Below are 57,671 nucleotides of genomic sequence, written 5' to 3'. Positions count from 1 at the left end.
GTCACGCCGAGCCGGAGTCCCACGAAGAATCCGGGCAGCGCACCGGGCACGACGATCTGCCGGACGAACTGGAACCTCGACAGCCCCTGCACCTCGGCGAGTTCGACGAAGCGGCTGTCGATGCCGGACAGTGCGGCGTGCGTGTTGAGGTAGATCGGGATGTAGACGACGATGGCGATGATCGCGATCTTGAACGTCTCGCCGATGCCCAGCCAGAGGATGAACAGCGGGATCAGACCGAGGGCCGGGATGGCTCGGTTGAGCTGGACCGTCCCGTCGATCAGCGCCTCGCCGACCCGGCTGAGCCCGGCGGCCAGGGCGAGGAGGACACCGCCGACCAGCCCGATCGCGAAGCCGGAGGCGGCCCGCCGCAGCGAGGTCAGGATGTCGTTCGGCAGGGTCCCGTCGGTCCACAGACGGCCGCCGGTCCTGAGTACCGTCCAGGGCGCCGGTATCGCGGCCGGGTCGAGCTGTCCGGCGGCGGAGGCGGCGGCCCACAGGCCGATGACGAGAGCCGGGCCGACGAGCGGAGCGGCGGGCAGCCGCTTCCCGGGAGAAAGCCGGCGCCGCCTGCGGACCTGAGAGCCGCTCCCCTCGGTGGCCTCGGTGGCCTCGGTGGCCTCGGTGGCCTCGGTGGCCTCGACGGATGCGACGGCTTCGACGGACGCGGTGGTCTCGGCGGCGGCACCAGTACCGGCACCAGCACCAGCAACAAAACCGGCACCGGCACCGGCGGTAGAGGCGGTCGTGGTCACGGCGCTCACCTCCGGTACTCCGCGGCCACGGACTTCGCGGCGATGCCCTCGAAGCGGTGGTCGAAGAGCGAGCTCACGTCGAACTTCTTCACGAAGCCGCCCTCCGCGAGCAGATCGGCGGTCTCCTGCTCCCACTTGATCGCCTCGGCCCAACTCGGCGGGAACAGCGGCTTGTTGGAGAGCTTGGTGATCGCCTGCGCCTGGGGGAGGGTCAGGTTCTGCGTCTTGACGTAGAACTCCTCGTTCCAGATGTCGGGGTTCTCGTACCCCCACACCAGACCCTTGGCCCAGTACGGGATGTACGCGGCGACCGCGGCGGCCTTCGCGGAGTCGTTCAGCACGGAGACCGGCGCCCACAGCAGGCTGAGCAGGTCGACCACGTCCGTGTCGATGCTGCGGGCACCCTTGGCGCCGTACTGCTGGAAATACGCGGGCGCCTGGCTGATGGCCAGCGGCGCGACATCCACCTGGCCCGACTGCAGTGCGGTGAAGAACTGGTTGCTGGTCAGCGGGACGAGCTTGACCTCGTCGTACGCGAGCCCGGCCTTCTGCAGCGCCCGCAGGAGTACGACACCCTGGGCCTGCCCCTGCGAGAAGGCGAGTTTCTTGCCCTTGAAGTCCGCGACCGACCGGATGTCGCTGCCGGGCTTGGTGGCGAAGAGATAGTTCGGCTTGCGGGTGACATTGATCGCGACGATCTTCGCGTCGTAACCCTGGAAGTGCGCCTGAATCGGCGGAATGCCCGCGTTGTTGGCGAGGTCGAGGGAACTCGAGCGGAAGGCGTTGATGACATCGGGACCGGCGGAGATGTTCTCCCAGCTCGACACCTTGAAAGGAAGTTCGCCCAACTTGGCGAGCTTGAACTGGAGTTGCTGGGTGCCCGAATACGAGGAGATCTTCAGGCTCGTACCGGCCGGGATCCTGTCGGCGAGAGGGGCGGTCGAGGCGCCCTTGCTGTCGGCGGCGGCACTGCTGTTCGCGCAGCCACTCAGCCCGGCGACACTGGCCGCGGCGCCGAGCAGGGAGGTGAGGAAGAGCCGTCGGTCGACACCCGGCAGGGGAGAGGAAGGCATGGGAGGACTCCGTGAGTTCAGAAGGCAGGACCACATGCGGAATTCAGAGCACGGACACGACGAGGCCCGGGAAAGGGAATTCACGCAGAAGGCAGAAGACAGAAGGGTGGAGAGCACGGAGAGCGCAGCGGGCTCGGAGGGAGCAGCAGGCTCAGAAAGTGCGGAAGAAATGAGCGCTTCACACGTGGCAACGTGTCAGCAACAGTGGCAACGTGTCAGCAACAGAGGGTGCGACAGCTCACGAAAGGGCTCATGAGTACGATGTTCCAGGTCATGCGCGGTCCCTGTCAACATTCGGAGTTTCTGAATTAAGTAGCCTGAGGTGAAGCGGCCAGCGGATCCCGGTACAGCACGTCGAGTGCCACCGAACCGCCCGCCACCGCGAGTACCGAATCCGGGAAACTCGTCGGCACGACAGAGGCGGCGCGTTCGGCGCCGACCCCTTCACGCAGTGCGGCAAGGCAGTCCTCGCGGTTGATGACCCCGACCTCGGTCACGACCACCGTCTCCGGATTCAGCACGTCGAGCAGCAGTCGCGCCGCCCGCCCCACGGCAGTTGCCCGCTGCACCAGCAGGCGTACGGCATCCGGGTCGCCTCCGGCCGCCGCCGCGATCACATGCATGGGGTTCGTGCCCACGACGACACCCGCCTCCCGCGCCCGCCGGCACAGCGTCCGCTCGCTCAACTCGGCCTGCAGGCAGCCCGTACGCCCGCAGTCGCAGGCCTCCGTACCGCCCGGCACCGGCAGATGGGCGATGGCGCCCGCCTGGGAGCGCGGCCCGTGGTGTACCTCGTCGTTGGTCGCGAACGCCGCGTCGACCACGTTGCCGACGAACAGATGCAGCAGACTCCCGCTGCCCCGCGCCGGCCCGAACAGGCGCTCCGCGTTGACCAACGCCCGTGCGTGCCCGTCCACATGGACCGGCAGTCCGGTGCGGGTGCGGAGCACGTCCCGCACCGGCACGTCCCGCCAGCCCAGCATCTGGTGTTCGACGACGGTCCCGGACTCCCGGTCCACCCAGCCGCCGACGGCCACACCGACGCCGAGGGCCCGGCGGCCGGGGGCGCGGTCCAGCAGCGCCCGCAGCCCCTCGGCGGCCCGCGCCAGCACCCACCCCGGATCGGTGTGCTCGTGCGCCAGTTCGCGCCGGGCCACCACCCGGCCGCGCAGATCCAGCAGCGCGACCGTCGTGTACGACAGGGCCACATGTACGCCGGCGACCACGAACCGTGAGGAGTCCACGTCCACGGGTACATGCGGACGCCCCACGCCGTTCGACCGCCGGGGCACGGACTCCTCGTGGATCAGGCCGAGTTCGGCGAACCGGGCGCAGTAGTCCGTCACCGACGCGGGTGACAGCCCGGTCAGCCGGGCGATGGTGCTGCGCGCCACCGGACCGTGCTCCAGCACGGACCGCAGGACGACACTCGCGCTCGTCCTGCGCCGGTCCGAATCGGCGGCGCGAGGCACGCGGGACGAGGAGGCGGTACGGGAGGGAAGGGAGGGGGAGATTGGGGGTGAGGGGGAGGCAAGGGTGGGTGCCGCGGCACGGGGCATGGCGATCATCCTCGGGGAACCGGTCCGACACTGCGCCGTCTCGTGAGGACTCGGGGACCCGTGAAGGTTCGGGGAGTCCTGTGGAGCGAGGCGCGCCGGAGCCGCCTCACCCGGGGCGGCGACAGGTGGCTGTGCTCACGCGTCGCAGGTCGACATAGCGACGCGACGAGAAGTACCGGGACTGGGCGACCATGCGGTCGAAGCTAGCAAAACGGGCCGACCCTGCACAGACGGCGACCGACGGGCGAGACGGCACGTGTCCGGACCGGCCCCGGACCGGCCCCGAACCGGCGTCGTGCCAGGGGCAGATCCTCTCCAGGTCCGGTCCGGGGGATGCTCAGACCCATGCACCGGATTGGCGGAACCCTACAGAGCGCGTCCGTCGCACCTCCGTAGCCCACACCACCTCACCTCAGTGACCGGTGTCACGCCGTACCGGGTGTAACACCCACCCTTTGTCCGGAGCCCACCAAGCAGCCGTCTCCTCCTTTGTCGGGCGCTGACGGTGATCGGCCCGAGGGCGCTGGGATAGCGTCACGAAGTCCCTTGCCGCCCACCTCTCCGCGGAGTCCCCATGGCAACCGCCGTCGCCCCCGCCCTCCCCGGCCAGGTCCTCGCCGACCTGCTCCCCGCCTCCCGCGTCCGGGACGCCGCGCTCGTGCTCGGCGGCGCCGGACTCGTCGGGATCGCCGCCCAGATCGCCGTCCCCGTGCCCGGTTCGCCGGTACCGGTGACCGGGCAGACCTTCGCCGCGCTCCTCGTCGGCACCGCGCTCGGCGCCGGCCGCGGCCTCGCCGCCCTCGTCGTCTTCGCGCTGGCCGGACTGGCGGGCGTGCCGTGGTTCGCGGAGGGCGGCTCGGGTACGTCGGTGTCCTTCGGCTACATCCTCGGCATGCTGCTCGCGTCCGCCGTCGTGGGCGCACTGGCCCGCCGGGGCGCCGACCGCTCGATGCCGCGCATGGCGGGCACGATGCTCGTCGGCGAGGCGATCATCTACGCGATCGGCGTCCCGTACCTCGCCCTGGCCGCCGACATGAGCGCGAGCGCGGCGATCGCCGCAGGCCTCACACCGTTCCTGATCGGCGACGCTCTGAAGGCGGCCCTGGCGATGGGCGTACTGCCGACGGCCTGGAAGTTCCTCAACCGCTGAACTCCGCAAACTCCGCATACTCCGCACGGACGTTGACGAGATCCGGGATGCCGCGCACGGCATCCCGGATCTTCTGCGTTCCTACTCCTCCGCGTCCTTACCCGGCTTCCCGGCTTCCGGACTCAGCCCTGAGGCTGCCGGGGCCGCCGCTGCGACCACCACATGCCCGCGGCCCCGGCGGACAGCAGCGCCGCGCCGACGCCGCCGAGCGGGAGCAGGTCGCGCGCCGGGCCGGTCCTCGGCAGTTCGTCGCCGCCGGGTGCCACCGGCTTGTTGTCGGTGCCGAGCAGCAGCGGGGTGGCCGGGGCGTTCGGTGACGGGTTGTTCGTACCGAACGGGACCGGGCCCTGCTGCCAGAACGTCTTCGAACCGTCGGCGGTCTGGACGGGCAGACAGATCTTGCCGGCCTTGCCCAGATCGAACGTCGCGTCGACGTCGTACGATTTCGACTTTCCGGCGGCGAGATTGCCGACGGCGCAGCTGAAACCGCTGTTCGAACCCTCCGGAAGATCCCCTTCGGCAATCTCCGAACAGCCCTGAACGTTCTTGACCGTCAGGCCATCGAATCCGACGACCAAAAGCCTGATGTCGCCGCTTTCCTTGCTCCCGTCGTTCTTTACCGTGGCAGTAAGTGCCGTTTCTTTCGAACTGTTGTCGACCGAGATGCTCTCGGGCAACTGGGTGGTCAACTTGACGCCTGTCGGCGCCGCGTCAACTGCCTTTCCCCCCTTGCTGCTTGCGGGCCCCTGGTCATCCGCGCTGGCGGTGAAGGAAAGGATCATCACGGCCGAGAAAGATGCCGTGAGCAGCGATCCCGCGATGGCCGTCGTGCGACCAGAACTCATGTTCGTCCCCCTTGGATCCCCCTGGACTGCGCCTGAATTCGCAGTCCATGAAGAGGTACCACAAGATTTCCCGCCACTATGCTGGTACGGCACGAAGTGTGACCATTGTGATTCTGGTGGGGCGTGCGTTGAGGGGGTGCAGGGGATTGCGGGGGAATATGGGCGACGGTGCTCCAGGTCTGCTGGTGACGGGCCGATATCGGCTGGTCGAAAGTATCGGACAGGGGGGAATGGGGCGGGTGTGGCGGGCCGCCGACGAAATGCTCGACCGGCCGGTGGCCGTCAAGGAAATGCGGATCGACGGACTCGACGCGGAGGACACCCGCACCCGCCGTGAACGCACACTCCGCGAGGCTCGGGCGACGGCCCGGATCGACCACCCGAACGTCGTGCGCGTGTACGACGTCGTGGACGAGGGCGAACGGCTCTGGATCGTCATGGAGCTGGTCGCCGGCCGCTCCCTCGAACAACTCCTCGTCCAGGAAGGCCCGTTGGGCCCGGGTGACACGGCCCGCCTCGGCCTCGGCCTGGTCTCCGCGCTGCGCCAGGTGCACGCGGGGGGCGTACTGCACCGCGACATCAAACCGGGCAACGTCCTTGTGGAACGACGCGACGGCCGGGTCGTCCTCACCGACTTCGGAATCGCCGCCATCCAGGACGCGAAGGCCCTCACGATGGTCGGGATGCTCGTCGGCTCCCCCGACTACATGGCACCGGAGCGCGTCTCGGGCCAGGACCAGGGCCCGCCGTCCGACGTGTGGTCCCTCGGTGCGACCCTCTGCGCGGCGCTGGGAGGCCGCTCCCCGTTCTCCCGCGAAACGACCCTGGCGACTCTGCACGCGGTCCTGTACGAGGACCCCGAACTACCGGCCGCAGCGGGCCCGTTGCACGACATCCTGGCCGCCCTCCTCGAGAAGGAGCCGTCGGCCAGGCCCGCACTGGAGGACGTGGAACGGATCCTGAGGCCGGTGGCGTTCCCGGAGCCGACCCCCGAAGAGGAACAGGAGCAGGAGGGGGAGCCGGTGACCCTCGGGGTGCAGGAGACCGCGCCCCCGGCTCCCGTACAGGCGCACGGGGACGCCCCGACGCCCGCATACCTGGACGCGTCACTGGTACGGGCCGCACGCCGGCCACGTGAGCAGCCACCGGAGGAACCGGAACCGGAACCGGAACGGGAACAGTGGGAGCAACAGGAGCAACAGGAACAACAGGAGCCCGAGCCCCCACCGCCGACGGACGCGGTGCCTCGAGCACGCACGACAGTCACCCCGGTCCTGGGAACCCCGTCCCCCGAGGCGGCCAACGCCTCTACCGAAGTCCCCTCCGAGATAAGGTCCGAGGTCGGTTCGGCGGGCCCCGGCGGAACCCGCAGGGCCGGCATCTCACTGATCCGGGCACAGGGCGACGCGCAGGCACACGCACAGGCGGTGACGGAGCGGCGGCCGGGTCCGAGGCATGCGGCCGCCCTCCCGACGGCCCCGCGGGCAGCGGTACCACCAGCAATGCCGTCCGGTGAACTGCCGGGCCCCGCAGTCCCGTTCGCCCCCGGGCGAGGTCGTGACCGGAGCCAGGGCCGCCGCCGTACGGTCATGGTGGCCGCGGGTGTGGTCACCGCGGGGGTGCTGGTCGGGCTGGTCCTGGCGGCGACGGCAGGATCACCCGGCGACAAGGACACGGCGACGCCCGGATCATCACGCGAAGCCTCAGCCTCAGCCTCGTCCGCAACCTCGCCCTCGACCTCGACACCGCAGTCCACCACCACCCCCACCTCGACCTACACCCCCGACTCCCCCCAGCCCACGGTCGAGGGCACCTCCCGCCCGCGCAGCCTGCCGCCGGGCGCGCACGAGGAGGCGGGAGGATACGCGTGGGCGACGCCCACGGGTTGGCGCCGGGACGTGAAGACGGGCGCCGAGGTGCACTACACGTCCCCCGACGGCAAGCAGGAGCTCCTCGCCAAGTCCTCCCTCGCACGCGGTGAGTTGCTGGAGACCTGGGAGGAGTCGGAGCGCAACGCCCGCCAGGGCCAGGACTACACGAAGATCAGCCTCGCGGAGACGACGTACCAGGATCACCCGGCGGTCGTCTGGGAGTACACCTTCACCCTGGACGGCACCCACTGGCACGCCAGGCTGCTCGGCTTCGACGTGGAGGGGAAGTCGTACCAGATCAGCACCTGGTACGACCAGGAGATCGAGGAGCAGGCGGTGCGGACCTACGAGCGGGTGAGGGAGTCGTTCACGGTGCTCTGAACAACTCCCCGACCACTCAAGCCGACCACTCAGCCGACCGAGTCAGCCGACCGAATCAGCCCACCGGGTCAGCCGACCTTGACGACGTCATTGACGTCGTCCCCGTCGTCGATGCCATCGACGCCATTGACGGCGTACGTGCCCCGACCGCCGCTGACGACCGCCGATCCGCGCCCGGTCTTCTTTTGCCGGACGACGGCGATGGCGAGCACAACGGCCGCTACCAGCAGCGAGAGCAGCACGGTCTCGCGCCCGTCGTGCTCGGTGTCGGTGAGCATGTAGCCGAGGACGAACACGATGAGGGCGGCGGTCGCCCAGGTCAGGTACGGGTACAGCCACATCCGCACGACGAGCTTCTCCGGCGACTCGCGCTCGATGATCTTCCGCATGCGCAACTGCGAGAAGCAGATGACCAGCCAGACGAACAGGGCGACGGCGCCGGAGGAGTTGACGAGGAACAGGAAGACGGAGTCGGGGAACTTGTAGTTGAAGAAGACGGCGACGAAGCCGAAGACGACCGAGGCGACGATCGCCGCGAGCGGCACACCACGGGAGGTGGTCCGCGCGAAGGCCCTGGGCGCGTCACCGCGCTGCCCGAGCGAGAAGGCCATGCGGGAGGCCGTGTAGAGCCCGGAGTTGAGACAGGACAGCACCGAGGTCAGCACGATGAAGTTCATGAGCTGGCCGGCGTGCGCGATACCGAGGGAGTCGAGGGCGGCGACGTACGAGCCCTTCTCCTTGATCGACGGATCGTTCCACGGCACCAGGGTGACGACGACGAAGATCGACCCGAGATAGAAGACGCCGACACGCCAGATGATGCTGTTGGTGGACTTGGTGACGGCCCGCTGCGGGTCCTCGGACTCCCCGGCGGCCAGCGTGGCGATCTCGCTCCCCATGAAGGAGAAGACGACGAGCAGTACACCGGTGAGGATGGCCCCGGGCCCGTTGGGCAGGAACCCACCGTGGTCGGTCAGATTGCCGAGCCCGGCCTTGTCGCTGTCGACACCGGGCAGCACGCCGAACACGGCTAGCCCGCCGATGATGACGAAGGCGCTGATGGCGACGACCTTGATACCGGCGAACCAGAACTCGAACTCGCCGTAGGAACCGACCGAGACGAGGTTCGTGGCGGTCAGCACCATCATCACGATGAGCGCCCAGGCCCACTGCGGAACGGCGGGAACCCACCCTTCGAGAATGGTGGCACCGGCGGTCGCCTCCACGGCGAGTACGACGACCCAGAAGAACCAGTACAGCCAGCCGATGGAGAACCCGGCCCATCGCCCGAGCGCCCGGTCGGCGTGCGCGGAGAACGAACCGGAGGTCGGATTGGCGGCGGACATCTCGCCGAGCATCCGCATCACCAGCACGACGAGCGTGCCGACGAGGGCGTAGGAGAGAAGGATGCCCGGCCCGGCGGTACGGATACCGGAGCTGGACCCGACGAAGAGTCCGGCGCCGATGACACCGCCGATGGCGATCATCGAGAGATGCCGGTTCTTGAGCCCGGCCTGAAGACCGGAGGGCGGGGAATCGTGCGGGGGAGAGGGCGGGGAGGAGCTCGGCTGCGAGGTCATGGGGGAATTCCTTTGCGCCGGGTGAACGGGGAAGCGCGCCGGTGGGGACGGCGTAAACAGTTGGTCCAGTGAATCGGAGGCAAAGAGATTCTTGTACCTTTGAATCCAGATCGTTACTTGAGGTTTTCTTGAGCTTTCGTAGCGTTGCCACTGCTTTTCGTGATCAGCCCCCGGCGCTGCTGTCCCGAAACAGACATGTCACACTCGACGTATGCGCGTGTATCTCGGCTCCGACCATGCGGGCTTCGAACTCAAGAACCACCTCGTCGAGTGGCTCAGGGAGGCCGGCCACGATCCCGTGGACTGCGGCCCCCACATCTACGACGCCCTCGACGACTACCCGCCCTTCTGCCTCCGCGCCGCGGAGCGCACGGCGGCCGACCCGGACGGCCTCGGCATCGTCATCGGCGGCTCCGGCAACGGAGAGCAGATCGCGGCGAACAAGGTGAAGGGTGTGCGCGCGGCGCTGGCCTGGAGCGAGGAGACCGCCTCGCTGGGCCGCCAGCACAACAACGCCAACGTGGTCGCGGTGGGCGCCCGCATGCACACGCAGGACGAGGCGACGAAGTTCGTGGAGACGTTCTTGGCGACCCCGTTCTCGGAGGACGTCCGCCACATCCGCCGCATCGAGATGCTGGCCGACTACGAGACGACGGGCGACCTGCCGCCGATCCCGCCGCACCACCCCCAGCAGTAGCGGCACCCTCCAGCCCGTCCGGGGGTCCCCCCTCTGGGGGAGGGATGGGACGGGTAGGGGCGGCGGGGGCGAAAAACCCCTACCGCACCCCCCACCCACCCGCGGACACAGAAGGAGCACCGTGCCTGAGGGGCACACGATCCACCGGCTCGCCCAGGACTACGCCGCCGCGTTCCTACGCACCGCACCCCATGTCACCAGCCCCCAGGGCAAGTTCTCCGACGCGGCCGCCCTCCTCGACCGCGCGGAACTCACCGACACCGAAGCCCACGGCAAACACCTCTTCCTCCGCTTCCGTGAAGCCGACTGGATCCACATCCACCTCGGCCTCTTCGGCAAGGTCAACTTCGGTGACGCCCCGGCCCCGCCCGCCACGGACACGGTCCGCCTCCGGCTCGCGAACAGCGCCTCGTACGTGGACCTCCGGGGTCCCACCACCTGTGCCCTCATCACGGACACCGAGAAGCAGGCGATACACGACCGGCTGGGCCCGGACCCCCTCCGCGAGGACGCCGACGACCAAACCGCCTACGCCCGCGTCAGCCGCAGTCGTACGACGATCGCCGCCCTCCTCATGGACCAGAAGGTCATCGCGGGCGTGGGCAACGTCTACCGCGCCGAGGTCCTCTTCCGGCACGGCATCGACCCGTACCGCCCCGGCAGGGACATCACACCCACCGAGTGGGACGCGCTCTGGAGCGACCTGGTCGCCCTCATGCGCGAGGGCGTACGCAACAACCGCATCGACACCGTCCGTCCGGAACACACCCCGGAGGCGACGGGCCGCCCGCCGCGCGTCGACGACCACGGTGGCGAGGTCTACGTCTACCGCAGGGCCAACCTGCCCTGCCACCTCTGCGGCGGCGAGATCCGCGCCGCCGCCCTCGCCGCCCGCAACCTCTTCTGGTGCCCCATCTGTCAGCGCGACTGAAAAGGCACAACCAGGGTCCCGGGCCCGGGATTTCAGAACCCGTGGGACAACCAGGGCTGCACCACCGACCCGAACGCCACCGAGGCCTCGGCCAGCGCCCCCTGCCGGACCTCCCGCACCCGCCCGGCGGCCCCGAGCCCGGCCAACGGCACGCCGCCCAGATAGGCGGCCCCCAACTCCCGTACGGACAGCGCGAGATCAGCCGCGTCCTCCGTACGTCGGCACACGGCGCCCTTGGCATCGCCCGTCAGCCGCCACCGCCCGGAGTTCCACGGACAGAACGCGTCCTCGACGTCGAACACGACATCGACCGGCGTCTGGTACGTCCGCGCCTCCAACGCGGCCCCCACGTCGACCAGCCGTACGTACAGCCCGTCCCGCCTGTGCAGCCCGCACCGCCGGATGTCCGACACCATGTGATGCCACGGCTCCTCGATCGGCCGCCCGCGCGCGACGATCTTCGACGTCAGGTCGATGTCGAACAGGAACCGCCACAACGCCCCCTGTGAAGCGGCGTCGAGCGCCTCCACGTCCTCGACGACAACCGCGCTGTTTGACCCGGTGACGTCCCAGTCGGGCTTGACCCGGAACCGGGCGAACCCCACGACATCCCCGTCCCGCTCGGCGACAACGCACTGCAACGGCGACGCCCCGTCCCGCTCGCCCTCCGGGTCGAGCACCATGACCGGCGCCCAGCCGGGCATCCGCGCCAGCATCCCGGGCCGCTCCGGCACCCGCCGCGCGTACACCGCCTCGCAGGCGTCCAGGGCTTCGGCCGGTACGGCGTACCGCAGCCGTACGTCATCGGCGCCGTCCGGCACGGTCAGCCGTACGCGCGTCGTGTCGATGTCGAGGGTCAGCGAGTGGGTGCCGAGCCCGTACCCGAACCGTCCGTAGATGGCGGGCTCGGACGCCGTGAGGACGGCCAGCGGCTCGCCCCAGCTCCGTACGTCGTCCAGCTGTCGTCGCATCATCGACGTGAGCACCCCGCGCCTGCGGTGCGTGCCGGCGACGCCGACCAGCGTGACGCCCGCCGCCTGCACGGAGGCACCACCCGGTACGGTTACCTGGAAAGTGAAGGCACTCGCGCTGCCCACACACGTGTCACCGTCCCAGACGCCCACGGAACGGTCGTACTCGGTGAGTGATTTCCACAACTCCCGCTCCTCGGCGGACTCCGGCATTCCGCCGAAGGCACGGAGCAGGTTGTCGTACCACTGATCCCAGTCGTCGGGCCGAAGCACCCGCAGATCGGTCGTGGCGGGGGTCCTGGAGGTCGTCATAGACCATGACTACCAGGGCAATGCGGGACGAGCGAGGGAATTTCTCCCTCGGGGCCTCGGACCGGCCTTCGGTGGGTTTCACTGTGAAGTTGAAGCTCGGACGGGGGACAAGTGGGACCTCCCGTGCCAAGCAGCTGGTCCGATGGATAGGGTCCCGAACTAATGGCAGCAGGACGAGAGCGGCGCGCGGAGGCCGAGACGTTCACGGCCCGGTTGAAGAAGCAGCTTCACCGGGTCCGCACCGGCCTGCGCAGATCCGCCGTGGACTACTTCCGGGGCGACGGTTCGGACTGGATCGCGCTCGCCGGTCTGCTCATCATGATCCCGGTCATCGCGGCCACGACCCTCGCCAACTCGGTGTGGTGCTCACCGGCGGCGCTCGTCCTCCCGATCGTCGCGGGCGGCCTCCTGCTGCGCCCGGCCAGCCTGCTCGGCCTGTACGCGGCGGCGGCGACGGCACTGATCGTGGAGTCGGTGAAGCTGGGCCCGTACACGGAGGGCCCGTCCAGGGTCACCCCAGGCGTGGTCCTGGTCGTGGCGGCCGTCGGTTTCTTCGGCCTGCTGATCGCACAGTTCCGCAGCAGAGTGGGCGTCCCCTGGCGACGCGGCGGCACGATGCTGTTCGACCTGCGTGAACGCATCCGCGTCCAGAGCAAGCTGCCGCAGCTGCCCCAGGGCTGGCACCGGGAGATGGCGCTGCGCCCGGCGGGCGGCCAGTCGTTCTCGGGCGACTTCGTGGTGGCGGCCCGCACGAACGGGGGCCGCACGATGGAGGTCGTCCTGACGGACGTCTCGGGCAAGGGGATGGACGCGGGCTCCCGGGCCCTGCTCCTCTCGGGCGCCTTCGGAGGCCTGCTGGGCTCACTGCCGCCCCACGCCTTCCTCCCGGCGGCGAACGGCTACCTCCTCCGCCAGGACTGGGACGAGGGCTTCGCGACCTCGATCCACCTGGTCCTGGACCTGGACTCGGGCGACTACGAAATCTTCTCGGCCGGACACCCGCCGGGCCTCCAGCTCAGCGCGGGCACGGGCCGCTGGGAGGAAAAGGCGGCGGAGGGACCGCTGCTGGGCGTGTACGACGGAGCCCAGTTCGACCCCGTGAAGGGATCACTGCGCCCCGGGGACGTCCTGATGCTCTTCACGGACGGCCTGGTCGAAACGTCGGAGCGGGACATCGTCGAGGGCATCGACCGCCTGACGGGCGAGGCCGACCGCTATGTGGCCGGCGGCTTCCACGGCGCCGCCTGGCACCTCATCGAGGCGGTCGCCAAGGACGTGAACGACGACAGGGCCCTCCTCCTGGTCTGCCGAGAGGGCCCCACGGCCCAGGCGACGATCTGAACGACCCTCGAAGCCCACCGACCGGCCGAGCCCCACACTGACCAGATGACCAAGAACCCTCCAACCCCCCAGGCACCCTCCACGCCCCCATCACCCCCGCCACCCTCAACGCCCCTGACCCTGGCCGAAGTAGAGGCCGCGGCCCGGGCCGCACACGCCACGCAGACGGACAAGGCGGGCCGCCCCTACGCGGAACACCTCCAGGCCGTCGCGGAGGGCGTACGCGCGCGTGGAGGCGATGACGAGCAGATCGCGGCGGCCTGGCTGCACGACGCCGTGGAGGACGACGCGCTCTCCGAAGGCTGGCTGGAGGAAGCCGCGTTGTCCCGCCGTACGAAGGACATCGTGCTGGCCGTCACCAAGCGCGCGGGGGAGGCCCCCGAGGCGTACGCCCGGCGCATCCTCGACACACCTGGCGCGCTCCTGGTCAAGGAGGCGGACCTGGCGCACAACGCGAACCCGGCCCGACAGGCGGCGCTGGACGCCCCGACCCGCACCCGCCTGACGGAGAAGTACGCCAAAATGCGCGCACTACTGGGCCTTTAGAGCCGCAAATGTCGCCCTAAGTGCTCATAAACAACATATTTCCGTGCCCTGGGTTTTTCTGTGCGGATAAATCGATCCCCTGGGGCCGATGATGCGTCACCGGCCGCATACGGCGGCCTCGTTGGTGGCACGATGGATCTGGCGGGGGTGCGAGGGAACGCATCCCTGGGCCGGTAGAGCGGACCGACCATAGGGTGTGATCAGTGTGGCCATTTCGTTGTCAGTGGTGCTGATGTTGGGAATCATCCTGGTGGTGCTGATTCGTGGAGGCACGATCAAGGCGGGCCCGGCGGTCGTCGCCATCCTCTTCGGCTTCTTCCTCGCCTCGACCGGGATGGCGGACGACATCCAACGCTTCCTGAACTCGATAGCGGACACGATCAACGAGATCCAGTTCTGACCGCGGTGGCAGACCGCAGGGTCCGGCCGCCGTGGAGAAACGCGACCGGCCCGGTTCCGAGGAACCGGGCCGGCGGCGAGAGAGCGCGGGCGACGGGAATCGAACCCGCGCAGCCGGTTCGGAAGATCGCGTATGCGGACCCGGGCTGAGCCGGCGATTCGCTGAGGTGCAGGTTCCCGGGCCGCTCCCCGCTGTTCCCCGCCACCGCCTGCCGCTCGCCGCCCGATCCGACATGCAGTGGGCGCGGGTCGAACCTCCCGCCCACTGCTGTGGAGGGCCCTACGGCTCAACGCACTCGGGGACACAGACCATCCTGTGCGCCGGCGCAACGGGTTCGCCCGGTAGCGGATCGATTCCACGGACCCGTACGGCCACGATATCGGTGGGGACGGGGGATCGGGTCGGGATCCTCGTCGAACGCCACCTGAAAGCCTCTGGGACGTCTTTGGCGGGCAGTTCCACCATGGCGAGGCTGATCCAGCGATCGTAGTTCGTGGGATACATGCGGATCAAGGCGCCGCATTCAGGGCAAACCGGCGGCTCGATCCAGGTCACGTCGTCAGGGTCAGGGTCCGGTCCGGGGGCGGCTGTGGCTCCGTCGGCTTCGGTCATCCGGGGCTGGTGATGGTCGGCTGCGGTCGGTCGGGTTGCTGTCCTTTGCCGCTGTACTTCTCGCGGTGGTAACTGCCCCTACTCGCCTGGTGGGATCCGCACGAAGCCCTCGGTCCAGGTGTCGTCGTCGACTTCGTAACCCTCGAGGATGAAGCACTCCGGTTCGTCCCGGAAGCCCGGCAGCAGCCGGGCTCGGTTCATGCGCTCCTCTGCCCGCTCCCGCGTCGAGTAGATACCGAGCAGTTTCACGTCGTCGCCGTCCTGCTCGTCGATGAAGACGCTGTCCTCGTCGACGTGGATGGTCGACCGGTTGCTGCCGGCCTCGTTCTGGTGGCCAACATGCCAAAGCGGGTAGACGATCACGTTTCCGAAGGTATCAACACTTGAGTCGGGTCCAGTCCTCGGCGATCTTGAAAACCGTCGTGGCAGTGATTCCGTAGCTCTACCGGATCGGTCAGTGACGGTCATACAGGCCGCGCTTCGGGCGGAGAGCCCGGGTTCGCGCCGGTCCGGCAGGGCGGAGCGAACTCATCCAGGCGTCGCGATCCGCGGCGAGGAATAGAGGAACTGGCCCTTGCCCAGAGGTTGTTCCTCGATCTCGCCGTACCACAGGAGTACGCCGTGGCGCCGCTCCCAGAAGAACGTGTACACGCCCTTGGCCAGCCGCTCCGGTACGTACAGGACCCCGAATACGACGGCCCAGGGATCCCAGAGCAGGCCGAAAACCAGGGTTGCCAGTCCCACGAAGACAACAAAAGGTATGCCGAAGCTGCGACGCATGGACTCGCGCGGGGCGGGGAGTATCGCCTCGGGGTCGGTCAGCGGGACCGCGCTCTCGAAGTCGCGCTTCTCGCCGCCCAGCCACCGCGACCGGGTCGAACCCTCCAGCAGGCCGAACAGTGCGGCGGCCCCTGCAATCCACAGCGGGAAAAGCACATTTCCGTTGTCGCCCTGAGGCAGCCCGCGCACGCCGAAGACCACAGGCGCGGTGACGGCCACGGCAACTCCAACCTCGACGATCGTCACCAATTGATGGTGAACGTAGCGCACCACGGACTTCCCCCTCCGCACACACCAGCACCAGCACCTGCATCTGCTCAAGACGGACGTAGGACTCACTGTGCAGACCGTGCGCCGCTCGGTAAACCGCCCGCGTGATCAGTGTGCGCCGGTGGCCTGATGGCCAGCAAGCGCCGACAGTTCGGCCATGTCCGCAAGCTCCCGTCCGGCCGCTACCAGGCCCGCTACGTCGGCCCTGACGGACAACTCCGGCCCGCTCCCGAGACCTTCCGGACAAAGTAAGGATGCCGACGGCCGGCTGGCCGACAAGCAGACTGGGATGCGCCGTGGCGACCGGCACGCCCCGGACGCCGGGAAGGCTCCGTTCGGCCCGTACGCCGCTGCCTGGATCAGGGAACGCGAACTCGCCACCACTGCAAGGCAGTTGCACGGCTCGCTCCTGCGGCACCACCTCGACCCCGCCTTCGGAGCCGTCGGCGTCGCGGAGATCTCGCCCCCGCTCGTGCGACGTTGGCGGGCCGACAAGCCGGCTGCCGGCACCGGTCCTACGACCGTCGCCAAGGCCTACGCCCTGCTGCGCGCGATCCCGGCCGCGATCGTCCCGGACATTCGCGAGCACCTGAAGCGGTACGCGGAGCCGGGATCAAGGGACTGCACTTCCATGACCTCCGCCACACGGGCAACACCCTCGCCGCGTCGACCGGGGCCGGCACGCGAGAGCTGATGGCGCGCATGGGGCACAGCACCGCCCGCGCCGCACTGATCTGCCGGCACGCCAGTGTCGAGCGTGACCGGGTGATCGCCGATGCCGTGAGCGGTCTGGTCGACAAGGGCCGGAAGAAGCCACGGAAAGCGAAGAAAAAGCAAGATCGGAAGCACAAGGGGCACGAGGGGGGCAGGGGAGACTGATCAGAGCCCTCGGAACTGATCAGGGCCAGGCGGAGGAATCATCCTCTGGCCTGGCCCTGAGTCGTGGAGAGCGGGCGACGGGAATCGAACCCGCGTAGCTAGTTTGGAAGACTAGGGCTCTACCATTGAGCTACGCCCGCACACGTGCGCCGCAGGTCAAGATGACCGCGGCACAGAAGGCATCGTACCGGTTCGGGGCCCCTCGACGCACACCCCGTTTCCACTCCTGAAATGCGGCAACGCCGTCGCCTCCGGGCATGTACCCTACGTGTCGCACCAGACGGGGTGTGGCGCAGCTTGGTAGCGCGTCCGCTTTGGGAGCGGAAGGCCGTGGGTTCAAATCCCGCCACCCCGACCATCGTGCCGGACCACCGGCAGGATCATCTTCGACATCACCTTTTGGGGCGTGTACCGCCTGCGGCTACTATGCAGACTGCGCGCCCGTGTGTCTGCGTTGTTAACGTCCCTCAAGGGCCGCGAATCCGCTGAGGCTCTGTCGCGTCCGGCATGCGGACAATCAAGCAGGACCCTCAGCAGAACCCCAAGAAGTCAGCCCCCAAGGAGACCGAACCGTGAAGAGCGCCGTGGAGACCCTGAACCCGACCCGGGTTCGGCTCAGCATCGAGGTGCCCTTCGAGGAGCTCAAGGACAGCCTCGACGCGGCGTACAAGAAGATCAACCAGCAGGTCACGGTGAAGGGCTTCCGGAAGGGCAAGATCCCGGCGCGCATCATCGACCAGCGGTTCGGCCGCGGTGCGGTCCTGGAGGAGGCGGTCAACGACGCGCTCCCGAAGTTCTACACCGAAGCGGTCAACGAGGCCGAGCTCAACGTCCTGGGCCAGCCCGAGGTCGACATCACGGAGTTGAAGGACGGCGAGACGCTGAACTTCACCGCCGAGGTCGACGTCCGCCCGACCATCGAGATCCCGGACTACTCCGGCATCGAGGTCGAGGTCGACGCGATCGAGGTCACCGAGGAGGACATCGACAAGTCGGTCGAGCAGCTCCGTGAGCGCTTCGCCGCCACCTCCCCGGTCGAGCGTGCCGCCGAGGACGGCGACGTCGTGACGCTGGACCTGGAGGCCAAGGTCGACGGAGAGGTGCTGGAGGACGGCGTCGCGAGCGGCGTCTCCTACACCATCGGCTCCGGCGAGCTGCTGGAAGGCGTCGACGACGCCGTCACGGGCGTGGAGGCCGGTGGCGAGGCCACCTTCACCTCCGAGCTCAAGGGCGGCTCGGCGTCCGGCAAGGAGGCCGAGGTCACCGTCAGGGTCACCCAGGTCGCCGCCCGCGAACTCCCGGCCCTGGACGACGAGTTCGCCCAGCTCGCCTCCGAGTTCGACACGCTGGAGGAGCTGCGCGCGGACAGCCGCAAGCGCCTCGAGAACATGAAGCAGTACGACCAGGCCACGCAGGCCCAGGAGCGCGTCCTGGAGAAGCTGCTGGAGCTCGTCGAGGTGCCCGTCCCCGAGAAGCTCCTCGAGGAAGAGATCAACACCCGCAAGCACAACCTGGAGCACCACCAGCTCGGCCAGATGGGTCTCGACCTCGAGAAGTACCTCGAGATCCAGGGCAAGACGGCCGAGGAGTTCGACACCGAGACCAAGGAAGCCGCGGTCAAGGGCATCAAGACCCAGTTCGTCCTCGACGAGCTGGTCAACAAGGAGAAGCTGAACGTCAACCAGGAGGAGCTCACCGAGCACCTCATGCGGCGCGCCGCCTCCTCCGGCATGTCCCCCGACCAGTTCGCCCAGGCGGTCGTCGAGGGCGGCCAGGTCCCGATGCTGGTCGGCGAGGTCGCCCGCGGCAAGGCCCTCGCGGTAGTCGTGGAGGCCGCCACGGTCAAGGACACCAACGGCGAGATCATCGACCTCGACGACGAGGAAGAGGACGAGACCACGGAGGCCACCTCCGAGGAGACCCCGGCCGTCGAGGCCGAGACCTCCGAGGCCGAGGCTCCCGAGGAGAAGCCCGAGGCCTGAAAGCCACGGCACCTCTGAAACACGCACGACGACAGGCCCCCGGGGATTTGATCCCCGGGGGCCTGCTCGCGCCCTGAAGGGGCGCGGGGCTGTATCGATCTGCGGCTCCACTGCGCGGGCGCGACAAGCCCTCACGCCGGGCCCGTCGTCATCCGCGCCCACAGGGACGCGCCCTATAGGGGCGCGGGGAACTGCGCGACAAGCCCTCACGGACCCGCGCCCGACCACCCCTGGCGGAGCCACGGCGAGAAGCACCCGGGGCCCGGGGCGGGAGCCCCGTGACGCTCACCGAGACCCCGGCCACCGCACAGCCGAACCCCACCGGAAACCCTGCTCAACCCAGCGGAGCGCATGCGCTCACAGCGAACAGTTCCTTTCCCGGGATTCCCTGGAGGGACCCGCGCGTTAGGGTCCATGAATACGAGGGCAGGGGAGTCCCCGGAAACGGCCGGACAGCCCCACGCCCCGGCAGAACACGTGAGACGGCCCGGCGCCGTCGTAATACGAGCAGGTGGATACGACGTGACGAATCTGATGCCTTCCGCCGCCGGCGAGCCTTCCATCGGCGGTGGCCTCGGCGACCAGGTCTACAACCGGCTGCTCAACGAGCGGATCATCTTCCTCGGCCAGCCGGTCGACGACGACATCGCGAACAAGATCACCGCGCAGCTGCTGCTCCTTGCCGCCGCTGACCCGGACAAGGACATCAACCTCTACATCAACAGCCCGGGCGGTTCGATCACGGCCGGCATGGCGATCTACGACACCATGCAGTTCATCAAGAACGACGTGGTGACCATCGCCATGGGCCTCGCCGCTTCCATGGGCCAGTTCCTGCTCAGCGCGGGTACGCCCGGCAAGCGCTTCGCCCTGCCGAACGCCGAGATCCTGATCCACCAGCCCTCCGCGGGCCTCGCGGGTTCGGCGTCGGACATCAAGATCCACGCCGAGCGGCTGCTGCACACCAAGAAGCGCATGGCCGAGCTCACGGCGCAGCACACGGGCCAGTCCGTCGAGCAGGTCACCAGGGACTCGGACCGCGACCGCTGGTTCGACCCGGAGGAGGCCAAGACGTACGGCCTCATCGACGACGTCATCGCCACGGCCGCAGGCATCCCGGGCGGCGGCGGCACAGGGGTATAGCGCCCCCAATGCCCTCCAGCCCCCGCCTAAGCCCCTTTCAGGAGACACCGTGAACGACTTCCCCGGCAGCGGCCTCTACGACCGCACAAGGGCCGCCCAGGCCGAGTACACCGGCCCCACCGCCGAGTCCCGCTACATCATCCCGCGTTTCGTCGAGCGCACCTCGCAGGGCGTGCGTGAGTACGACCCGTACGCGAAGCTCTTCGAGGAGCGCGTGATCTTCCTCGGTGTGCAGATCGACGACGCCTCCGCCAACGACGTCATGGCGCAGCTGCTGTGCCTGGAGTCGATGGACCCCGACCGGGACATCTCGGTCTACATCAACAGCCCCGGTGGCTCGTTCACGTCGCTCACCGCGATCTACGACACGATGCAGTTCGTGAAGCCGGACGTCCAGACGGTCTGCATGGGCCAGGCGGCCTCCGCCGCCGCGATCCTCCTCGCGGCCGGTACGCCGGGCAAGCGCATGGCGCTGCCCAACGCGCGCGTGCTGATCCACCAGCCGTACAGCGAGACCGGCCGCGGGCAGGTCTCCGACCTGGAGATCGCGGCCAACGAGATCCTCCGGATGCGTGCCCAGCTGGAGGACATGCTGGCCAAGCACTCCACCACGCCGATCGAGAAGATCCGCGAGGACATCGAGCGCGACAAGATCCTCACGGCCGAGGACGCGCTGGCGTACGGCCTGATCGACCAGATCATTTCCACTCGGAAAATGAACAACTCCAGCGTCAGCTGACGTACTGGTGGACGCAGAAGCTGTGGCGTCTGCCGGCCCTCGGCACGGTTCGACTCGGAGCACGTCGAAGTGAACCGTGCCAAGGGGGGCCCGAACGAGGGGCCCGGCAAGGTACCGTCGGACATAAGGCAGCACCAGGAGCCGCTGTACCCAGGCGTCTCCCAGGCGAAGGGGAAGCACACCGTGGCACGCATCGGTGACGGCGGCGATCTGCTCAAGTGCTCGTTCTGTGGCAAGAGCCAGAAGCAGGTCAAGAAGCTCATCGCAGGCCCCGGTGTGTACATCTGCGACGAGTGCATCGATCTCTGCAACGAGATCATCGAGGAAGAACTCGCGGAGACGAGTGAGGTCAGGTGGGAGGAACTCCCCAAGCCTCGCGAGATCTACGAGTTCCTCGAGGGGTACGTAGTCGGTCAGGAGTCGGCCAAGAAGGCCCTGTCCGTCGCGGTGTACAACCACTACAAGCGGGTCCAGGCCGGTGAGAACAGCGGCGGTCAAAGCCGTGAGGACGCCATCGAGTTGGCGAAGTCGAACATTCTCCTGCTCGGCCCCACGGGCTCGGGCAAGACCCTCCTCGCGCAGACACTGGCGCGCATGCTGAACGTCCCGTTCGCCATCGCCGACGCGACGGCGCTGACGGAGGCGGGGTATGTCGGCGAGGACGTCGAGAACATCCTGTTGAAGCTGATCCAGGCGGCGGACTACGACGTCAAGAAGGCCGAAACCGGAATCATCTACATCGACGAGATCGACAAGGTCGCACGGAAGAGTGAAAACCCGTCGATCACGCGCGACGTGTCCGGCGAGGGCGTCCAGCAGGCACTGCTGAAGATCCTCGAAGGCACGACGGCCTCCGTTCCGCCGCAGGGCGGACGCAAGCACCCGCACCAGGAGTTCATCCAGATCGACACGACGAACGTCCTGTTCATCGTGGGCGGTGCCTTCGCGGGCCTGGAGAAGCTCGTCGAGTCCCGTGCGGGCGCCAAGGGCATCGGCTTCGGCGCCACCATCCGCTCCAAGAAGGAGCTGGAGGCGAAGGACCGCTTCGAGGACGTCATGCCCGAGGACCTGGTGAAGTTCGGCATGATTCCCGAGTTCATCGGCCGCCTCCCGGTCATCACGTCGGTCCACAACCTCGACCGTGAGGCCCTCCTCCAGATCCTGGTGGAGCCGCGCAACGCCCTCGTCAAGCAGTACCAGCGCCTCTTCGAACTCGACGGCGTGGAGCTGGACTTCGAGCGCGAGGCCCTGGAGGCCATCGCCGACCAGGCGATCCTGCGCCAGACCGGCGCCCGCGGCCTGCGCGCCATCATGGAGGAGGTCCTCCAGGCGGTGATGTACGAGGTCCCGTCCCGCAAGGACGTGGCCCGCGTCGTCATCACGGTGGACGTCGTCCTGAAGAACGTGAACCCGACCCTGATCCCGAGGGACGCGCGCGGACGCGGCCCGGGCGAGCAGAAGACGGCGTAACCGGCGTAACAGCAGGGCAGGTCAAGGGAGTTGAGCAACTGCGGAGGGGCCCCGGTCAACAGACCGGGGCCCCTCCGCAGTTGACGCCGTCCAGGCGTGTCAGGCCTTGACGCGCACGTCGTTGCGGAGCTTGGCGGCGAATTCGGCCGCCTCCTCCATGGTGGAGGACTTGCCCGCGGTCAGGGCGGCGAGGTCGTACGTCAGGACGTAGCTGAGGGTGCTGTGGTCGCCCCAGATGCAGAACGGCATCGTCGTCTTCGTGCCGGACTCGGTGGTCTCGATCTCCTGGCACTTCATGACGCCGTTGTCGAACCCGGCCGGCGTGAACTCCTTCGGGCTGCCGACGAGTTTCCCGTCGTCGGCGGACGCGTCCTTCGTCGACTCCGCCTTCATCTGGGCGAACATCGCGTCGACGACCTTCTCCGGCTCGGCGATGGTGCCGTACACGCCGGAGAACATCACGGTCTTGCCGGTGAGGCTCTCGCCCGAGGTGTACATGGCGCTGACGTCCTTGGGGTTCTGCACTCCCCAGGCCTCGGCGTCTTTGATGTCGTCCGCGGTCAGCCCGCCGGTCTCGGAGTTCCCGCTCTTCTTGTACGCGCCGTCGATCACCGTCGCCGGCGCCGTCAGCTTGTGCGCGCCGTCGTCGGCGATGTCGGAACCGCCGCCCGAGCCGCTGCCCAGCACGAACCACGCGCCCACCGCGATGGCGGCCACGACAGCCACCGCCCCGAGGACGATCGCTGTCTTCTTCTTGCCCCCGCCCGGCGCAGGCGGCTGCGGAACCCCGTACGGGGCCTGGCCGTACGGCGGCTGCTGGCCGTACGCGTCGGGCTGCTGCGGATAGCCGTAGCCGGGCTGCGGGGGAGCCTGCTGCGGATAGCCGTAGCCCGGCTGGGGCGGAGGCGCCTGCTGGGGGTAGCCGTAGCCCGGCTGGGGAGCCGTCGGAGGGCCCTGAGGTGCCTGGGGCGGCTGGCCGTAAGGACCCGGCTGGGCCGGCTGCCCGTATGGTCCGGGCTGCTGCGGCGGTTCGCCGTACGGACCCGGCTGGTTGTGGCTCATCCCTGGGTTCCCCTCCAGAAAGCTTATGTGTTCCTGACATCCTCGCGCAGGCCGGGCGCCCGAGTTGCCCCGGGTGTCCCACCGTTACGAAAGAAACGTGTTTCGGGACACGGTCGTGACGCCTCTAAACTGACCGGGTGACCGAGAACGCTCAGCAGCAGCCAACAGCGCCCATCACCGAACTGCCGACCCAGTACGCGCCGGCCGAGGTAGAGGGGAAGCTGTACGAGCGCTGGGTGGAACGGGGTTACTTCGCCGCCGACGCGAAGAGCGAGAAGCCGCCGTACACCATCGTCATCCCGCCGCCGAACGTCACCGGCTCCCTCCACCTGGGCCACGCCTTCCAGCACACGCTCATGGACGCCCTCACCCGCCGCAAGCGCATGCAGGGCTACGAGTCGCTCTGGCTCCCCGGCATGGACCACGCCGGCATCGCCACCCAGAACAAGGTCGAGCAGCAGCTTGCCGAGGAGGGCAAGTCGCGGCACGACCTGGGGCGCGAGGAGTTCGTCGAGCGGGTCTGGCAGTGGAAGGAGGAGTACGGCGGCAAGATCCTGGGCCAGATGCGGCGCCTGGGAGATGGCGTCGACTGGTCGCGCGAGCGGTTCACCATGGACGAGGGGCTGTCCAAGGCCGTCCAGACGATCTTCAAGAAGCTCTACGACGACGGCCTCATCTACCGTGCCGAGCGCATCATCAACTGGTGCCCGCGCTGTCTGACGGCCATCTCCGACATCGAGGTGGAGTACCAGGAGGACGCGGGCGAGCTCGTCTCGATCAGGTACGGCGAGGGCGAGAACAGTGTGGTCGTCGCCACCACCCGCGCCGAGACGATGCTCGGTGACACCGCCGTCGCCGTCCACCCCGACGACGAGCGCTACAAACACCTCGTCGGCAAGCAGATCAAGCTGCCGCTGACCGACCGGAGCATCCCGGTCGTCGCCGACACGCATGTCGACCCGGAGTTCGGCACCGGCGCGGTCAAGGTGACCCCGGCCCACGACCCGAACGACTTCGCCATCGGGCAGCGCCACAACCTGCCCAACATGACGATCATGGACGAGCACGGTGTCATCACCGTCCACGGCCCCTTCCTCGGCCTGGACCGCTTCGAGGCCCGCTCCGCCGTCGTCGGCGCCCTGCGCGGACAGGGCCGGATCGTCGCCGAGAAGCGCCCGTACACGCACTCCGTCGGGCACTGCTCGCGCTGCTCCACCACCGTCGAGCCGCGCCTGTCCCTCCAGTGGTGGGTCAAGGTCGAGACGCTGGCCAAGGCCGCCGGTGACGCGGTCCGTGACGGCCGGGTCTCGATCCACCCCGAGGAGATGTCCAAGCGCTACTTCGACTGGGTCGACAACCTCAACGACTGGTGCATCTCACGCCAGTTGTGGTGGGGCCACCGCATCCCGGTCTGGTACGGCCCGGACGGCGAGGTCGTCTGCCTCGGACCCGACGACGAGACACCGACCGGCGAGGGCTGGACCCAGGACACCGACGTCCTCGACACCTGGTTCTCCTCCGGCCTGTGGCCGTTCTCCACCCTCGGCTGGCCCGAACAGACCCCGGACCTGGAGAAGTTCTACTCGACCGACGTCCTGCTGACCGGCCACGACATCATCTTCTTCTGGGTCGCCCGGATGATGATGTTCGGCCTGTACGCCATGGACGGTGAGGCCCCGTTCAAGACCATCGCGCTGACCGGCCTGGTCCGCGACGAGCGCGGCAAGAAGATGTCGAAGTCCTTCGGCAACGTCGTCGACCCGCTCGACTGGATGGACAAGTACGGCTCCGACGCCGTCCGCTTCACCCTGGCCAAGGGCGCCAACCCCGGCACCGACGTCCCGATCGGCGAGGACTGGGTCCAGGCGTCCAGCAAGTTCGCCAACAAGATCTGGAACGCCACGCGCTTCGCGCTGATGAACGGCGCCACCATCGAGGGCGACCTCCCGGCCGCCGAGCAGCTGACCGCGACCGACCGCTGGATCCTCTCCCGGCTGAACAAGACGGTCGCGCAGGTCGACGCGTACTACGACGACTTCCAGTTCGCGAAGCTCAGCGACACGCTCTACCACTTCGCGTGGGACGAGGTCTTCGACTGGTACGTGGAGCTGTCGAAGACGACCTTCTTCGCGGGCGGCGAGCAGGCGAAGGTCTCCGGCCGGGTCCTCGGCGAGGTCATCGACGTCATGCTGCGGCTGCTCCACCCGGTCGTCCCCTTCGTCACCGAGACGCTGTGGACGACCCTGACCGGCCGGGAGTCCCTCGTCATCGCCGAGTGGCCCAAGGACAGTGGCTTCCGCGACGAGGCGGCCGAGGCCGAGATCGGCACCGTCCAGGCCGTCGTCACGGAGGTCCGCCGCTTCCGTAAGGAGCAGGGCCTCCAGGACGGCCAGAAGGTCCCCGCCCGCCTCACCCTCGACGGCACCGCGCTGGCCGCGCACGAGGCGGCCATCCGCCAACTGCTGCGCCTCCAGCCCGAGGAGGACGGCTTCCACGCCACCGCGACCCTCCCGGTCGCCGGTGCCACGGTCGCCCTCGACCTCTCCGGCACGATCGACGTCGAGGCGGAGCGCAATCGCCTCACGAAGGACCTGGCGGCGGCGCAGAAGGAACGGCAGCAGGCCGAGGCCAAGCTCGGCAACGAGGCGTTCCTGGCGAAGGCGCCGGACAACGTGGTGGACAAGATCCGTGGCCGCCTCGCCAAGGCGGACGAGGACATCACCCGCATCCAGGCCCAGCTGGAGGGCCTGCCGCAGGCGTAGGAGTCTGTACGGCGCGAGGGTCCCCGGAGCTCTGAAGCTCCGGGGACCTGTAGTGCTTTTAGGGGCGCGGGGCTGTGACATTTGCGGCTCCGCCGCGTGAGCGCGACCAGCCACAACGGCACCCGCACCCGCCGAACAACCCCCACCACCCCACTCCGTAGGCACCCTGTCAGTGGCCGTCCGTAGACTGGGCCCCGTGAGCGACACCGACCCCTTCGACGAGATCATCGACGCCGAGACCGACCGCGACCCCGACCTCGCGGTCATCGAGGCCGGCAGCCGCACCCTCCGCACCCAAGGCGGAGCCGCACCCGCGGACGTGCCGGGCCGCCCCCGGGACCCCGAGGTCGACAAGGCGCTGCGCGCCGTGGAGGCGGATCTCGCCACGCGCTGGGGCGAGACCAAGCTGGAGCCGTCCGTCAGCCGTATCGCCGCGCTGATGGACCTGCTGGGGGAGCCGCAGCGCGCGTACCCCTCGATCCACATCACCGGCACCAACGGCAAGACCTCCACCGCCCGCATGATCGAGACCCTCCTCGGCGCCTTCGACCTGCGCACCGGCCGGTACACCTCGCCGCACGTCCAGTCGATCACCGAGCGGATCACTCTCGACGGGTCGCCGATCTCCGCCGAGCGGTTCGTGGAGACGTACGACGACATCAAGGCGTACGTCGAGATGGTCGACGCCCAGCAGGAGTTCCGGCTCTCCTTCTTCGAGGTCCTGACCGGCATGGCGTACGCCGCCTTCGCCGACGCCCCGGTCGATGTGGCCGTCGTCGAGGTCGGGATGGGGGGCAGCTGGGACGCCACCAACGTGATCGACGCCGATGTGGCCGTCGTGACGCCCATCGATCTCGACCACACCGACCGGCTCGGCGAGACGCCCGGTGAGATCGCCGTCGAGAAGGGCGGCGTCATCAAGCAGGACGCGACCGTCATCCTCGCCCAACAGCCGGTCGACGCGGCCCAGGTGCTGCTGAAGAAGGCCGTCGAGGTGGACGCCACGGTGGCCAGGGAAGGCCTGGAGTTCGGGGTCGTGAGCAGGCAGGTCGCCGTCGGCGGGCAGATGCTGACGCTGCGCGGACTCGGCGGGGAGTACGAGGAGATCTTCCTGCCGCTGCACGGCGGCTACCAGGCACACAACGCGGCCGTCGCCCTCGCCGCCGTCGAGGCGTTCTTCGGCGTCGGCACCCAGCGGCCCGAGCCCCTCGACATCGACACCGTGCGCAAGGCGTTCGCCGCGGTGACGTCCCCGGGGCGGCTGGAGGTCGTACGGAGCTCTCCCACCGTCGTGCTCGACGCAGCGCACAATCCGGCGGGCGCGCGAGCCACGGCCGAGGCCGTGGGCGAGGCCTTCGACTTCAGCCGGCTGATCGGCGTGGTCGGGGCGAGCGCGGACAAGAACGTACGAGGGCTGCTGGAAGCCTTCGAGCCGATCTTCGCCGAGGTCGTGATCACCGAGAACTCCAGCCACCGCGCGATGAACGCCGACGAACTCGCCTCCATCGCCGTCGAGATCTTCGGCGACGACCGGGTCCAGGTCGAGCCGCGCCTCGACGACGCCCTGGAGGCCGCCATCACCCTCGCCGAGGAGGACGGGGAGTTCTCGGGCGGTGGGGTACTCGTCACCGGCTCCGTCATCACCGTCGGCGAGACCCGACTGCTCCTGGGGAGGGGCTGACCCGCCGTGCGTACGCTCTGTGCTTCGACCCTGATCGGCGAGGTCTTCCTGATCGGCTTCGCCGGTCTCGTCGCCATGAAAGACCCCGACCTGGCCATGTCGACCGTGTGGACGGTCAGCGGTATCGCCATGCTGCTGTGCGTGCTGCTCTGCGGCGTGATCACCCGGCCCGGCGGGGTCCAGCTCGGCTGGGCTCTGCAGATCGCGCTCATCGCGTCCGGCTTCATCGTGCCGACCATGTTCTTCATGGGCGTGATGTTCGCCGCACTGTGGTGGGCGTCCGTGCACTACGGGCGGAAGATCGACGAGGCGAAGGCCCGCTTCGCCGGGCAGACCCAGCCGACCGGTACCAGTCCTGACGCTGCGTGACGCCCGCTCGGACCGGCCCTGTAGCCTCTGACAACCGCACACACGTGACCCGAATGGAGCCACCCCCGTGACTCAGCGCACCCTCGTCCTCCTCAAGCCCGACGCCGTCCGTCGCGGCCTGACCGGCGAGATCATCGGCCGGATCGAGCGCAAGGCCGGCTGGCGGATCACCGCGCTGGAGCTGCGCACGCTGGACCAGGACACGCTGGAGCAGCACTACGGCGAGCACAAGGGCAAGGTGTTCTACGAGCCCCTCGTCGAGTTCATGGCCTCCGGCCCCGTCGTCGCGCTCGTCGTCGAGGGCGACCGGGTCATCGAGGGTGTGCGGGCGCTCGCCGGCCCCACCGACCCCATCGCCGCCGCGCCCGGTTCCATCCGCGGTGACTACGGCGTGATCGTGCGCGAGAACCTCATCCACGCCTCCGACTCCGAGGAGTCCGCCGAGCGCGAGCTGAAGATCTTCTTCCCCGGCCGCGACTGAGCCGTCCCGGTACCGGCCGGCGGGCATCGGCGTACGGCCGGTGAAATTCTTGCGCAGTTTCTGTTCGCGCTTTCCTGAGGAACCGTCACCTCACCCGGATGCCTGACCTGGGACGGCCGTCGAAAACCGGCCGTCCTGCGGCATATGCGCGCCGATCGGGGGAACGCCTACCCTCGAACGCTCGTCTCCAGAAGCGAGACGGCACATCGCGTGCTGACAATGGCGAAGACCCTCGCGTGGTGTTCGTGCAGGCGCGACTACGATGTAAGCCTTGCAAGCCTTCACGTCACCGCACCAACCTCGCCGCCCCAAAACAGAGCCATCACACGCTTCACTTGGGAAGGCCAGACGAATCCTGATGGGGAACTCAATGTCGTTCATCGGCCGCGACATGGCAATCGACCTCGGGACCGCCAACACGCTGGTGTACGTCAGGGGTCGCGGGATCGTACTCAACGAGCCGTCCGTCGTCGCGATCAACACCAACACCGGTGGCATTCTCGCGGTCGGATCGGAAGCGAAGAAGATGATCGGTCGGACGCCCGGCAACATCGTTGCCGTGCGCCCGCTCAGGGACGGCGTCATCGCCGACTTCGAGATCACCGAACGGATGCTGCGCTACTTCATCCTGAAGATCCACAAGCGGCGGTATCTCGCCCGTCCCCGTGTCGTCGTCTGTGTGCCCTCGGGCATCACGGGTGTCGAGCGCCGCGCCGTCATCGAGGCCTCGTCCCAGGCCGGCGCGCGGCAGGTGCACATCATCGAGGAGCCCATGGCCGCGGCCATCGGTTCCGGTCTGCCGGTCCACGAGGCCACGGGCAACATGGTGGTGGACATCGGCGGCGGCACCACGGAGGTCGCGGTCATCTCCCTCGGCGGCATCGTCACCGCCCAGTCCATCCGTGTCGCGGGCGACGAACTGGACAGCTCGATCATCCAGCACATCAAGAAGGAGTACTCCCTTCTGCTGGGCGAGCGGACCGCCGAACAGATCAAGATCACGATCGGTTCGGCGTACGACCTCGACAATGACGAACACACCGAAATCCGCGGCCGGGACCTTGTCTCCGGCCTGCCCAAGACCGTCGTGATCTCCGCGGCCGAGGTGCGCAAGGCCATCGAAGAACCGGTCAACGCGATCGTCGACGCCGTGAAGACCACCCTCGACAAGTGCCCGCCCGAGCTGTCCGGCGACATCATGGACCGCGGAATCGTTCTGACCGGCGGCGGGGCCCTGCTCCGAGGGCTCGACGAGCGGCTGCGCCGTGAGACCGGCATGCCCATCCACATCGCCGAGGACCCGCTGGACAGCGTGGTGCTCGGCTCCGGCAAGTGCGTGGAGGAGTTCGAGGCGCTCCAGCAGGTGCTGGACGCCCAGCCGCGCAGATGACGTAACTCTTCGATTCCGCCGTACGGGATGATCTCCTCTCGTACGGCGGATCGTTGGTATAGCGACATAGGCTCCCCTCCCAAGAACCCTGTTGCCCCGAAGAACCCTGTTGCTCCAAAAAAACTCTATTGAGGAAGGCACGCCGCCGCACGTGAGGGACACACGAGAGAGCCGGCTGCTCCTGGTGCTGCTGATCGCCATCGCGTTCGCGCTGATCACGGTGGACATCCGCGGTGGGGAGGACTCACCGGTCGACGGTGCCCGGCAGGCCGCGGCAACCGTCTTCGGCCCGGTCGAGGACGGGGTGGCCTCCGTGGTCGACCCGGTCGGCGACGCGGTCGCCGCCGTACGCGACTCCGGTGACCGGCACGACCGGCTCGCCACGCTGGAGAAGGAGAACGCGGCGCTCAAGGCCCGTCTCGGCAGCGACGACCGCAACCGCAGCCGGCTGAGTCAGCTCGACAAGATGCTGAAGTCGGCCGGCGCCGGGCAGTACGGCATCAAGGGCGCCGAGGTCATCGCCATAGGAGCGGCCCAGGGCTTCTCCTGGACGGTGACCATCGACATCGGAGCCAACGACGGCGTCAAGCGCGACATGACCGTCCTGAACGGCGACGGACTCGTCGGCCGCGTCACCACCGTCGGCCCCGGCACCTCGACCGTGCTGCTCGCCAACGACCCCGACTTCACCGTCGGCACGCGGATGGAGGGCAGTGACGAGTTGGGCTTCGCCTCCGGCCAGGGTGACCGGCCGCTGCGCGTCCAGCTCCTCAACGGCAAGGCCAAGGTGAGCAAGGGCGACCGCCTCGTCACCTTCGGCTCGCAGGCCGACAAGCCGTTCGTGCCCGGCGTACCCGTCGGTTTCGTGTCCCGGGTCGACCCCTCGGGCGGCGACCTGACCCGCACGATCTACGTCACGCCGTTCGTCGGCTTCACCAAGCTCGACATCGTCGGTGTCGTCGTCGAGGCCCCGCGCACCGACCCGCGCGACACCGTCCTCCCGGCCAAGCCGAGGCCGACCCCCACGCCGACGGTCACCGTGACGGTGACTCCGTCCGCGTCCGTGGCCGACGGCCAGTTCCAGCAAGAGCAGTAGGAGCTGAACTCTCCCATGCGTTTCAATCGGATGCTCCTCTCCACCACCCTGGTGATCGTCGCCATGGTGATCCAGGTGAGCGTCCTCGCCCGCCTCCACCTCCCGGGCGCCGTCCCCGACCTGCTGCTGCTGACCGTCCTCGGCCTCGCCCTGGTGTACGGCCATGTCGGCGGCGCCCTCGTCGGTTTCGGCGCCGGACTCCTCGCCGACCTCGCCCCGCCCGCCGACCACGCGGCCGGCCGCTACGCCCTCGTGCTCTGCCTCGTCGGCTATCTGGCCGGACTCGTGAAACCCGAGAACGGCCGGCTCAAGTCGGCCACCGGCCCGATGACCGTCGTGGTCGCCGCCGCCGTCGGCACGACCCTGCTGTACGCCGGTGTCGGCGCCCTCGTCGGCGACACCGCCGCCCGCCATGTCGGCCTCGGCAACCTGCTGTTCACGGCCGCGCTGTACGACCTGCTGCTCGCGCCGTTCGTGGTCCCCGGCATCATGTTCCTGGCCCGCAGAGCGGAGAACGACCCGCTCGCCGAGGCCAACTCCTCTGCGAAGAAGGCCGACATCTCCTCGGGCTGGCTCTCCTCCGGCACCGGCCTGCGCATCGGCAGCCAGCGCGGCGGCCTGAAGATGAGGGCGGCCCGCTCGAAGGCCGCCCGCGCCGGCCGGATCAAGGGGGTCAAGCGCCTGTGACCGCACACCGGTTGAAGACCCCCGAGACCGACGTCCACAGCTCGACCGTGTACTCGTATGCCTCATACGTCCGCGTCCCGCACGCGTACTGAGAGGCGGAGGCAGCACCAGTGACCAACATTCCCGAGACCGGCCGGACGCCACGCGTCCAGATCCGTCTCGTCGTCATCCAGATCCTCGTCCTCTCCCTCCTCGGCACCCTCGGCGGCCGCCTGTGGTATCTCCAGATCCGCGAGGGGGACGCCTACGCCAAGGAGGCGTCCGGCAACCATGTGCAGCAGGTCGTGCAGCCCGCCGTACGCGGGTCGATCCTCGACGCGCGCGGGGTGCCGATCGCGGACAACGAGACACGCCTCGTCGTCTCCGCCTCCCGCACCGAGCTGCTGAAGATGAAGGACGACGGTGACGCCGTCCTCACCAAGCTCGCCGGGGTCCTGGGCATGAAGGCCCAGGAGGTCAAGGACAAGGTCCGGCTGTGCGACGCCAAGACGCCGCAGCCCTGCTGGAACGGCTCGCCGTACCAGCCGATTCCCATCACCGACGAGGCCACCGCCCGCCAGGCCCTCCAGATCCGCGAGCGCTCCGAGGACTTCCCCGGCATCACCGCCGAGCCCGCGGCCGTGCGCCGCTACGCGGGCCCCGGCGGATCCAACACCGCCCAGGTGCTCGGCTACCTCTCCCCGGTCACCGACGACGAGATCACCAAGGCGCGGGACACCGACTCGCCGTACCTCCGCTCCGACCAGGTCGGCCGGTCCGGTCTGGAACGTGAGTACGACAAGGAGCTGCGCGGCAAGGCCGGCGTCACCCGCTACGAGGTCGACAACCTCGGCCGCGTCATCGGTACCGCCGAGGCGGACCCCGCCCAGTCCGGCTCCAACCTCGTCACCAGCATCGACGCCCGCGTCCAGCGGGTCGCCGAGTACGAGCTGAACAACGCGATGAAGGAAGCCCGCAAGGAGTACGACGACAACACCAGCGAGAACTACAAGGCCGACGCGGGCGCTGTCGTCGTCATGGAGGCCAAGACGGGCCGGGTCGTCGCCATGGCGTCCAACCCGACGTACGACCCGAACGCCTGGGTCGGCGGCATCTCCGCCAAGGACTACGCCAAGCTGACCGGCAAGAACTCCAACTACCCGCTGCTCAACCGGGCGATCCAGGGCCAGGCGGCCCCGGGCTCGATCTTCAAGGTGATCTCCACCTCGGCCGCCGTCGACGCGGGCTACCCCTTCGACGGGAACTACGACTGCTCCAGCTCGTACTCGATCGGTGGCCAGGTCTTCAAGAACTACGAGTCCAAGGGGTACGGCCCGATCAGCCTCGGCCGTGCCATCGAGGTCTCCTGCGACACCGTCTTCTACCGCATCGCCCACGACGAGTGGCTGAAGGACGGCGGCCTGAAGCCGAAGAAGAACGCCGGCAACTGGTTCTACAAGACCGCCCACCAGTTCGGCCTCGGCGCGGTGACCGGCATCGACCTGCCGAACGAGGTCGAGGGCCGCGTCCCGGACCGCAAGTGGAAGCAGGACTACTGGAAGGCCAACAAGGCCTCCTGGTGCAAGTACGGCAAGAAGGGCGGCACGTACGCCCAGCAGATCGCGTACGAGAACTGCCTCGAAGGCAACCTGATGCGCGCCGGTGACTCCGTCAACTACTCCATCGGACAGGGCGACATCCTCGTCACGCCGATACAGATGGCGACGATCTACTCGGCGATCTCCAACGGCGGCACCCTGTACGACCCGACCGTCGGCAAGGCGATCGTCAGCGCCGACGGCAAGTCCGTGCAGGCGATCGCGCCCAAGTCGCACGGCAAGCTGCCGATCACCAAGGCGACCCTGAAGGACATAAACGGTGCCCTGGAAGGGGTCGTCACCCGCGGTTCGGCGGCCTGGCGGTTCGGCGGCTGGCCGCAGGACAAGATCCAGATGCATGCCAAGACGGGTACGGCCGAGGTCTACGGCAAGCAGACCACCTCGTGGTTCGCGACGTACACCAAGGACTACACGATCGTCATGACGATCTCCCAGGGTGGTACGGGCTCCGGAGCCTCCGGCCCGGCCGTCCGCAAGATATACGAGGCTCTGTACGGCGTCTCCAAGGACGGCAAGATCGACAACCGGAAGGCGCTGCTGCCCACCCCGCAGAAGAGCCTGCCGAAGATCGAGTCGGACGGCTCGATCGACGCCCCGAAGATCAAGCCGTACGTCCCGGAGGCGGAGGCCACCGAGGAGGCGCTCGCCCTCGCGGGCGGCCAGCTCCCTCCGGCCACGGTCGCGTCCGAACGGACGGGCACCGACCGAGCCCGTCGCAGGCGGAGTACGCGCAGGCCGCAGAGCACGCGCAGTACGCGGAGGACGATCTCATGACCGGCGCGAACACCTTCTCCGTCTCCGGCTACGGGCCCGAACGCTCGTCCATGTCCCGTCTGCTGGCCCGCGACTCGCTGGCCCGCAGACTGGACTGGCCGATACTGCTGTCCGCGCTCGCGCTGTCCTTCATGGGCGCGATCCTGGTCTACTCGGCGACCCGCAACCGCACCGAGATCAACCAGGGCGACCAGTACTACTTCCTGCTCCGGCACCTCATGAACACCGGCATCGGGTTCTGCCTGATGATCGCCACGGTCTGGCTCGGCCACCGCACCCTGCGCACCGCCGTGCCGATCCTCTACGGCCTCTCGGTCTTCCTGATCCTCATGGTGCTGACCCCGCTCGGCGCGACCGTCAACGGCGCCCACGCGTGGATCGTGCTCGGCGGCGGCTTCTCGCTCCAGCCCTCGGAGTTCGTGAAGATCACGATCATCCTGGGCATGGCGATGCTCCTGGCCGCCCGGGTCGACGCGGGCGACAAGCTCTACCCCGACCACCGCACGGTCCTCCAGGCGCTGGGCCTGGCGACCGTACCGATGATGGTCGTCATGCTGATGCCCGACCTCGGGTCGGTCATGGTCATGGTCATCATCGTGCTCGGGGTGCTGCTCGCCTCCGGCGCCTCCAACCGCTGGGTCTTCGGCCTGCTCGGCACGGGCGCCCTCGGCGCGGTCCTGATCTGGCAGCTCGGGGTCCTGGACGAGTACCAGATCAACCGTTTCGCCGCCTTCGCCAACCCCGAACTCGACCCGTCCGGCGTCGGTTACAACACCAACCAGGCGCGCATCGCGATCGGTTCCGGCGGCCTCACCGGCACCGGCCTCTTCCACGGCTCGCAGACCACGGGCCAGTTCGTCCCCGAGCAGCAGACCGACTTCGTGTTCACGGTCGCGGGGGAGGAGCTCGGCTTCGTCGGCGCGGGCCTGATCATCGTGCTGCTGGGCGTGGTCCTGTGGCGCGCCTGCCGCATCGCCCGTGAGACGACCGAGCTGTACGGCACGATCGTCGCCGCCGGGATCATCGCGTGGTTCGCCTTCCAGGCGTTCGAGAACATCGGGATGACCCTGGGGATCATGCCGGTCGCCGGTCTGCCACTGCCCTTCGTGTCGTACGGAGGATCGTCGATGTTCGCCGTGTGGGTCGCGGTGGGGCTGTTGCAGTCGATCAGGGTGCAGCGGCCGATGTCCGCCTGACCGGGGGTGGCCGGGGGGGTGTAGTCCGGGGAAACGGTGAAGGTGTCCCGGATGGCCAATAAACCCCCTTTGGCTGCTGCCATTGGAGCGGGATCGTGACTAGATTCGATTCATGGCGGACACGAAGCGGGAAATCGAGCGGAAGTACGAATCCGACGACAGTGGGCTGCCCGACCTGACGGGCGTCGCCGTCGTCGCGGACGTCATCGACAAGGGCACCGCCGAACTGGACGCGACCTACTACGACACCTCGGACCTGCGGCTGGCCTCGGCCTCGATCACGCTGCGCCGCCGCACCGGCGGCGCCGACGCCGGCTGGCACCTGAAACTCCCGGTCGCCCCAGGGATCCGGGACGAGATCCAGGTACCGCTCTCCGACGCCGTCCCCGACGAACTGACCGGCCTGGTGCGCGCCCGGATCCGCGAGGGCCAGCTCGTGCCCGTGGTGCGGCTGCGCTCCACACGGGACCTGCGCGACCTCGTCGACGCCGACGGCCGGCAACTGGCCGAGGTCAGCGTGGACACCGTACGGGCGGACCGCCTGTTCGGCGGCGAGGGCACCGCCCAGTGGACCGAGATCGAGGTCGAGCTCGCCGACGGCGGAAATCCCGCCATCCTGGACAAGGTGGAGAAACGCCTGCGCAAGGCGGGCGTACGCCCGTCGAAGTCCACGTCGAAGCTGGCACGCGCGCTGGCGGAGACCAAGGGCGGACAGCCGCGGCCGAAGGACGAACCCGCCGAGCCCGTCACCGCCGGCGACCACGTCCTGGCCTACGTCCGCGCCCAGCGGGACGCCATCCTCGACCTCGACCCGGCCGTGCGCCAGGACGCCGAGGAGTCGGTGCACGACATGCGGGTCGCCACGCGCCGCCTGCGCAGCACCTTCAAGTCCTTCCGCACGGTCCTCGACCGGAAGGTCACCGACCCGATCGGCGACGAGCTGAAGTGGCTCGCCGGCGAGCTGGGCGTGGGCCGCGACCACGAGGTGCTGGCCGAACGCCTGGGCACGGTCCTCGGCGAGCTGCCCCCCGCCCTTGTCCACGGTCCCGTGAGTGAGCGGCTGGGTACCTGGTCCGAGGCCGGGCACGGAGGATCGCGCCGCCGACTGCTCGGCGTGCTGGACTCCGCGCGCTATCTGACGCTCCTCGACACCCTGGACGCCCTGGTCGCCGAGCCGCCCGTACTGAAAGGGGCGGCGAAGAAACCGGAGAAGGTGCTCGCCGAGGCCGTACGCAAGGACTTCGCGAAGGTGTCCGCGCTGGTCGGGGAGGCCATGGAGCAGCCGTCCGGCGCCGACCGCGACCTCGGCCTGCACGAGGCCCGCAAGAGGGCCAAGCGCACCCGCTACTCGGCCGAGACGGCGACCCCCGCCCTCGGCGTCCCGGCCAAGGCGCTCACCAGGTCGATGAAGTCCCTGCAGAGCCTGCTCGGCGACCACCAGGACAGCGTCATGGTCCGCACCACACTGGGCGAGCTGTCCGCCGTGGCCCACGCGGCGGGGGAGGACACCTTCACGTACGGGCTGCTGTACGGGCGCGAGGAGCGGCGGGCCGCGCGGGTGGAGGAGACGCTGCCGGAGGAGTGGAAGACGATCAAGGCGTCGATGGAGGTTTAGCGGTTCAGTGCCGGTTTTCCGGCGGGCGGGGGAGTCCTCCGGGCGGGTTACGCTTGGTGGTCATCCCCCGTCAGCTCAGCTCACGAAGGTAACGCCGCGATGCCTGTCGAGTCGGTTTTCCCGCAGCTCGAAGCTCTGCTCCCGCACGTGCAGAAGCCGATCCAGTACGTCGGCGGTGAGCTGAACTCCACGGTCAAGCCCTGGGACAGCTGCGACGTCCGCTGGGCGCTCATGTACCCGGACGCCTACGAGGTCGGGCTGCCCAACCAGGGCGTCATGATCCTCTACGAGGTGCTGAACGAGCGCGAGGGCGTCCTCGCCGAGCGTACGTACAGCGTCTGGCCCGACCTTGAGGCGCTGATGCGGGAGCACGGCGTCCCGCAGTTCACCGTGGACGGTCACCGGCCCGTGAAGGGCTTCGACGTGTTCGGGCTGTCCTTCTCCACCGAGCTGGGCTACACGAACATGCTGACGGCGCTGGACCTGGCGGGCATCCCGCTGGAGTCCAAGGACCGTGGCCTGGACGACCCGATCGTGCTGGCTGGCGGCCACGCGGCCTTCAACCCCGAGCCGATCGCGGACTTCATCGACGCGGCGATCATCGGTGACGGCGAGCAGGCCGTCCTCGACATGACGGAGATCATCCGCGCGTGGAAGGCGGAGGGTCGCCCGGGCGGGCGCGAGGAGGTCCTGTTCCGCCTCGCGAAGACGGGCGGCGTCTACATCCCGGCGTTCTACGACGTGGAGTACCTGGCGGACGGCCGGATCGGCCGCGTCGTACCCAACAAGTCCGGTGTCCCGTGGCGGGTCAGCAAGCACACGGTCATGGACCTCGACGAATGGCCCTACCCCAAGCAGCCCCTGGTCCCGCTCGCGGAGACCGTCCACGAGCGCATGTCGGTCGAGATCTTCCGCGGCTGCACGCGCGGCTGCCGCTTCTGCCAGGCCGGCATGATCACGCGCCCGGTGCGGGAGCGGTCGATCACTGGCATCGGCGAGATGGTGGAGAAGGGCCTGAAAGCGACGGGCTTCGAGGAGGTCGGCCTCCTCTCCCTGTCCTCGGCGGACCACTCGGAGATCGCCGACATCGCGAAGGGACTCGCGGACCGCTACACCGAGGACAAGATCGGCCTGTCGCTCCCCTCCACCCGCGTGGACGCCTTCAACGTGGACCTCGCCAACGAGCTGACCAGGAACGGCCGCAGGTCCGGCCTGACGTTCGCGCCCGAGGGCGGCAGCGAGCGCATGCGCAAGGTCATCAACAAGATGGTGTCCGAGGAGGACCTCATCCGGACCGTCTCCACGGCGTACGGCAACGGCTGGCGCCAGGTGAAGCTGTACTTCATGGTCGGCCTGCCGACGGAGACCGACGAGGACGTCCTCCAGATCGCCGACATGGCGACGAACGTGATCGCCGAGGGCCGCAGGGTCTCCGGCCAGAACGACATCCGCTGCACGGTCTCGATCGGCGGCTTCGTGCCCAAGCCGCACACCCCGTTCCAGTGGGCCCCGCAGCTCTCCGCCGAGGAGACGGACGCCCGCCTGACGAAGCTCCGGGACAAGATCCGCGGCGACAAGAAGTACGGCCGCTCGATCGGCTTCCGCTACCACGACGGCAAGCCCGGCATCGTCGAGGGCCTCCTGTCACGCGGCGACCGGCGGATCGGCGCGGTGATCCGCGCGGTGTACGAGGACGGCGGCCGGTTCGACGGCTGGCGCGAGTACTTCTCGTACGACCGCTGGATGGCCTGCGCTGAGAAGACGCTGCCCGCCTTCGGAGTCGACGTCGACTGGTACACGACGCGTGAACGCACGTACGAGGAGGTCCTGCCGTGGGACCACCTCGACTCGGGCCTCGACAAGGACTGGCTGTGGGAGGACTGGCAGGACTCCCTCGACGAGACAGAGGTCGAGGACTGCCGGTGGACGCCGTGCTTCGACTGCGGGGTGTGTCCGCAGATGGACACTTCCATTCAAATCGGGCCTACGGGCGTGAAGCTGCTGCCGCTGACGGTGAAGTAGTAGTGGCCTGAGGTGCCGCAAGGGGTGTCCGGCGGGTCGATGACCCTTCGGACACCCCTTTGCGTGTGGTCGTTACGGGACTACGGTTCCGCCGTTGACCGCGTTGGGGGCCGGGCGCCTGTTCATCTCGACCCAGGGGTTGCCGGCGTTGGTGCCGCACTGAAGGATCGCCGGGTTGGAGCCGTTGTTGTCGAACTGGCAGGTGAGTTCGTAGACCCGGCCTGTTGTGGTGATCAGGCCGAACTGGATCCCCCCTGACGCCTGGTGCTCGCCGACGGAGGCGCCGCAGGGCGTGCCCGCCGCGCCGCCCGCGGGGTATCCGGTGTGGGTGCTGAGGTCGGTCCACAGCATGGGGTTGGCGTTGCTGCCCGTGAGGTCACGGATGCCCGCGTAGAAGCGTCCGTCGGTCGACAGCGCGGCCTGGTACTCGACGTTGCCCTGGGGGTGGTACGTGTCGACCTCGGAGCAGGGGCCCGGGGTGCCCGTCGCACCTGTCGCGCCCGTGGCTCCGGTGTTGCCCGTCGTGCCGGTGGTTCCGGTTGCGCCCGTGGGTCCGGTGGGGCCTGTCGGGCCGGTGCTTCCCGTGGCGCCCTGCTGGCCTGTCGTCCCCGTGGCGCCCGTGGATCCCGTGGATCCGGTCGGGCCGATACCGCCTGTCGCTCCGGTGGCTCCGGTGGCACCCGTGACGCCGTTGCCGGGGCCTGTTGCTCCGGTGGCGCCCGTGGCTCCCGTCGCACCCGTCGCTCCGGTCGGACCCGTGGGGCCCTGGCACTTGTCCTTGCCACCCTGGGCGGTCGAGGCGGCGCGGTGCTTCGGCCCGTCCTTCTTGCACTTGTCCTTGTCGCCGCCGCCGTAGTGGCTCGTGCGGGCGGTGTGGTCGCCCACACTGCGCGCCGCGGCCGTCGCCGGGCCGGCCACGCTCGCGGCCAGGACCAGTGCGAGCGAGGCCACCATTCCGGCCTTCTTGAACCTGTCCCGCGCCAGCGGCCCGAGAAGCGAACGCGTCCTGTATTCAGGACTCATCGGTGTGCTCCTTGCGTCGACATGCCTTGACTTGCCTCGACCGGTTCGGGATGTCCCGAACATGAGGGGGAGCTTTACCTGAGTGCGATGCGCGGAGCCGCAATGCGGGTGGAAAGTCGTGCGTTTATCAACGTATAGGACTAATCGGTGCGTTCGGATGGGTTACCCGTGCGCGACGTCTTCCGCGTGTACGAATGTGGACGTATCCGGCGCATGTCACATTGGCGCCGTGAAAAAGCAGACCCTCTGCCTCTGCATGATCGTCAAGAACGAAGCGCAGGTGATCGAACGGTGCCTGGGCTCCGTACGGCACCTCATCGACCACTGGGTCATCTGCGACACCGGCTCCACGGACGGCACGCAGGACCTGATCCGTAAAACGCTCGACGGCATCCCCGGCGAACTCCACGAGGAACCGTGGGTCGACTTCGGGCACAACCGGACCGGCAACATCCAGCGCGCCCGTGGCAAGGCCGACTACCTCCTCACCCTCGACGCCGACCACGTCATGCGCCAGGACGCCCCGCTGCCCCTTCTGACGGCGACGTCCTACATGCTGCGGTACGACACCCCCGGCACCCAGCACCGTTTCAAGCACCTCATGCGGGCCGACCGCACGTGGCGCTACGAAGGGGTCACCCACGAATACCCGTGCACGGACGAGTCCGACGGGCCCGACGTCCAGGAGAACCTGGACGCGCTCGTCATCGAGGACCATGCCGACGGCGGCTGCCGCAGCGACAAGTTCGAACGCGACGCCCGTCTCCTGCGCGGCGAACTCGAACGCGACCCCGCCAACACGCGCACCGTCTTCTACCTCGCCAACACCGAACGCGACCTGGGCCACGTCCAGGAGGCGATCGCCCTGTACGAGCGGCGGGCGGCGATGGGCGGCTGGCCGGAGGAGGTCTACTGCTCGCTGCTGGAGGCCGGCCTGCTCAGGGCGGAGCGGGCCGACGACTGGCCGGGCGCGATGGACGCGTTCTCCCGCGCCTGGGACGCCCGGCCCTCGCGCCTCGAAGCGTGTTACGAGCTGGCCTCACGCCTGCGAGTGAAGGGTCGCTACCGCACCGCGCACGCCCTCCTCGGTGGCGTCGTCGACACCCCGGAACCGGACGACCTGCTGTTCACCAAGTCCTGGGTGTACGAGTGGGGTCTGCTCTTCGAGTACTCCATCACCGCCTACTGGGTGGGCGACTACACCGCCTCGATCGAGGCGTGCGACACGCTGCTGGCCATGCCGGACCTGCCCGAGCCGATCCGCCGCCAGGCCGTGCTCAACCGCGAGTTCGCGGTCGGTCGGGCCGCCCCCGCGGTGCCCGGGCCGTCCGGCGGCCGTCAGGGGCGGGAGCAGACCACGATGACGAAGGTGAACGAGGCGTAGAAGGGCCCGTGGGCGAGGCCGCCGAACCAGGCCTCGCCCCGGGTCCGGTCGATGTGGCCTTCGGAGATGGCCTGTTGCATGTCGCGGCCCGGCCCCAGGGCGTGGTCGCCGTCCGCGAAGTCGGTGGAGACGCGGGTGTTGGCGATCGTCGTCTCGATACGGAAGCCCGCCCGGACCGCCGAGCGGGCGAGGCGGCCGACGGTGGCGTGCCGGACCGCCTTCTCGCTGGTGTGGCGGTTGAAGTCGCGGCTCGTCTCCAGGTCCTCCGCGTCCACCACCAGGGTGTCCCGGTCGGGCTCCACCAGACCGACGAGGGCGCCGGGACGGGCGGCGGCGGCAGGCCTCAAGTCATAGGTTTACAGCCGATGTCCCTCGTCCTGATCACTTTTCGGGTACACCGCATCCGTACAGGGGGTTGGCGCGTCTATGTCGGTATGGATCTGGAGAAACCGGCCGCCGAGGCACGGCAGCCCGAGCGGCAGCCCGAAGGGTGTCTCGTCGTTGCGATTCGCCTCCCTGTGCGCATCGTGGTGCTTGTGCTGGTCGTGCCGGTGCGCATGGTGTGGGACGGGCTCGTCGCCGGTGGGCGCCTCCTGACGGACGCGGTGCTGCGGCCCCTCGGGCGGGCGCTGGCCTGGGTCGCGCCGGCCGTCCTCGTCTGGCCGTTCGTCGGGCTGTGGCGGTACGTCGTCGTGCCCCTGGGCAAGGCGCTCGGCTGGCTCGCGAAAGTGCTCGTCGTCGTACCGCTGGTGTGGCTCTTCCGGCATGTGCTGACGCCTCTCGGCCAGGGGATCGTCTGGGTGTTCCGGGCGATCGGCGCTGGGCTGGGGTGGCTCTACGCGCGCATGCTCACGCCTGCGGGACACGGGGTGCTGTGGGTGTTCCGGGGCATCGGGGCGGGGCTGGGCTGGCTCTACGCACGCGTGCTGACGCCTCTCGGCCAGGGGATCGTCTGGGCGTTCCGGGCGATCGGCGCTGGGCTCGGGTGGCTCTACGCGCGCGGGCTGACGCCTGCGGGGCACGGGGTGCTGTGGGTACTCCGGGGGCTCGGGGCCGCGATCGTCGCCGTCGGGGTCGGTGTGTACGGCGTCGCCGTGTGGCTCCTGCGGTACCTGGTCGTCGTACCCGCGCAGTGGCTGTACGAGTGGGTCCTCACGCCGGTCGGGAAGGCGATCGCCTCGTGCGCCCTGGGGGTCGTGTGGCTCGTGAGCATGGGGATCAACGGGATCGGGTTCGTTCTCTACTGGGTGTTGCGCCTGCTCCTCGTGCTGCCCGTGCTCGCGTTGTGGCGCTGGGTCCTGGTGCCCGTGGGACGCGTCCTCGCCGTGATCGGGCGCGAGGTCGGTACCGCGCTCGGGCATGCCTGGCGCATCGCCGGGTACATCTCCCTCGTCGTCGGACGCTTCCTGGGGACCCTCCTTCGGTGGACCTTCGTGGAGCCCGTGCGCTGGGCGTACCAGGCCGTGCTGACGCCCGTCGGGCATTTCGTGCGGGACGCCGTTCTGCGGCCCGCCGCCGAGGCCGCGCGCAGTGTGGGCCGGGTCACCCGGCAGACGCTGGCCGCGGCGCGCGACTCGGCACGGCAGGCGCGCGCCGACTTCCGCCGGATGCTCTTCGGGGAGTCGCACGATGAGCGCCCGCAGGCGGTCCCGGCGCCCCGGCGGGAACCAGATAGCGCCGACGGACGTACTCTAGGTAGCAGTACGACCGCACTCACGAAGGACTGAGCGACACTGGGCAAGCGACAGCCCGAAGGCCCGCCGCCCGCACTCGCGGTGCAGCGCATCCGACTGCGCTACACCAAGCGTGGCCGCCTCCGGTTCACCAGCCACCGTGACTTCCAGCGCGCTTTCGAGCGTGCGCTGCGCCGCGCCGAGGTGCCGATGGCCTACTCGGCGGGGTTCACGCCGCATCCGAAGGTGTCGTACGCCAATGCCGCAGCCACCGGTACGGGCAGTGAGGCGGAGTACCTGGAGATCGCGCTCACCGAAGCGCGCGATCCCGACAAGCTGCGTGAGCTGCTCGACGAGTCGCTGCCCGCCGGGCTCGACATCGTCGACGCGGTCGAGGCCCGGACCTCCGGGCTCGCTGACCGGCTCACGGCTTCCGTATGGGAGCTGCGACTGGAGGGTGTGGCGCTCGAGGACGCGCGCCGCGCCGTCGGCATCTTCAACGCCGCCGAGACCGTCGAGGTCCAGCGCCTCGCCAAGAACGGCATGAGAACCTTCGATGCCCGAGGTCCGGTCGAGGGCCTTGAGGCATGTGAAGCAGGCGTTGGGACAAGTGTTGAGACGCACAGTCCACAGTCTGATAGGCCGACGGACCAGCCCTGTGCGATACTGCGGCTGGTTGTTCGGCACGTGACGCCTGCTGTTCGACCCGACGACGTTCTGTCCGGTCTTCGCGCCGTGGCCGACCTGGCGCCGCCGGTCCCCGCAGGGGTGACCAGGCTGGCGCAGGGGCTGTTCGATGAAGAGACCGGCACGGTGACCGACCCGCTCGCGCCCGACCGCGAGGCAGCGGTGGCCCTCTCCATGGCCACTCCGACTGCCGCCGCGTCGCAGGCACCGGCGTAAGGAAGGTCCCGCGAAGGGACGCACGTCGTAGCGCCGCCCTCGGACTCGGGAGCCACCTGGGTCGGGCAGCGCACCGACCACAAGACTTTCGCCAGGCCGTACGCAACATGGCGTACGGAACCGGCGAGACAGGACACTAGAGAGCTCCCGTGCGGCGCCCGCGCCCCGGACGGCGGCACCGCGCACTGCGCGAGCCGCGGACGTCACCGGCACCCAAGCCGGACCAGGTGCGCGGCGCCCGGGAGCCTGACGGGAGAACCGCCCGCATGCTCGAACCGACCGAGACCGCTTCGGAGCCCACTCAGGGTTCCGCACACGACACCCCCAGCGACACCCTGCCGCCGCGCCGACGGCGCCGTGCGGCGTCCCGCCCCGCGGGACCGCCTGTCGCCGGGGCCGAAGCCGCAGCTGTGGCCGAGACCACAGCGCCGGCCATACCGGCCGCAGAGGCCGACAGGACTGCTGAGGCCGACAAGGCCGCAGAGACCGATCAGCACGCCGGGAACGCCGAGGAAGAGGCCGCGCCCGCTCCTCGTACGCGTCGTCGGGCCACCCGGCGCGCGTCCGCGCCCGCCGGTGCGCCCGCTGAGGCTGCCGCGCCCGCCGTATCCGCCCCGACTGCCGAGGAGAGCGGCGAGCAGGGCGACAAGAGTGACGAGGAGGGCGTGGCCGTCGAGGCCCCCGCCGTCGTGGAGGAGGCCGCGCCTGCTCCGCGTGCCCGTCGCCGGGCCACACGCCGGGTCTCCACGCCCGCCGCCGAGGCCGAGACCGAGGCCGCGACTCCGGAGGCTCCGGCCCCCGCCGCTGTCGCGGAGGTCGCCGAGGCCGAGGTGGAAGCCGAGCCCGAGACCGCTGACGCCGACGCCGACGCTGAGGACACCGCGCCGCGTCGCGGGCGGCGTCGGGTCGCCCGCAAGGCCGCCGTCGGGTTCTCCGCGCCCGCGCCCGCCGTCAAGAACGGCGAGAGCGAGGGTGGGCGGCGTCCCGCGCGTCCCGCGGTCGCCGTGTTCCAGGCGCCCGTCTTCACCGAGCCGATGTTCCAGACGGCCGAGCGGGCCGCCGCGGCGGCTGCCGCCGAGGCGGCCGAGGACGACGTCGAAGAAGTAGAAGTGCAGGAAGAGGCCGTCGAGGCCGCTCCGGTCGCCGAGACCGTCGTCGAGGAGCAGGCGCCGGGCCGTCGGCGCCGTCGCCGGGGTGGCGACGAGGAGCCCGTGGCCGCCGCGCCCGTCGTGGTCGATGAGCCGGAGGAGACGGAGGGCGTCGACGACGCCTACGAGTCCGCCGAGTCCAGCGGCGACGCCGACGCCGACGCCGACGCCGACGCCGACGACGACGGCGAGGAGGAGGGCCCCGGTTCGCGCCGGCGCCGCCGCCGCGGTGGCCGTCGTAGGCGCCGGGGCGAGTCCGCCGACTCCGACAGCGACTCCGGTGACGACGACTACGCCGGCGACCAGGCCGCGCGGGCCGATGAGGACGCCGCGGACACCGCCGACCAGGTGGACGAGGACGCCGAGGAGGACGAGCACGACGAGCCGGGCGGTTCCGGTTCGGCCAGCAGCCGTCGTCGGCGCCGTCGTCGGCGTCGCGCCGGTGACTCGTCCGGCGAGAGCGAGCCCGTAGTCGCCGACGGCGACCCCGAGCGCACGATCGTCAAGGTCCGTGAGCCGCGTCCCAAGAGGGACGAGCACCCGAGCGACGAGGTGCAGTCCATCAAGGGCTCGACGCGCCTGGAGGCCAAGAAGCAGCGCCGCCGGGAAGGCCGTGAGCAGGGGCGCCGACGCGTTCCGATCATCACCGAGGCGGAGTTCCTGGCTCGCCGCGAGGCCGTCGAACGCGTGATGGTCGTACGCCAGTACGGCGACCGCACCCAGATCGGTGTCCTTGAGGACAACGTGCTCGTCGAGCACTACGTCAACAAGGAAGAGTCGACCTCTTACGTCGGCAACGTGTACCTGGGCAAGGTGCAGAACGTGCTGCCCTCCATGGAGGCCGCGTTCATCGACATCGGTAAGGGGCGCAACGCCGTCCTGTACGCCGGTGAGGTCAACTTCGAGGCGCTGGGGATGGCCCACGGGCCGCGGCGCATCGAGAGCGCGCTGAAGTCCGGGCAGCCGGTGCTCGTGCAGGTCACGAAGGACCCGATCGGCCACAAGGGCGCGCGACTGACCAGTCAGGTGTCGCTCCCGGGCCGCTACCTGGTCTACGTCCCCGAGGGGTCGATGACCGGCATCAGCCGCAAGCTGCCCGACACCGAGCGCGCGCGCCTGAAGACGATCCTCAAGAAGATCGTCCCCGAGGACGCGGGTGTCATCGTGCGCACCGCCGCCGAGGGCGCGAGCGAGGACGAGCTGCGCCGCGACGTCGAACGGCTCCAGGCGCAGTGGGAGGAGATCGAGAAGAAGTCGAAGGGCAGCGGCGGCAGCTCGAACGCCCCGTCCCTGCTGTACGGCGAGCCGGACATGACCGTCCGCGTCGTGCGCGACATCTTCAACGAGGACTTCACCAAGGTCATCGTCAGCGGTGACGAGGCCTGGCAGACCATCCAGGGGTACGTGTCCCACGTGGCCCCGGACCTGGTCGACCGGCTGTCGAGGTGGACCTCCGAGGTCGACGTCTTCGCGACGTACCGCATCGACGAGCAGCTCGCCAAGGCGCTCGACCGCAAGGTGTGGCTGCCCAGCGGTGGTTCGCTGGTGATCGACAAGACCGAGGCGATGATCGTCGTCGACGTCAACACCGGCAAGTTCACCGGCCAGGGCGGCAACCTGGAGGAGACGGTCACCAGGAACAACCTGGAGGCGGCCGAGGAGATCGTGCGCCAGCTGCGGCTGCGCGACCTGGGCGGCATCGTCGTCATCGACTTCATCGACATGGTTCTGGAGTCGAACCGGGATCTCGTGCTGCGGCGCCTGCTGGAGTGCCTGGGCCGCGACCGTACGAAGCACCAGGTGGCGGAGGTCACCTCGCTGGGCCTGGTCCAGATGACCCGGAAGCGGGTCGGACAGGGCCTCCTGGAGTCCTTCTCCGAGACCTGCGTCCACTGCAACGGCCGCGGTGTCATCGTGCACATGGAGCAGCCGACGTCCAGTGGAGGCGGCGGCAAGCGCAAGAAGCGCGGCCGTGGTGGTGCCGAGAACGAGCACGAGCACACGCACGACACCCACGAGCACGACGTGATCGTGGATGCGGACGAGGACGTCGAGGAGACGGCGGCCGAGGTCGCAGCCGAGGTCGCGGCGCCGGAGCCCTTCTTCGAGCCCGACGACGAGCTGTACAACAGTGCCGCCGAGGCGGAGGCGGCGGCCGGCCGCGGTGGGCGTTCGAGGCGGCGCGCCAGCAGGCGGGCTTCGGCTCCGGCGGGCGCGCCCAGGTCCGAGTCCCGTGGGGCTCACGGGCGTGGTGCTGATGCCCGTACGGCCGAGCCCGTCGTCGCCGAGGCTTCGGTGGTCGCGGACGTGGCTCCGGTCGCGGTTCCGATCGCGGTTCCGGAAGTCGTGGCTCACGCCGAGCCCGTGGCTGTCGAGGATCCGGTCGTCGAGGCACCGGTCGCCGAGGTACCGGTCGCGGTGCAGGACGACGCGGCTCCCAAGGGGCGTACGCGTCGGCGGGCCACCCGCAAGGTGTCGGCTCCGGCCGGTTCGCCGAAGGCGGCCGACGAGGCTGTGGCCGAGACCGTGGTGACGGTCGTCGCCGAGACGGTTGTGGAGCCCGTGGCGGCTCCGGCTCAGGCCGAGGCAGCCGTAGACACTGCGGCGGCCCCGGCGACCGACAGTGCGGCTCCGGCCCGGCCGCGGCGACGTGCCGTGCGCAAGGCCACCGTGTCCACCTCGTCCGAGGAGGCGGCCGTCGTGGTCGTCCCGGTGGCCACCGAGCCTTCGGCGCCTGCTGATGCGGCCGAGGCCGAGGACGCGGTTCCCGCCAGGAAGACGGTGCGCAAGACCGCCGCCAAGAAGGCGACCACTGCCAAGAAGGCGGTCGCGAAGAAGACCGCGGCGGTGAAGACGACGGCTGCCAAGAAGACGACGACGGCCGCCAGGAAGGCCACGGCGAAGAAGACTTCGCCGGCGTCGAAGAAGACGGCCGCTGCGGCCGAGCAGTCGGCGCAGGCGTCGGTCTCGGCGGGCACGGAGGGCTGATCCCCTTCCCGGCTGCCTGAGCCGGTAGTGCGGTGTTGCGGCGGTCCGTCCGGGTTTCTCCGGGCGGACCGCCGCCGTAGCAGGCCGTGGGCCGTCCGGGTGGGCAGTGGGTTTGTGAGCCTCGCGAGCGGGGGAAAGGGGCTCGGTTTGACCCCTTCAGGCCGGGCCCGTAATCTTCAGTGTCGGCGTGTCCATAGTTTTTTCCGTGACGCGCCACATCCCCGTAAACCTCATCCTCCTGAGCACCGGGCATTTCGGTGCGGCGGGAGAGGCCACTCGCTTTGCCGGGCGGCTGGACTGCGGGGGTGTCGTTCCCGAGCGAGAGAGTGAGATCTGCGTGTACGCCATCGTGCGCAGCGGTGGTCGCCAGCACAAGGTTGCTGTCGGCGACATCGTTGAGGTTGACAAGATTCCCACTGCCAAGGTTGGCGACACGGTCGAGCTCTCGACCCTGCTCGTTGTCGACGGCGAAGCCGTGACCAGCGACCCGTGGGTCCTGGCCGGCATCAAGGTCCAGGCCGAGATCGTGGATCACCACAAGGGCGTCAAGATCGACATCCTTCGCTACAAGAACAAGACCGGCTACCGCCGTCGTCAGGGCCACCGCCAGCAGTACACGGCGATCAAGGTCACTGAGATCCCCGCGGCTGCGAAGTAAGGGACTGAGGAGAGATGGCACACAAGAAGGGCGCATCGTCCACCCGGAACGGTCGCGACTCAAATGCTCAGCGGCTCGGCGTGAAGCGCTTCGGCGGTCAGGTCGTCAACGCCGGTGAGATCCTGGTCCGCCAGCGTGGCACCCACTTCCACCCCGGCGCGAGCGTCGGCCGTGGCAAGGACGACACGCTGTTCGCGCTGGCCGCCGGTGCGGTGGAGTTCGGTACCCACCGTGGTCGCAAGGTCGTGAACATCGTTCCGGTCGCCTGATCGGTTCTTTCGCGAGGCGGACCTCACTTCCCGTTCGGGAAGCGGGTCCGCCTTTCGCGTGTTTTACCTGAGCAGAGAATTCTGCCGGAAGAATTTCGTACGTAACTGGAGGCACATCCCATGACCACCTTCGTGGACCGCGTCGAGCTGCATGTCGCCGCGGGTAGCGGAGGTCACGGCTGTGCCTCCGTCCACCGTGAGAAGTTCAAGCCGCTGGGCGGGCCCGACGGCGGCAACGGTGGACGCGGCGGTGACGTGACCCTCACCGTCGACCAGTCCGTCACCACGCTGCTCGACTACCACCACTCCCCGCACCGCAAGGCCACCAGCGGCAAGCCCGGCGAGGGCGGCAACCGGTCCGGCAAGGACGGGCAGGACCTGGTTCTGCCGGTGCCGGACGGGACTGTCGTACTCGACAAGGAGGGCAACGTGCTCGCCGACCTGGTCGGGCACGGGACCTCGTACGTCGTCGCCGAGGGCGGGCGGGGCGGGCTCGGCAACGCCGCGCTGTCCTCGGCCCGGCGCAAGGCGCCCGGATTCGCGCTGCTCGGTGTGCCCGGAGGGCTGCAGGACATCGTCCTGGAGCTGAAGACGGTCGCCGACGTGGCGCTGGTGGGGTACCCGAGCGCCGGTAAGTCGTCGCTGATCTCGGTGCTCAGCGCTGCCAAGCCGAAGATCGCCGACTATCCGTTCACGACGCTTGTGCCCAACCTGGGTGTGGTGACCGCCGGTTCGACCGTCTACACCATCGCCGACGTGCCTGGGCTCATTCCCGGGGCCAGCCAGGGCAAGGGGCTCGGGCTGGAGTTCCTGCGGCACGTGGAGCGGTGCAGTGTGCTCGTGCACGTGCTCGACACGGCGACGCTGGAGTCCGAGCGTGACCCCGTCTCCGACCTCGACATGATCGAGGAGGAGCTGAAGCAGTACGGCGGGCTGGGGAACCGGCCGCGGATCGTCGTCCTCAACAAGGTCGACGTGCCGGACGGCTCGGATCTCGCCGAGATGGTGCGGCCCGAGCTCGAGGCTCGCGGGTACCAGGTGTACGAGGTGTCCGCCGTCGCCCACATCGGGCTGAAGGAGCTGTCGTTCGCGCTCGCCGACGTGGTCGGTAAGGCGAGGGCCGCCAAGCCCAAGGAGGAGGCGACCCGGATCGTCATCCGGCCGAAGGCCGTCGACGACGCGGGCTTCACCGTCGTCCAGGAGGAGGACGGGCTGTTCCGGGTGCGGGGCGAGAAGCCCGAACGCTGGGTGCGCCAGACCGACTTCAGCAACGACGAGGCGGTCGGCTACCTCGCCGACCGGCTCAACCGGCTCGGTGTCGAGGACAAGTTGATGAAGGCCGGGGCCCGGGCGGGCGACGGCGTCGCCATCGGTCCCGAGGACAACGCCGTGGTGTTCGACTGGGAGCCCACGGTCATGGCGGGGGCGGAGATGCTGGGGCGGCGTGGTGAGGACCACCGTCTCGACGTGCCGCGGCCCGCTGCGCAGCGGCGGCGTGATCAGCAGGCCGAGCGGGATGACGCACAGCAGGAGTTCGACGACTTCGAGCCGTTCTAGGGCGTGCGGGTGGGGGGTAGGCGGGGGCGTTTCTCGCCCCCGCCGCCCCTACCCGTCCCATCCTGTTCCTGGGGGCTGCGCCCCCAGACCCCCATTCGGCCCTGAACGGGCCTCGTCCTCAAGCGCCGGACGGGCTGGAAATGCGGCCCGGCGCTGAAGAGGTGTCGCCTGGGCTGTGGCGACCCCGCCTGTGGCGCCGCACGTGCCGTTTCCTATGATCTCCCCTGATTCATTTCTCGGGGGTCTCCTGTTCGTCCTGTCGTGGGAGCTTCCGTAGGTCCAACGGGCCCCCCACGCAACGGAGTTCAGCGATGAGCGGTGTCGTTTCGCCCGGTAGGCGCCGGTTTCTGACCACCGGTGCCGCCACCGTCGGGGCCGCCGCGTCCGGGCAGCTTCTGCTGGCGGGGACCGCCCGGGCCGCGCAAACCCCTTTGCCCGCCGGGGTGTTCAGCCTCGGGGTCGCCTCCGGGGACCCCTTGCCCGACGGTGTCGTGCTGTGGACCCGGCTCGCCCCCGATCCGCTCCACGGCGGCGGGATGCCCGACCGGCCCGTGGTCGTGGAGTGGCAGATATCCGAGGACTCCCGGTTCCGGCGGAAGCTGCGGCGCGGGTACGCCTGGGCCAGGCCCGAGCTCGGGCACAGCGTGCACGCGGACATACGGGGGCTGCTCCCCGACCGGCACTACTGGTACCGGTTCCGGACCAGTGGGCAGCTCTCACCGGTGGGCCGTACCCGTACCGCTCCCCGGCAGCTCGCCTCCGGCAGCCATCTGCGGCTCGCGCTCGCCTCCTGCCAGAACTGGCAGCACGGCTACTTCACGCCGTACGCCGACATGCTCGCCCAGGACCCGGACGTCGTCGTCTTCGTGGGCGACTACATCTACGAGTCGACGTCCGCGATCACCGGCGTCCGCAAGCACGAGGGCACCGGCGAGCCGTTCAGCCTCGTCCAGTACCGCAACCGGTACGCCCAGTACCACAGCGACCCGCACCTCAAGGCGATGCACGCCGCCGCGCCCTTCGTCGTCACCTTCGACGACCACGAGGTCGACAACGACTTCGCCGGGGACGTTCCGCAGGACCCCGACAAGCAGACGCCCGAGGCGTTCGCCGCGCGTCTCACCGCCGCCTATCAGGCCTACTACGAGCACATGCCCGTACGCGCCACGGCCGTGCCCAACGGGCCCCACATACGGATGCACCGGCGGCTCGACTTCGGGCGGCTCGTGCGGCTCAACGTGCTCGACACCCGGCAGTTCCGCAGCGACCAGGCCACCAGCCAGGCCGGTGCCCAGGACCCGGCGATGACCATGCTCGGCGCCGCGCAGAAGCAGTGGCTGCTGAACAGCCTGCACGGGTCGCAGGCCCGGTGGAACCTCATCGCCTCGCAGATCATGATGGCCGAGACCGACCTCAAGATCGGTGACGGCAAGCTCTGGTACTACGACGCCTGGGACGGCTACCAGGCCGAACGCAACGCGCTGCTCGCCGAGTTCGCGAACATACGCAACCCCGTCGTCCTTTCCGGGGACCGGCACCTCACCATGATCAGCGACCTCAAGCGGGACTTCGCCGACCCCGGCTCGGCGGTGGTCGGTGCCGAGTTCGTCGGTACGTCCATATCCAGCGCCGGCGATCAGGACCCCGTCGCCTTCCACAAGCAGTGGGACCCGCTCATGGGTGACAATCCGCACTGGAAGGTCATCGACAACCACCGCGGCTACCACCTCTTCGACATCCGGCGTGCCGGGATCGACGCCCAGGTCCGGATCGCCGACACCGTGACCAAGCCCACCTCCGCCTCCCGGACTCTCGCCAAACTCCATGTGGAGTCCGGAAAGCCGGGAGTGCGCAAGGTCTGACCGGCGCCGGTGAAAGGGCTTGCGGCCGACCGTAGGCAGACCTGTAAGCAGAATCACTGAAATAATCTCCGGTGAATGACAGGTTGCGCGCAGATATGCGACGGAGGGCGCTCACCTTGCACTGCGGTAACGGCAGGTGGGACGATTTCACAGTTCTCCGTTGCCCCGAGGTAGGTCGCCCGTGTCCCAGCGCAAAGACAAGCCCCGCACCACCGCCGTCGTCCTCGCGGGCGGCACCGGTCAGCGGGTGGGTCTGTCGATTCCGAAGCAGTTGCTGAAGATCGCGGGCAAGGCGGTCATCGAGCACACCCTCAGCACTTTCGAACACGCGGATTCGATCGACGACGTCATCGTGCTGATGGCGCCCGGCTATGTGGCGGACATCGAGAAGATCGTCGCCAAGGCCGGTTTCAGGAAGGTCGTCCGGATCATCGAGGGCGGTGCCACGCGCAACGACACCACCGAGCGGGCCATCGACGCCCTGGGGGAGGGCCTGGCCGAGGGCGAGGACCGCAACGTCCTGTTCCACGACGCCGTACGGCCGTTGCTGTCCCAGCGGGTCATCGACGACTGCGTGGTCGCCCTGGAGCGGTACCAGGCCGTCGACGTCGCGATTCCCTCCGCCGACACGATCATCGTGACGCGCACGCACGGCGAGGACGGTGAGTTCATCACCGAGATTCCCGACCGATCGAGGCTGCGGCGCGGTCAGACGCCCCAGGCGTTCAAGCTGTCGACCATCCGGCGGGCCTACGAGGTCGCGGCCGGCGATCCCAACTTCCAGGCCACCGACGACTGTTCGGTCGTACTCAGATATCTGCCGGACGTGCCGATCCACGTCGTCGCGGGCGACGAGTACAACATGAAGGTCACCCAGCCCGTCGATGTCTTCATCGCCGACAAGCTCTTCCAGCTGGCCTCCGCCGCCACGCCGGAACAGATGAGCGAGGAGGCCTACCGTGAGTTGCTCACCGGTAGGACTCTCGTCGTCTTCGGCGGGTCCTACGGCATCGGCAAGGACATCGCCGAGCTGGCCGAGGGGTACGGCGCCAAGGTGTACGCGCTCGGGCGCTCGACCACCGGTACGCATGTCGAGAACCCGGAGGAGGTCGACGACGCGCTGTCGAAGGCGTACTCCGAGACCGGGCGCATCGACTACGTCGTCAACACGGCCGGTGTTCTGCGCATCGGCAAGCTCGCCGAGACCGACAACGCGACCATCGAGGAAGCGCTGAAGGTCAATTACCTTGCCCCTGTGCAGATCGCCCGTTCGGCCTACAAGTACCTCGCCGAGACCAAGGGCCAGTTGCTCCTGTACACCTCCAGCAGCTACACGCGCGGCCGGGCCGAGTACAGCCTCTACTCCTCCACCAAGGCCGCGATGGTGAACCTCACCCAGGCCCTGTCGGACGAATGGGCGGGCGACGGCGTCCGCGTCAACTGCGTCAACCCGGAGCGCACGGCCACGCCGATGCGTACGAAGGCCTTCGGCCAGGAGCCCGCGGGTTCGCTGCTGTCCTCCGAGGCGGTGGCCCGTACCTCGCTGGACGTGCTGCTGTCCGAGCTGACCGGGCATGTCATCGACGTACGCCAGCAGGACCCGACAGCCGCGGCCGGCCGGGCCTCCGGCTTCGAGCAGGCACTCGCCGGCGTCCTGGACCGTCAGAACGACGACCTGGCATAAAATCCACACCAAATTCACGAAAACCACCGGACAGACAGCCAGATAATTCCCGAGTAATTCCAGATCGTTCCCGGGTCCTTTCCCAGATACAGGTTCTCCTTGATTTCCACTGCTATTCGCGTCGCCCGGGTGGGCAGCCCGGCCGAGCTGGCCGCGGCGGTCCTCATGATGCTGGGCTTCCCCTGTCTCATGCTGGCCGCGCTCCTCCCGAGCGTGCCCGCCTTCGCCGTCGCCGCCGCAGTGACCTACCTGGCGGACCACTATCTGCACCGCCGGGGCAGCTATCTGGTCAACCGCCTCAGCAAGGTACGGGCGGGCGTGTCCATCCGGTTCCTGGTCCGGGAACTGCTGGTGCTGTTGCTGCTGGCGCGCGCGGACCTCTCCAGGAGCGTCATCTTCTATGCCGCGATCGCCTGCTTCATCGCCTTCTACGGCTTCCAGGCCCCGCACGGCGCCCTGATCACGCTGATCCGCAACCGCCGCCGGATGCCGGTCGCCACCCGCAACGTCGACCTGGCCTCGCGCATCCCCATCCCCGACGCCCCGCCGCGCTTCCTGCTGGAACGCTCCACCGAGAAGATGCTCCACCTCGACCTGGCCGCACTGACCGGCATCCTCATCACCACCGAGACCGGTACGACGGCGTACGGCGTGGTCGGCGTCGCCGTCACCCTCGGACTGGCGTTCCTGTACGTGGTGGGCCTCGCGCCCTACGTCCGGGGGCGCCGCATCCCGCCGGACGCGGAGACGGTGCTCGCCGCGACGGACGCGTGGCTGCGCGAGTACCGGCCGCAGACGGTGTTGTACTTCTCCGGCTCCAAGGACTCGGCGTACCAGGTCAACATGTGGCTGGAGACGATGGAGCAGCTGGAGACCCGGCCGCTGATCGTCCTTCGTGAACGCGTCATACTGCAGAACCTGGCGCCCACGACCGTGCCCGTCATCTGTGTGCCCGGCGGCATCCATCTGATGAACCTGGAGCTGCGCACGGTCCGGGTCGCGCTCTACGCGGCGAACGTCGGCAAGAACATCCACCTGCTGCGCGTACCGACCATGAAGCACGTCTTCATCGGGCACGGTGACAGCGACAAGATCGCCAGCGTGAACCCGTTCAGCAAGGCCTACGACGAGGTGTGGGTCGCCGGGCGGGCCGGGCGCGACCGGTACGCGATCGCCGACGTCGGCGTCCGGGACGAGGACATCGTCGAGGTCGGACGGCCCCAACTGGCGCCCATCCGCGGGGCGCGGGGGGTGCCCGACGGTCGTATCCCGACCGTTCTGTACGCCCCCACCTGGGAAGGCTGGGACGACGACCCGGGCAACACCTCCATCCTTCTCGCCGGCGAGAACATCGTGCGCGAGCTGGTGTCGGCCGACCCGCCCGTCCGGGTGCTGTACAAGCCGCACCCCTTCACCGGCACCCGCAGCGACGAGGCCGGGGCCGCGCACGAACGGATCGCCGCGCTGGTGGAGAAGGCCGCTGTCGAGCGGGCCGCCGACCCGCGCTTCCTGGGTGACCTCGAAGAGCAGGCGCGGGCCAAGGCCGACCTCGCGCGTATCGAGGCGCGGCTCGCCGAACTGGCCGGGCCCGCCGGTGAGAAGGGCGACGAGGCGGAGGCGTCCCGGGACGGGGTCGTCGACATGGAGCGGCACGAGGAGACCGAGAAGCTGCGCACCGAGTGGAACGACGCGTACTGGCGTTCGTTCGGCGCGGGCGAGCACCGGGTCGTCACGGGCGCCGAGCCACGGCTGTACGACTGCTTCAACGTGTCCGAGGCGATGGTCTCCGACATCTCCAGCGTGGTCTCCGACTTCATCGCGAGCGGCAAGCCGTATGCCGTGACGGACTCGGCGGCACTGGGCGTGGAGGAGTTCAAGCGGCAGAACACCGCCGTACGCGCCGCCGTGGTCCTCGGCAACGGCGCCGAGGAGCTCGGGCAGTTGCTGGACGCGGTGCGCGACCCGGCGGCCGATCCGCTGGCCGGTGAGCGCGCGGAGCTCAAGCGGTATCTCCTCGGGCCCGACGAGCCGCCGTCCATCGAGCAGTTCAACACCGCGACGGCGGATCTCGCGGTGAAGGCCGAGGCGCGCAACGCGGGGCAGAAGCGGCAGGCGGCGACCGCGCGGACCTGAGGGCGGGGGTTGCGGGTCCGCCCACTGGACCAATGCGCACCCCCGCCCCCGTTCGCGTAAATTGCCCGTCAGCGCGGCCGGACGATCCGGGCCGGACGACCTGAGGGGACGGGAACGCAGGTGGCAGGGGCATGGCAGGCCGTCGCAGAGGCCCACAGGATTGTCGTCAAAGTGGGCTCCTCGTCGCTGACCACGGCGGCCGGCGGCCTCGACGCCGACCGGGTCGACGCGCTCGTCGACGTCCTCGCCAAGAGTCGCGGCGGCGGCGAGAAGGAGATCGTCCTCGTCTCCTCCGGAGCCATCGCCGCAGGCCTCGCTCCCCTCGGCCTGCGCCGGCGCCCCAAGGACCTGGCCCGCCAGCAGGCCGCCGCCAGCGTCGGGCAGGGGCTCCTCGTCGCCCGCTACACGGCCTCCTGCGCCCGCCACGGTGTCCGGGTCGGCCAGGTGCTGCTCACCTCCGACGACATGAGCCGCCGCGCCAACCACCGCAACGCCTCGCGCACCCTCGACAAACTCCTCGCGATGGGCGCCCTCCCGGTCGTCAACGAGAACGACACCGTCGCCACGGACGAGATCCGCTTCGGCGACAACGACCGACTGGCCGCCCTCGTCGCCCACCTCGTACGCGCCGACCTCCTCGTCCTGCTGTCCGACATCGACGGCGTGTACGACGGCGACCCCAGCAGGCCGGGTACGGCACGGATCGCCGAGGTTCGCGGCCCGGCGGACCTCGCCCACGTCGACATCGGCAGCGCGGGCAAGGCCGGTGTCGGTACCGGCGGCATGGTCACCAAGGTCGAGGCCGCCCGGATCGCCGCCGCCGCCGGTATCCCGGTGGTCCTGACCAGCGCGGTCCACGCCGCCGACGCCCTCGCGGGCCGGGACACGGGCACCTACTTCCACGCCACCGGCAGGCGCTCCGCCGACCGCCTGCTCTGGCTCCAGCACGCCTCCACCCCGCAGGGCTCGCTCACCCTCGACGACGGCGCTGTGCGCGCTGTCGTCCAGGGGCGCAAGTCGCTGCTGCCGGCCGGGATCGCCTCGGTCGAGGGCGACTTCGTCGCGGGCGACCCGGTCGAGCTGCGCGACACCGCGGGCCACGCCGTCGCCCGCGGGCTCGTCAACTTCGACGCCAAGGAGATCCCCCAGCTGATCGGCCGCTCGACGCACGAACTGGCCCGCGAACTGGGTCCGGCGTACGAGCGCGAGGTCGTGCACCGGGACGACCTCGTCGTCCTGAACCCCTAGGGCCTGTGTGGAGTTGTGATCAAGGCTGTGATCCGAGGTGTCGGATCCAGAGGAGGCCGGCACATAATTCGAGTCCGGCCTGGTAGCTTTCAGGCTTTTTGTCGTAGCGGACGGCGAGACC

General features: G+C 69.1%; 48 protein-coding genes and 2 tRNA genes (1 of these 50 running past the window's edge). 37 read left to right on the top strand and 13 right to left on the bottom strand.

The features are described 5' to 3' along the window. From G3I71_RS33820 to G3I71_RS33810, 3 genes are all read right to left on the bottom strand, one after another. On the bottom strand, positions 1-755 hold the 5' portion of the coding sequence (locus G3I71_RS33820; RefSeq protein ID WP_164320700.1) for an ABC transporter permease. Its footprint begins 208 nt before the window's first position; only the first 755 of its 963 coding nucleotides appear in the window; the start codon lies at positions 753-755; its stop codon lies off the left edge, out of view. Between the two features lie 5 nt (positions 756-760). Next, entirely contained in the window at positions 761-1,828 is a 1,068-nt protein-coding gene (locus tag G3I71_RS33815) for an ABC transporter substrate-binding protein (RefSeq protein ID WP_164320698.1), read from the bottom strand. Positions 1,829-2,136: 308 nt separating this feature from the next. Then, positions 2,137-3,387 (bottom strand): ROK family protein, encoded by a 1,251-nt coding sequence (locus G3I71_RS33810; RefSeq protein WP_164320696.1) that lies wholly within the window; start codon positions 3,385-3,387, stop codon positions 2,137-2,139. 574 nt (positions 3,388-3,961) lie between these two features. Here G3I71_RS33810 and G3I71_RS33805 point away from each other — a divergent pair. Beyond that, positions 3,962-4,537 carry a biotin transporter BioY gene (locus G3I71_RS33805; protein ID WP_164320694.1) on the top strand — a complete coding sequence of 192 codons (576 nt, stop codon included), beginning with the start codon at positions 3,962-3,964 and terminating at the stop codon, positions 4,535-4,537. A gap of 122 nt (positions 4,538-4,659) precedes the next feature. Here G3I71_RS33805 and G3I71_RS33800 read toward each other — a convergent pair whose 3' ends face one another. Beyond that, positions 4,660-5,382 carry a hypothetical protein gene (locus tag G3I71_RS33800; protein WP_164320692.1) on the bottom strand — a complete coding sequence of 241 codons (723 nt, stop codon included), beginning with the start codon at positions 5,380-5,382 and terminating at the stop codon, positions 4,660-4,662. Between the two features lie 158 nt (positions 5,383-5,540). Between G3I71_RS33800 and G3I71_RS33795 the strand changes: the two genes are divergently transcribed. Continuing rightward, positions 5,541-7,634, top strand: a complete 2,094-nt coding sequence (locus tag G3I71_RS33795) for a serine/threonine-protein kinase (RefSeq protein WP_164320690.1) — start codon at positions 5,541-5,543, stop codon at positions 7,632-7,634. 68 nt (positions 7,635-7,702) lie between these two features. Here the strand turns inward: G3I71_RS33795 and G3I71_RS33790 are convergent, their stop codons facing one another. After that, positions 7,703-9,214 (bottom strand): amino acid permease, encoded by a 1,512-nt coding sequence (locus G3I71_RS33790; RefSeq protein ID WP_164320688.1) that lies wholly within the window; start codon positions 9,212-9,214, stop codon positions 7,703-7,705. A gap of 211 nt (positions 9,215-9,425) precedes the next feature. Between G3I71_RS33790 and G3I71_RS33785 the strand changes: the two genes are divergently transcribed. Continuing rightward, on the top strand, positions 9,426-9,911 hold the full coding sequence (locus G3I71_RS33785; protein WP_164320686.1) for a ribose-5-phosphate isomerase: 486 nt from the start codon (positions 9,426-9,428) through the stop codon (positions 9,909-9,911). A gap of 121 nt (positions 9,912-10,032) precedes the next feature. Continuing rightward, positions 10,033-10,842, top strand: coding sequence for a DNA-formamidopyrimidine glycosylase family protein (locus tag G3I71_RS33780; protein WP_164320684.1), 810 nt, complete (start codon positions 10,033-10,035; stop codon positions 10,840-10,842). Positions 10,843-10,874: 32 nt separating this feature from the next. Here G3I71_RS33780 and G3I71_RS33775 read toward each other — a convergent pair whose 3' ends face one another. Beyond that, entirely contained in the window at positions 10,875-12,125 is a 1,251-nt protein-coding gene (locus G3I71_RS33775) for a GNAT family N-acetyltransferase (RefSeq protein ID WP_164320682.1), read from the bottom strand. A gap of 162 nt (positions 12,126-12,287) precedes the next feature. On the opposite strand from G3I71_RS33775, the gene G3I71_RS33770 reads away from it, so the two are divergent. The 3 genes from G3I71_RS33770 to G3I71_RS33760 all read left to right on the top strand — a co-directional run bounded on the left by G3I71_RS33770 (position 12,288) and on the right by G3I71_RS33760 (position 14,412). Next, on the top strand, positions 12,288-13,466 hold the full coding sequence (locus G3I71_RS33770; RefSeq protein WP_164320680.1) for a PP2C family protein-serine/threonine phosphatase: 1,179 nt from the start codon (positions 12,288-12,290) through the stop codon (positions 13,464-13,466). Between the two features lie 45 nt (positions 13,467-13,511). Continuing rightward, the gene (locus G3I71_RS33765) at positions 13,512-14,012 is read left to right on the top strand and encodes an HD domain-containing protein (protein WP_164320678.1); all 501 of its coding nucleotides are present in this window, start codon (positions 13,512-13,514) and stop codon (positions 14,010-14,012) included. Positions 14,013-14,217: 205 nt separating this feature from the next. Next, the gene (locus G3I71_RS33760; protein WP_006383514.1) at positions 14,218-14,412 is read left to right on the top strand and encodes a hypothetical protein; all 195 of its coding nucleotides are present in this window, start codon (positions 14,218-14,220) and stop codon (positions 14,410-14,412) included. Positions 14,413-14,691: 279 nt separating this feature from the next. On the opposite strand, the gene G3I71_RS51555 is transcribed toward G3I71_RS33760, so the two are convergent. The 3 genes from G3I71_RS51555 to G3I71_RS33750 form a co-directional block, all read right to left on the bottom strand. Then, positions 14,692-15,024: a DUF6083 domain-containing protein gene (locus tag G3I71_RS51555; protein WP_275409321.1), complete on the bottom strand. Its 333-nt coding sequence runs from the start codon at positions 15,022-15,024 to the stop codon at positions 14,692-14,694. Positions 15,025-15,102: 78 nt separating this feature from the next. Next, positions 15,103-15,387, bottom strand: a complete 285-nt coding sequence (locus G3I71_RS33755) for a hypothetical protein (RefSeq protein ID WP_164320676.1) — start codon at positions 15,385-15,387, stop codon at positions 15,103-15,105. Between the two features lie 165 nt (positions 15,388-15,552). Beyond that, a complete protein-coding gene (locus tag G3I71_RS33750) occupies positions 15,553-16,050 on the bottom strand; it encodes a hypothetical protein (protein WP_164320674.1) in 498 nt (165 codons plus the stop codon). Positions 16,051-16,203: 153 nt separating this feature from the next. Between G3I71_RS33750 and G3I71_RS52395 the strand changes: the two genes are divergently transcribed. From G3I71_RS52395 to G3I71_RS51545, 3 genes are read left to right on the top strand one after another with little or no spacing between them, the layout of a single operon-like run. Continuing rightward, the gene (locus tag G3I71_RS52395; RefSeq protein ID WP_275409320.1) at positions 16,204-16,326 is read left to right on the top strand and encodes a hypothetical protein; all 123 of its coding nucleotides are present in this window, start codon (positions 16,204-16,206) and stop codon (positions 16,324-16,326) included. Positions 16,327-16,363: 37 nt separating this feature from the next. Next, a complete protein-coding gene (locus G3I71_RS51550) occupies positions 16,364-16,768 on the top strand; it encodes a hypothetical protein (protein ID WP_239149500.1) in 405 nt (134 codons plus the stop codon). A gap of 8 nt (positions 16,769-16,776) precedes the next feature. Continuing rightward, complete coding sequence (locus G3I71_RS51545) at positions 16,777-16,953, top strand: hypothetical protein (protein WP_239149499.1); 177 nt, start codon at positions 16,777-16,779, stop codon at positions 16,951-16,953. A 69-nt stretch (positions 16,954-17,022) separates the two neighbouring features. Here the strand turns inward: G3I71_RS51545 and G3I71_RS33740 are convergent. Continuing rightward, positions 17,023-17,093 (bottom strand) — tRNA-Gly (locus tag G3I71_RS33740). 141 nt (positions 17,094-17,234) lie between these two features. On the opposite strand from G3I71_RS33740, the gene G3I71_RS33735 reads away from it, so the two are divergent. From G3I71_RS33735 to clpX, 5 genes are all read left to right on the top strand, one after another. Continuing rightward, positions 17,235-17,311 (top strand) — tRNA-Pro (locus G3I71_RS33735). A 214-nt stretch (positions 17,312-17,525) separates the two neighbouring features. After that, entirely contained in the window at positions 17,526-18,935 is a 1,410-nt protein-coding gene (tig, locus tag G3I71_RS33730; protein ID WP_164320672.1) for a trigger factor, read from the top strand. A gap of 522 nt (positions 18,936-19,457) precedes the next feature. Then, complete coding sequence (locus G3I71_RS33725; RefSeq protein ID WP_164320671.1) at positions 19,458-20,078, top strand: ATP-dependent Clp protease proteolytic subunit; 621 nt, start codon at positions 19,458-19,460, stop codon at positions 20,076-20,078. 49 nt (positions 20,079-20,127) lie between these two features. After that, positions 20,128-20,817, top strand: coding sequence for an ATP-dependent Clp protease proteolytic subunit (locus G3I71_RS33720; RefSeq protein WP_164320669.1), 690 nt, complete (start codon positions 20,128-20,130; stop codon positions 20,815-20,817). Positions 20,818-21,000: 183 nt separating this feature from the next. After that, the gene (gene clpX, locus G3I71_RS33715) at positions 21,001-22,287 is read left to right on the top strand and encodes an ATP-dependent Clp protease ATP-binding subunit ClpX (protein WP_164320667.1); all 1,287 of its coding nucleotides are present in this window, start codon (positions 21,001-21,003) and stop codon (positions 22,285-22,287) included. 99 nt (positions 22,288-22,386) lie between these two features. Here the strand turns inward: clpX and G3I71_RS33710 are convergent, their stop codons facing one another. Continuing rightward, entirely contained in the window at positions 22,387-23,349 is a 963-nt protein-coding gene (locus tag G3I71_RS33710) for a hypothetical protein (protein ID WP_164320665.1), read from the bottom strand. Positions 23,350-23,486: 137 nt separating this feature from the next. On the opposite strand from G3I71_RS33710, the gene G3I71_RS33705 reads away from it, so the two are divergent. The 11 genes from G3I71_RS33705 to G3I71_RS33655 all read left to right on the top strand — a co-directional run bounded on the left by G3I71_RS33705 (position 23,487) and on the right by G3I71_RS33655 (position 39,020). Continuing rightward, positions 23,487-26,111, top strand: a complete 2,625-nt coding sequence (locus G3I71_RS33705) for a valine--tRNA ligase (RefSeq protein ID WP_164320663.1) — start codon at positions 23,487-23,489, stop codon at positions 26,109-26,111. Positions 26,112-26,307: 196 nt separating this feature from the next. After that, positions 26,308-27,792: a folylpolyglutamate synthase/dihydrofolate synthase family protein gene (locus tag G3I71_RS33700; RefSeq protein ID WP_164320661.1), complete on the top strand. Its 1,485-nt coding sequence runs from the start codon at positions 26,308-26,310 to the stop codon at positions 27,790-27,792. Between the two features lie 6 nt (positions 27,793-27,798). Next, the gene (locus tag G3I71_RS33695; protein ID WP_164320659.1) at positions 27,799-28,161 is read left to right on the top strand and encodes a DUF4233 domain-containing protein; all 363 of its coding nucleotides are present in this window, start codon (positions 27,799-27,801) and stop codon (positions 28,159-28,161) included. 67 nt (positions 28,162-28,228) lie between these two features. After that, on the top strand, positions 28,229-28,642 hold the full coding sequence (gene ndk, locus G3I71_RS33690; RefSeq protein WP_164320657.1) for a nucleoside-diphosphate kinase: 414 nt from the start codon (positions 28,229-28,231) through the stop codon (positions 28,640-28,642). A 370-nt stretch (positions 28,643-29,012) separates the two neighbouring features. Further along, positions 29,013-30,032, top strand: a complete 1,020-nt coding sequence (locus G3I71_RS33685; protein ID WP_164320655.1) for a rod shape-determining protein — start codon at positions 29,013-29,015, stop codon at positions 30,030-30,032. A gap of 151 nt (positions 30,033-30,183) precedes the next feature. Further along, positions 30,184-31,128, top strand: a complete 945-nt coding sequence (gene mreC, locus G3I71_RS33680; RefSeq protein WP_164320653.1) for a rod shape-determining protein MreC — start codon at positions 30,184-30,186, stop codon at positions 31,126-31,128. A 15-nt stretch (positions 31,129-31,143) separates the two neighbouring features. Then, a complete protein-coding gene (mreD, locus tag G3I71_RS33675) occupies positions 31,144-31,815 on the top strand; it encodes a rod shape-determining protein MreD (RefSeq protein ID WP_164320651.1) in 672 nt (223 codons plus the stop codon). A gap of 110 nt (positions 31,816-31,925) precedes the next feature. Continuing rightward, positions 31,926-34,187 (top strand): penicillin-binding protein 2, encoded by a 2,262-nt coding sequence (gene mrdA / locus G3I71_RS33670; RefSeq protein WP_164320648.1) that lies wholly within the window; start codon positions 31,926-31,928, stop codon positions 34,185-34,187. Beyond that, positions 34,184-35,383: a rod shape-determining protein RodA gene (gene rodA, locus G3I71_RS33665; RefSeq protein ID WP_164320646.1), complete on the top strand. Its 1,200-nt coding sequence runs from the start codon at positions 34,184-34,186 to the stop codon at positions 35,381-35,383. Before mrdA ends, rodA begins: the two co-directional genes overlap by 4 nt. Before the next feature lie 112 nt (positions 35,384-35,495). Beyond that, on the top strand, positions 35,496-36,998 hold the full coding sequence (locus G3I71_RS33660; RefSeq protein WP_164320644.1) for a CYTH and CHAD domain-containing protein: 1,503 nt from the start codon (positions 35,496-35,498) through the stop codon (positions 36,996-36,998). A gap of 99 nt (positions 36,999-37,097) precedes the next feature. Beyond that, positions 37,098-39,020 (top strand): TIGR03960 family B12-binding radical SAM protein, encoded by a 1,923-nt coding sequence (locus G3I71_RS33655; RefSeq protein WP_164320642.1) that lies wholly within the window; start codon positions 37,098-37,100, stop codon positions 39,018-39,020. 72 nt (positions 39,021-39,092) lie between these two features. Here the strand turns inward: G3I71_RS33655 and G3I71_RS33650 are convergent, their stop codons facing one another. After that, a complete protein-coding gene (locus G3I71_RS33650) occupies positions 39,093-40,043 on the bottom strand; it encodes a hypothetical protein (protein WP_164320640.1) in 951 nt (316 codons plus the stop codon). Between the two features lie 229 nt (positions 40,044-40,272). On the opposite strand from G3I71_RS33650, the gene G3I71_RS33645 reads away from it, so the two are divergent. Continuing rightward, positions 40,273-41,427 (top strand): glycosyltransferase, encoded by a 1,155-nt coding sequence (locus G3I71_RS33645; RefSeq protein WP_343243144.1) that lies wholly within the window; start codon positions 40,273-40,275, stop codon positions 41,425-41,427. Here G3I71_RS33645 and G3I71_RS33640 read toward each other — a convergent pair. Next, on the bottom strand, positions 41,382-41,774 hold the full coding sequence (locus G3I71_RS33640) for a hypothetical protein (protein ID WP_164320636.1): 393 nt from the start codon (positions 41,772-41,774) through the stop codon (positions 41,382-41,384). The genes G3I71_RS33645 and G3I71_RS33640 overlap by 46 nt on opposite strands. Before the next feature lie 87 nt (positions 41,775-41,861). On the opposite strand from G3I71_RS33640, the gene G3I71_RS33635 reads away from it, so the two are divergent. The 10 genes from G3I71_RS33635 to proB all read left to right on the top strand — a co-directional run bounded on the left by G3I71_RS33635 (position 41,862) and on the right by proB (position 57,550). Continuing rightward, entirely contained in the window at positions 41,862-43,154 is a 1,293-nt protein-coding gene (locus G3I71_RS33635; protein ID WP_164320634.1) for a hypothetical protein, read from the top strand. A 48-nt stretch (positions 43,155-43,202) separates the two neighbouring features. Further along, positions 43,203-44,003, top strand: coding sequence for a TIGR03936 family radical SAM-associated protein (locus G3I71_RS33630; protein ID WP_164320632.1), 801 nt, complete (start codon positions 43,203-43,205; stop codon positions 44,001-44,003). 266 nt (positions 44,004-44,269) lie between these two features. After that, entirely contained in the window at positions 44,270-48,139 is a 3,870-nt protein-coding gene (locus G3I71_RS33625) for an Rne/Rng family ribonuclease (RefSeq protein ID WP_164320630.1), read from the top strand. Between the two features lie 337 nt (positions 48,140-48,476). Next, positions 48,477-48,797: a 50S ribosomal protein L21 gene (rplU, locus tag G3I71_RS33620; protein WP_164320786.1), complete on the top strand. Its 321-nt coding sequence runs from the start codon at positions 48,477-48,479 to the stop codon at positions 48,795-48,797. Between the two features lie 14 nt (positions 48,798-48,811). After that, complete coding sequence (rpmA, locus tag G3I71_RS33615; RefSeq protein WP_006374707.1) at positions 48,812-49,066, top strand: 50S ribosomal protein L27; 255 nt, start codon at positions 48,812-48,814, stop codon at positions 49,064-49,066. 120 nt (positions 49,067-49,186) lie between these two features. Further along, positions 49,187-50,623 (top strand): GTPase ObgE, encoded by a 1,437-nt coding sequence (gene obgE / locus G3I71_RS33610; RefSeq protein ID WP_164320628.1) that lies wholly within the window; start codon positions 49,187-49,189, stop codon positions 50,621-50,623. Positions 50,624-50,934: 311 nt separating this feature from the next. After that, a complete protein-coding gene (locus G3I71_RS33605; protein WP_164320626.1) occupies positions 50,935-52,485 on the top strand; it encodes an alkaline phosphatase in 1,551 nt (516 codons plus the stop codon). 181 nt (positions 52,486-52,666) lie between these two features. Beyond that, positions 52,667-54,169, top strand: coding sequence for a bifunctional cytidylyltransferase/SDR family oxidoreductase (locus tag G3I71_RS33600; RefSeq protein ID WP_164320624.1), 1,503 nt, complete (start codon positions 52,667-52,669; stop codon positions 54,167-54,169). Between the two features lie 99 nt (positions 54,170-54,268). Beyond that, positions 54,269-56,302, top strand: a complete 2,034-nt coding sequence (locus G3I71_RS33595) for a hypothetical protein (RefSeq protein ID WP_203732062.1) — start codon at positions 54,269-54,271, stop codon at positions 56,300-56,302. A gap of 120 nt (positions 56,303-56,422) precedes the next feature. Continuing rightward, positions 56,423-57,550: a glutamate 5-kinase gene (proB, locus tag G3I71_RS33590; RefSeq protein ID WP_164320622.1), complete on the top strand. Its 1,128-nt coding sequence runs from the start codon at positions 56,423-56,425 to the stop codon at positions 57,548-57,550. The last annotated feature ends 121 nt before the right edge of the window (positions 57,551-57,671 follow it).

This window comes from Streptomyces sp. SID12501, assembly GCF_010550245.1.
Taxonomy (GTDB): domain Bacteria; phylum Actinomycetota; class Actinomycetes; order Streptomycetales; family Streptomycetaceae; genus Streptomyces.
This window is presented reverse-complemented; position numbering and strand designations above follow the sequence as displayed.

Excerpts from the sequence above, each read along its gene's own strand:
- G3I71_RS33765 (WP_164320678.1), top strand. The coding sequence starts at position 13,512 with ATGACCAAGAACCCTCCAACCCCCCAGGCACCCTCCACGCCCCCATCA.
- rpmA (WP_006374707.1), top strand. The coding sequence starts at position 48,812 with ATGGCACACAAGAAGGGCGCATCGTCCACCCGGAACGGTCGCGACTCA.
- G3I71_RS33790 (WP_164320688.1), bottom strand. The coding sequence starts at position 9,214 with ATGACCTCGCAGCCGAGCTCCTCCCCGCCCTCTCCCCCGCACGATTCC.
- G3I71_RS51550 (WP_239149500.1), top strand. The coding sequence starts at position 16,364 with ATGCGCCGTGGCGACCGGCACGCCCCGGACGCCGGGAAGGCTCCGTTC.
- G3I71_RS51555 (WP_275409321.1), bottom strand. The coding sequence starts at position 15,024 with ATGACCGAAGCCGACGGAGCCACAGCCGCCCCCGGACCGGACCCTGAC.
- G3I71_RS33650 (WP_164320640.1), bottom strand. The coding sequence starts at position 40,043 with ATGAGTCCTGAATACAGGACGCGTTCGCTTCTCGGGCCGCTGGCGCGG.
- G3I71_RS33625 (WP_164320630.1), top strand. The coding sequence starts at position 44,270 with ATGCTCGAACCGACCGAGACCGCTTCGGAGCCCACTCAGGGTTCCGCA.
- G3I71_RS33655 (WP_164320642.1), top strand. The coding sequence starts at position 37,098 with ATGCCTGTCGAGTCGGTTTTCCCGCAGCTCGAAGCTCTGCTCCCGCAC.
- G3I71_RS33710 (WP_164320665.1), bottom strand. The coding sequence starts at position 23,349 with ATGAGCCACAACCAGCCGGGTCCGTACGGCGAACCGCCGCAGCAGCCC.
- G3I71_RS33775 (WP_164320682.1), bottom strand. The coding sequence starts at position 12,125 with ATGACGACCTCCAGGACCCCCGCCACGACCGATCTGCGGGTGCTTCGG.
- G3I71_RS33605 (WP_164320626.1), top strand. The coding sequence starts at position 50,935 with ATGAGCGGTGTCGTTTCGCCCGGTAGGCGCCGGTTTCTGACCACCGGT.
- G3I71_RS52395 (WP_275409320.1), top strand. The coding sequence starts at position 16,204 with ATGGCCAGCAAGCGCCGACAGTTCGGCCATGTCCGCAAGCTCCCGTCC.
- G3I71_RS33635 (WP_164320634.1), top strand. The coding sequence starts at position 41,862 with ATGGATCTGGAGAAACCGGCCGCCGAGGCACGGCAGCCCGAGCGGCAG.
- G3I71_RS33815 (WP_164320698.1), bottom strand. The coding sequence starts at position 1,828 with ATGCCTTCCTCTCCCCTGCCGGGTGTCGACCGACGGCTCTTCCTCACC.
- G3I71_RS51545 (WP_239149499.1), top strand. The coding sequence starts at position 16,777 with ATGGGGCACAGCACCGCCCGCGCCGCACTGATCTGCCGGCACGCCAGT.
- G3I71_RS33685 (WP_164320655.1), top strand. The coding sequence starts at position 29,013 with ATGTCGTTCATCGGCCGCGACATGGCAATCGACCTCGGGACCGCCAAC.
- obgE (WP_164320628.1), top strand. The coding sequence starts at position 49,187 with ATGACCACCTTCGTGGACCGCGTCGAGCTGCATGTCGCCGCGGGTAGC.
- G3I71_RS33660 (WP_164320644.1), top strand. The coding sequence starts at position 35,496 with ATGGCGGACACGAAGCGGGAAATCGAGCGGAAGTACGAATCCGACGAC.
- G3I71_RS33800 (WP_164320692.1), bottom strand. The coding sequence starts at position 5,382 with ATGAGTTCTGGTCGCACGACGGCCATCGCGGGATCGCTGCTCACGGCA.
- mreD (WP_164320651.1), top strand. The coding sequence starts at position 31,144 with ATGCGTTTCAATCGGATGCTCCTCTCCACCACCCTGGTGATCGTCGCC.
- G3I71_RS33810 (WP_164320696.1), bottom strand. The coding sequence starts at position 3,387 with ATGCCCCGTGCCGCGGCACCCACCCTTGCCTCCCCCTCACCCCCAATC.
- G3I71_RS33795 (WP_164320690.1), top strand. The coding sequence starts at position 5,541 with ATGGGCGACGGTGCTCCAGGTCTGCTGGTGACGGGCCGATATCGGCTG.
- rodA (WP_164320646.1), top strand. The coding sequence starts at position 34,184 with ATGACCGGCGCGAACACCTTCTCCGTCTCCGGCTACGGGCCCGAACGC.
- G3I71_RS33785 (WP_164320686.1), top strand. The coding sequence starts at position 9,426 with ATGCGCGTGTATCTCGGCTCCGACCATGCGGGCTTCGAACTCAAGAAC.
- G3I71_RS33770 (WP_164320680.1), top strand. The coding sequence starts at position 12,288 with ATGGCAGCAGGACGAGAGCGGCGCGCGGAGGCCGAGACGTTCACGGCC.
- G3I71_RS33805 (WP_164320694.1), top strand. The coding sequence starts at position 3,962 with ATGGCAACCGCCGTCGCCCCCGCCCTCCCCGGCCAGGTCCTCGCCGAC.